General features: G+C 27.9%; 46 protein-coding genes, 1 pseudogene and 1 other annotated feature. Of the genes and pseudogenes, 9 read left to right on the top strand and 38 right to left on the bottom strand.

Going from position 1 to position 53208, the window contains the following annotated elements; genetic code table 11:
- Positions 1–192: pseudogene (locus LLF98_RS14160) on the top strand (transposase); the annotation flags it as partial.
- A 360-nt stretch (positions 193–552) separates the two neighbouring features.
- Here LLF98_RS14160 and LLF98_RS14155 read toward each other — a convergent pair.
- The 5 genes from LLF98_RS14155 to leuA form a co-directional block, all read right to left on the bottom strand.
- Positions 553–738 (bottom strand): TM2 domain-containing protein, encoded by a 186-nt coding sequence (locus LLF98_RS14155; protein WP_291704702.1) that lies wholly within the window; start codon positions 736–738, stop codon positions 553–555.
- Between the two features lie 24 nt (positions 739–762).
- Positions 763–1548, bottom strand: coding sequence for a DUF4839 domain-containing protein (locus LLF98_RS14150; protein ID WP_291704700.1), 786 nt, complete (start codon positions 1546–1548; stop codon positions 763–765).
- Between the two features lie 163 nt (positions 1549–1711).
- Complete coding sequence (locus LLF98_RS14145) at positions 1712–2560, bottom strand: hypothetical protein (protein WP_291704698.1); 849 nt, start codon at positions 2558–2560, stop codon at positions 1712–1714.
- Positions 2561–3050: 490 nt separating this feature from the next.
- Positions 3051–3347, bottom strand: a complete 297-nt coding sequence (locus tag LLF98_RS14140; RefSeq protein ID WP_291704697.1) for a PD-(D/E)XK nuclease domain-containing protein — start codon at positions 3345–3347, stop codon at positions 3051–3053.
- A gap of 52 nt (positions 3348–3399) precedes the next feature.
- Positions 3400–5070: a 2-isopropylmalate synthase gene (leuA, locus tag LLF98_RS14135; protein WP_291704695.1), complete on the bottom strand. Its 1671-nt coding sequence runs from the start codon at positions 5068–5070 to the stop codon at positions 3400–3402.
- Positions 5071–5389: 319 nt separating this feature from the next.
- On the opposite strand from leuA, the gene LLF98_RS14130 reads away from it, so the two are divergent.
- On the top strand, positions 5390–6013 hold the full coding sequence (locus tag LLF98_RS14130; RefSeq protein ID WP_291704693.1) for a manganese efflux pump: 624 nt from the start codon (positions 5390–5392) through the stop codon (positions 6011–6013).
- A gap of 109 nt (positions 6014–6122) precedes the next feature.
- On the opposite strand, the gene LLF98_RS14125 is transcribed toward LLF98_RS14130, so the two are convergent.
- The 13 genes from LLF98_RS14125 to LLF98_RS14065 all read right to left on the bottom strand — a co-directional run bounded on the left by LLF98_RS14125 (position 6123) and on the right by LLF98_RS14065 (position 20086).
- Complete coding sequence (locus LLF98_RS14125; RefSeq protein WP_291704691.1) at positions 6123–7562, bottom strand: ABC transporter permease; 1440 nt, start codon at positions 7560–7562, stop codon at positions 6123–6125.
- The gene (locus tag LLF98_RS14120; RefSeq protein ID WP_291704689.1) at positions 7553–8290 is read right to left on the bottom strand and encodes an ABC transporter ATP-binding protein; all 738 of its coding nucleotides are present in this window, start codon (positions 8288–8290) and stop codon (positions 7553–7555) included. Before LLF98_RS14120 ends, LLF98_RS14125 begins: the two co-directional genes overlap by 10 nt.
- Positions 8291–8303: 13 nt before the next feature.
- A complete protein-coding gene (locus LLF98_RS14115; RefSeq protein WP_291704687.1) occupies positions 8304–9791 on the bottom strand; it encodes an efflux RND transporter periplasmic adaptor subunit in 1488 nt (495 codons plus the stop codon).
- Between the two features lies 1 nt (position 9792).
- Positions 9793–11007 (bottom strand): TolC family protein, encoded by a 1215-nt coding sequence (locus LLF98_RS14110; RefSeq protein ID WP_291704685.1) that lies wholly within the window; start codon positions 11005–11007, stop codon positions 9793–9795.
- Positions 11008–11475: 468 nt separating this feature from the next.
- The gene (locus LLF98_RS14105) at positions 11476–12174 is read right to left on the bottom strand and encodes a response regulator transcription factor (protein ID WP_291704683.1); all 699 of its coding nucleotides are present in this window, start codon (positions 12172–12174) and stop codon (positions 11476–11478) included.
- A gap of 47 nt (positions 12175–12221) precedes the next feature.
- Positions 12222–13685: a HAMP domain-containing sensor histidine kinase gene (locus tag LLF98_RS14100; RefSeq protein WP_291704682.1), complete on the bottom strand. Its 1464-nt coding sequence runs from the start codon at positions 13683–13685 to the stop codon at positions 12222–12224.
- Entirely contained in the window at positions 13682–14011 is a 330-nt protein-coding gene (locus tag LLF98_RS14095) for a hypothetical protein (protein ID WP_291704680.1), read from the bottom strand. Before LLF98_RS14095 ends, LLF98_RS14100 begins: the two co-directional genes overlap by 4 nt.
- Positions 14012–14159: 148 nt before the next feature.
- On the bottom strand, positions 14160–15017 hold the full coding sequence (locus LLF98_RS14090) for a pseudouridine synthase (RefSeq protein ID WP_291704678.1): 858 nt from the start codon (positions 15015–15017) through the stop codon (positions 14160–14162).
- A 114-nt stretch (positions 15018–15131) separates the two neighbouring features.
- Positions 15132–15890 (bottom strand): YdcF family protein, encoded by a 759-nt coding sequence (locus LLF98_RS14085; protein WP_291704676.1) that lies wholly within the window; start codon positions 15888–15890, stop codon positions 15132–15134.
- Between the two features lie 101 nt (positions 15891–15991).
- Positions 15992–17752: an alpha-amylase gene (locus tag LLF98_RS14080; RefSeq protein WP_291704674.1), complete on the bottom strand. Its 1761-nt coding sequence runs from the start codon at positions 17750–17752 to the stop codon at positions 15992–15994.
- A gap of 325 nt (positions 17753–18077) precedes the next feature.
- Positions 18078–18956 (bottom strand): Hsp33 family molecular chaperone HslO, encoded by an 879-nt coding sequence (gene hslO, locus LLF98_RS14075; RefSeq protein WP_291704672.1) that lies wholly within the window; start codon positions 18954–18956, stop codon positions 18078–18080.
- A 73-nt stretch (positions 18957–19029) separates the two neighbouring features.
- Entirely contained in the window at positions 19030–19767 is a 738-nt protein-coding gene (locus tag LLF98_RS14070; RefSeq protein ID WP_291704670.1) for a class I SAM-dependent methyltransferase, read from the bottom strand.
- Between the two features lie 97 nt (positions 19768–19864).
- Complete coding sequence (locus tag LLF98_RS14065; protein ID WP_291704668.1) at positions 19865–20086, bottom strand: small, acid-soluble spore protein, alpha/beta type; 222 nt, start codon at positions 20084–20086, stop codon at positions 19865–19867.
- A gap of 281 nt (positions 20087–20367) precedes the next feature.
- Between LLF98_RS14065 and LLF98_RS14060 the strand changes: the two genes are divergently transcribed.
- The 3 genes from LLF98_RS14060 to dapB are packed head-to-tail and all read left to right on the top strand — an operon-like array spanning position 20368 to position 23032.
- Positions 20368–21360, top strand: a complete 993-nt coding sequence (locus tag LLF98_RS14060; RefSeq protein WP_291704666.1) for an aspartate-semialdehyde dehydrogenase — start codon at positions 20368–20370, stop codon at positions 21358–21360.
- A gap of 28 nt (positions 21361–21388) precedes the next feature.
- On the top strand, positions 21389–22267 hold the full coding sequence (dapA, locus tag LLF98_RS14055; protein ID WP_291704664.1) for a 4-hydroxy-tetrahydrodipicolinate synthase: 879 nt from the start codon (positions 21389–21391) through the stop codon (positions 22265–22267).
- A 9-nt stretch (positions 22268–22276) separates the two neighbouring features.
- Positions 22277–23032 carry a 4-hydroxy-tetrahydrodipicolinate reductase gene (gene dapB, locus LLF98_RS14050; protein WP_291704662.1) on the top strand — a complete coding sequence of 252 codons (756 nt, stop codon included), beginning with the start codon at positions 22277–22279 and terminating at the stop codon, positions 23030–23032.
- 121 nt (positions 23033–23153) lie between these two features.
- On the opposite strand, the gene LLF98_RS14045 is transcribed toward dapB, so the two are convergent.
- Positions 23154–23471 (bottom strand): pyrimidine/purine nucleoside phosphorylase, encoded by a 318-nt coding sequence (locus LLF98_RS14045; RefSeq protein WP_291704659.1) that lies wholly within the window; start codon positions 23469–23471, stop codon positions 23154–23156.
- A 112-nt stretch (positions 23472–23583) separates the two neighbouring features.
- Positions 23584–24729 (bottom strand): aminotransferase class I/II-fold pyridoxal phosphate-dependent enzyme, encoded by a 1146-nt coding sequence (locus tag LLF98_RS14040; protein ID WP_291704657.1) that lies wholly within the window; start codon positions 24727–24729, stop codon positions 23584–23586.
- Between the two features lie 337 nt (positions 24730–25066).
- On the opposite strand from LLF98_RS14040, the gene dapD reads away from it, so the two are divergent.
- Entirely contained in the window at positions 25067–25777 is a 711-nt protein-coding gene (gene dapD / locus LLF98_RS14035) for a 2,3,4,5-tetrahydropyridine-2,6-dicarboxylate N-acetyltransferase (RefSeq protein WP_291704655.1), read from the top strand.
- A 169-nt stretch (positions 25778–25946) separates the two neighbouring features.
- On the opposite strand, the gene LLF98_RS14030 is transcribed toward dapD, so the two are convergent.
- Together LLF98_RS14030 and LLF98_RS14025 are read right to left on the bottom strand one after the other, a co-directional pair.
- Entirely contained in the window at positions 25947–26597 is a 651-nt protein-coding gene (locus LLF98_RS14030) for a single-stranded DNA-binding protein (RefSeq protein WP_291704653.1), read from the bottom strand.
- 106 nt (positions 26598–26703) lie between these two features.
- Positions 26704–27462: a polysaccharide deacetylase family protein gene (locus LLF98_RS14025; RefSeq protein ID WP_291704651.1), complete on the bottom strand. Its 759-nt coding sequence runs from the start codon at positions 27460–27462 to the stop codon at positions 26704–26706.
- A 201-nt stretch (positions 27463–27663) separates the two neighbouring features.
- Here LLF98_RS14025 and LLF98_RS14020 point away from each other — a divergent pair, with 201 nt between their 5' ends.
- Positions 27664–28191, top strand: a complete 528-nt coding sequence (locus LLF98_RS14020; protein ID WP_291704649.1) for a DUF4364 family protein — start codon at positions 27664–27666, stop codon at positions 28189–28191.
- Here LLF98_RS14020 and LLF98_RS14015 read toward each other — a convergent pair.
- Positions 28184–29074: a YncE family protein gene (locus tag LLF98_RS14015; protein ID WP_291704646.1), complete on the bottom strand. Its 891-nt coding sequence runs from the start codon at positions 29072–29074 to the stop codon at positions 28184–28186. The genes LLF98_RS14020 and LLF98_RS14015 overlap by 8 nt on opposite strands.
- A gap of 193 nt (positions 29075–29267) precedes the next feature.
- On the opposite strand from LLF98_RS14015, the gene LLF98_RS14010 reads away from it, so the two are divergent.
- Entirely contained in the window at positions 29268–29525 is a 258-nt protein-coding gene (locus tag LLF98_RS14010; protein ID WP_291704644.1) for a TIGR03905 family TSCPD domain-containing protein, read from the top strand.
- A 119-nt stretch (positions 29526–29644) separates the two neighbouring features.
- Here LLF98_RS14010 and LLF98_RS14005 read toward each other — a convergent pair whose 3' ends face one another.
- The 9 genes from LLF98_RS14005 to LLF98_RS13965 all read right to left on the bottom strand — a co-directional run bounded on the left by LLF98_RS14005 (position 29645) and on the right by LLF98_RS13965 (position 44323).
- Positions 29645–31621 (bottom strand): HIRAN domain-containing protein, encoded by a 1977-nt coding sequence (locus tag LLF98_RS14005; RefSeq protein WP_291704643.1) that lies wholly within the window; start codon positions 31619–31621, stop codon positions 29645–29647.
- Between the two features lie 72 nt (positions 31622–31693).
- Positions 31694–33001, bottom strand: coding sequence for a folylpolyglutamate synthase/dihydrofolate synthase family protein (locus LLF98_RS14000; protein WP_291704640.1), 1308 nt, complete (start codon positions 32999–33001; stop codon positions 31694–31696).
- Between the two features lie 176 nt (positions 33002–33177).
- Positions 33178–34014, bottom strand: coding sequence for a TerC/Alx family metal homeostasis membrane protein (locus tag LLF98_RS13995; protein WP_291704638.1), 837 nt, complete (start codon positions 34012–34014; stop codon positions 33178–33180).
- Positions 34015–34155: 141 nt separating this feature from the next.
- A complete protein-coding gene (locus LLF98_RS13990; RefSeq protein WP_291704636.1) occupies positions 34156–36597 on the bottom strand; it encodes a leucine-rich repeat protein in 2442 nt (813 codons plus the stop codon).
- 389 nt (positions 36598–36986) lie between these two features.
- Positions 36987–39629 carry a valine--tRNA ligase gene (locus LLF98_RS13985; RefSeq protein WP_291704634.1) on the bottom strand — a complete coding sequence of 881 codons (2643 nt, stop codon included), beginning with the start codon at positions 39627–39629 and terminating at the stop codon, positions 36987–36989.
- 235 nt (positions 39630–39864) lie between these two features.
- Positions 39865–40173: a binding site (T-box leader), on the bottom strand.
- Between the two features lie 337 nt (positions 40174–40510).
- The gene (locus LLF98_RS13980) at positions 40511–40888 is read right to left on the bottom strand and encodes a phage holin family protein (RefSeq protein WP_291704631.1); all 378 of its coding nucleotides are present in this window, start codon (positions 40886–40888) and stop codon (positions 40511–40513) included.
- A gap of 385 nt (positions 40889–41273) precedes the next feature.
- A complete protein-coding gene (locus tag LLF98_RS13975) occupies positions 41274–41618 on the bottom strand; it encodes a phenylpyruvate tautomerase MIF-related protein (RefSeq protein WP_291704629.1) in 345 nt (114 codons plus the stop codon).
- Between the two features lie 192 nt (positions 41619–41810).
- Positions 41811–42650, bottom strand: coding sequence for a metallophosphoesterase (locus LLF98_RS13970; protein WP_291704627.1), 840 nt, complete (start codon positions 42648–42650; stop codon positions 41811–41813).
- A 470-nt stretch (positions 42651–43120) separates the two neighbouring features.
- A complete protein-coding gene (locus LLF98_RS13965; protein WP_291704625.1) occupies positions 43121–44323 on the bottom strand; it encodes an Mbeg1-like protein in 1203 nt (400 codons plus the stop codon).
- A 337-nt stretch (positions 44324–44660) separates the two neighbouring features.
- On the opposite strand from LLF98_RS13965, the gene LLF98_RS13960 reads away from it, so the two are divergent.
- The gene (locus LLF98_RS13960) at positions 44661–45557 is read left to right on the top strand and encodes a cation diffusion facilitator family transporter (RefSeq protein WP_291704623.1); all 897 of its coding nucleotides are present in this window, start codon (positions 44661–44663) and stop codon (positions 45555–45557) included.
- A gap of 130 nt (positions 45558–45687) precedes the next feature.
- Here LLF98_RS13960 and LLF98_RS13955 read toward each other — a convergent pair whose 3' ends face one another.
- From LLF98_RS13955 to LLF98_RS13930, 6 genes are all read right to left on the bottom strand, one after another.
- Complete coding sequence (locus LLF98_RS13955; RefSeq protein ID WP_291704622.1) at positions 45688–46686, bottom strand: inorganic phosphate transporter; 999 nt, start codon at positions 46684–46686, stop codon at positions 45688–45690.
- On the bottom strand, positions 46679–47305 hold the full coding sequence (locus tag LLF98_RS13950; RefSeq protein ID WP_291704619.1) for a DUF47 family protein: 627 nt from the start codon (positions 47303–47305) through the stop codon (positions 46679–46681). The genes LLF98_RS13955 and LLF98_RS13950 overlap by 8 nt, the downstream gene beginning before the upstream one ends.
- A 258-nt stretch (positions 47306–47563) precedes the next feature.
- Positions 47564–48562, bottom strand: a complete 999-nt coding sequence (locus LLF98_RS13945) for an inorganic phosphate transporter (RefSeq protein WP_291704617.1) — start codon at positions 48560–48562, stop codon at positions 47564–47566.
- A complete protein-coding gene (locus LLF98_RS13940) occupies positions 48555–49181 on the bottom strand; it encodes a DUF47 family protein (protein ID WP_291704615.1) in 627 nt (208 codons plus the stop codon). The genes LLF98_RS13945 and LLF98_RS13940 overlap by 8 nt, the downstream gene beginning before the upstream one ends.
- A gap of 533 nt (positions 49182–49714) precedes the next feature.
- Positions 49715–51661 carry a [FeFe] hydrogenase, group A gene (locus LLF98_RS13935; RefSeq protein WP_291704613.1) on the bottom strand — a complete coding sequence of 649 codons (1947 nt, stop codon included), beginning with the start codon at positions 51659–51661 and terminating at the stop codon, positions 49715–49717.
- A gap of 179 nt (positions 51662–51840) precedes the next feature.
- On the bottom strand, positions 51841–52884 hold the full coding sequence (locus tag LLF98_RS13930; RefSeq protein WP_291704611.1) for a diguanylate cyclase: 1044 nt from the start codon (positions 52882–52884) through the stop codon (positions 51841–51843).
- Between the last annotated feature and the right edge of the window lie 324 nt (positions 52885–53208).

Below are 53208 nucleotides of genomic sequence, written 5' to 3'. Positions count from 1 at the left end.
ATTATAACACTTGGAGTTTCTTGTAAAAAAGATAGAAAGAATAAAGTTATAGGTGCTACTAAAACTTTAAAAGGACAACAAGTTAGAATTTACAGTTTATTTAGATCCGGAATCAAATGGTTTAAGAGATGTTATTATTCTTGTAGAAGTGGTTATTATTTAAAATTTTGCTTCACACTCTATGGAAGTTAATGTTTAAAATTTACATTGACAAGATACATTGCCATAACTGAAAGAATATAATTACATTTAATTCTATTTATAATATAATGTTACATTTTATAAAAACAAATAAAACCATAATAAGTTAAATTAGTAGATATTATGGTTTAATTTAAATTTATACAAAACAACTGTACGTAGGTCAGACACTCTAATTATTTTCTAGTGTTTATCTCTGTTTTTGTTTATAGTTGGAGCCCCGTATATTCTAGTTATGAAGTTTTATTCTACTCAAAAATTTTATGCATAGATCGAATTTTTTCTCAATATATTGCTCGTAACAAGTAGTATCTTATTAAGTTAAGTGTCAAAGATATTTTAATATCAATTTCAAGGATAATATGGGTTAGGCTTAAACAAAAGGATAATTAAGTCAATAAGTATACCTATTCCGAAAATCCCACCTGTACAAAGATATAATATCCCCAAAAGTATTCTACCTTCATAAAATTTATGTATTCCTAATACACCTAAAAACAAGCATAAGAAGAATGATATCCATTTATTTTTCGCCACTGTTACTCACCTCTTTAATCACATTTATCTCATTTTAATAGAAACTGGCTTGAGTTGAAAAAGACCGGAAGTTTCATTATATTCTCCAACCGTAGCAATGATATGGATATTAAGACCTGCACCTAAAGTATCTGGAACACTATCTCCTGTGAGATGCAAATCTAAATAATTAACATCTCTAAATTGGAAAGAAGGTCCCGAGACACTAGTTTTATTATAGTCTCCAGTATGAATTAGATAGTCAAATCTTGTTTTATAATCTCCGTGTTGATTCACAGCAGCGGTATTACCATCAAACTCAATTGTTTTTCCAGCATACTTCTTAGCAAATTCTTTAATAAGAGGATTAAACTCATCTTTTGTACTAAGTATTTCTGCCAAATCTTTGCAATTATCTATTGTTAAGAGTTCTACTGTCGTTTTTTTTGCATTTGAATCAGCCTTTGCCTCAGATTCTACTGAACTCTCAGTATCTTTTCCTTTGAATGTGTGATACTTAATAATAACCTCTGCATCTTCAGATATCCATTCATCTGCAGAATAATTGACATCGCCGCCAACAGATACTTCTTCAACTTCTCCATCTTTTGTCATCAAACCTGTAATTAAATCTTCAAGCTTTTCTGTTTTGATGTTCTTGAATCCTTTTGATTTAAAGTCATCAACTACCTTGTTATAATCTTTACCTTTTTGAATCTTTGAACCTGACGGCGTTTTTGCTTCACCTTCATGTTTGTTCGAATTGCCACCACATCCAACTAATGCCATAACCATAATACATGCTAAAAGAACACTAATTATTTTTTTCATTTTTGTTCATCCCCCAATTAACATATTTATCCACCAGTCAATCTACTATAAAATAATTTCTATTTCAACATATATAATCATTACATAAAAACCCAATTAATTCAACGATTACCTATAATCAAAATCTCTTTTCATACTTCTTTCAGTAACATATAAAGTCATATCAACATAAATTTGAATTAAATTCATCCCACTCTGTTTCTAATTTTTTGATTATATGTTTTTCAAAATATATATTAAATGGCCATGCCTTTGATTCCTTTTTTACTCTAATCCATTCAGATTTTAAATATATCTGTGTCAATTTTATAATATTATAACGACTATTACCTACTTGTTCAATAATTGAATCTAGCTGACTATCAATTTCTGTTTTAAATTTTTCCCCATAAAATTCCCCATTAGTTTCCATGAAATATTTATCAATTATTGTTTTTTTCAATTCTTTCAACGCTAATTGATTGCTATTAATTGATGATTCAATAACTTCATTATCTTTATTATAGTAATTAATTAAATAATCTAATAAATTACTATCCGTATATTTATCAAAGTATAGTTTTAGTCCACTTTTTGAATTTTCAATGTTCATTGCCTTATTAATTAATCTCAAATGAACAAACAAATTTAGTTTATTTATAGCTTCTTCAAGTTCAATAAGTATTCTTTTATCAATCACTCCTTTAAAGTTTAAATGTAATTTAATTAACGAACTTGCTCTCAACAAATCTTCTCTAAATTTACTAGCACTTGTTTTATTCACTTCCATTGATTGTATATTATTAAGATCTGATACAATAATAAAATCAGAAACATATTTTCGTAAGGTATTAATCCATTCAACTCTATTGGATGTAATGTTTTCAATGCTTAATTTTTTTTGGGAAATATAGATATTCACCACACCAGCTATAAATGTAAAAAAAACTCCTACAAAAGTTATTATTATTCCGACAAAAGTTACCTTTTCTTTCCCATCTAACGAATTATATAACTCAAAAAAATACATCATAAAACCCTCCTCAAAGTATACATTTTAGTTTATCAACATTATTATAAAATTGAATCACTGGTGCTTTCCAACTTCCCATTATAGACATACTCATCATTTGATAATTTATAATATAATTGTACTACAACTTATACCAAATAACATTATTTTTTCCAAAACTACCTAAATAGTTACACTTAATTTCAAATTATATCCCTTTACGCAAAAAGCACAGACCAACTGTCTATGCTTAAATTAATTCTTTATCAACTTACTTAGACATATTAAAATAAAAACAAATCAGCATGCTTGTTATTTTCTTTAATATACCTTAAATCTTCCTATATGAGTCTATAAACAAAGTTTTCTAGGAACATTTAAAACTATTTTCCTAAAATTAATTCACTAATTTTTCTATATTACAGCTCTATCAAACTTATTCAAATTACAATAATTTTTTCGTAAAATTAAAATGGTCTTGACCGTAATATAATACTGCCAAGACCCTAATCTATTTTCCATTTTCTTTGATATATATATCTTTACCTTTAAACACAATACCAATCTCTTTTATATTTTCTACGCCTCTATTTTCCAAAGTTATAGAATATTTTTTATCTTTGATTTGACTCAATGCTTCTGCTGCTGTCTCCTCTAAAGTCTCATAATCATCTGGATCAAGTTTCTTAAATTCTATAACAATACCTAATTTAGAAGTATCTCTAGGTATTATCATTACATCATATCTGCCATAGCCACTTTCTCTATTAGATAAAACTTCATGAGTATCGTTTAAAGAAATTAACATTCCAACAAAATATTCCTATATATAAATATATAGGAATATTTTAACATATATCTTATTTAGAATATAGACGATTAATTGCACTAATCATCGATTTAATTGATGCTCTTGTAATATTGCTATCAACGCCAACACCAAAGGTCTTCTTTCCTGTATCATTTCTTTCCATATATACATAAGATGCTGCTTTTGCTTCAGAACCAGTACTTAAAGCATGTTCTGTGTAATCTATAATATTAATATTGATTAATCTACTTTCAGCTAGTGAGTTTTTAAATGCATCTATAGGTCCATTTCCTATACCTTCAATTTCCTTTGATTGTCCGTTATGAACTATAGTTACATTTACCTTAGTGTCTTCTTCACCATCGTCATCTGAGATATCAGAAATCGTACATTTAACTAACTTAAATGGTGTTTCTATCTTTAAATATTCCTTTTCAAAAGCTTCCATAACTTCTGCTGGAGATACTTCTCCTTTTTCTTCTGAAAGTTTTTGAATTACATCTGCAAATTCTTTTTGCATAGTCTTTGGAATCTTAAATCCATAACAATGATCCATAACAAAAGCAATTCCACCTTTGCCTGATTGGCTGTTAATTCTAACTAAAGCTTCATATTCTCTGCCTAAGTCACTTGGATCTATTGGCAAATATGGTACTTGCCATATATTATCATGTCTTTCTTGATATTTCTTCATTCCCTTATTTATAGCATCTTGATGTGAACCTGAGAATGCTGTAAATACAAGGTTACCTGCATATGGATGTCTTACATGTACTGGTATTTTAACACATCTTTCATATACTTCTATTATTTCGTTTATATTATCAATATTTAACTTAGGATCAACTCCATGGGAGAACATGTTATATGCAATATTCAATACATCAACATTCCCAGTTCTTTCTCCATTACCAAATAAAGTTCCTTCAACTCTATCAGCTCCTGCTAAAAGAGCAAGTTCTGCATCAGCAACTCCAGTTCCTCTATCATTATGAGGATGTAAACTTACAATTACTCTTTCCCTATCTTTAAAGTTTCTACACATCCATTCAATTTGATCAGCATAAATATTTGGAGTATCCATTTGTACTGTTGATGGAAGATTAACTATAACCTTATTTTCCTTAGTTGCTCCCCATGTATCTAAAACAGCATCACAAATTTCTAGTGCATATTCAACTTCTGTTCCTGTAAAGCTTTCTGGAGAATATTCTAAAAATACCTCTCCATTAAAGTCTTTTGCATATTCTTTAACTAATTTAGTTCCTTCAACTGCAATTTCTTTAATTTCTTCTTTACTCATATTAAATACAACGTCTCTTTGAAGTACTGAAGTTGAATTATATATATGAACAATTGCTTGTTTTACACCCTCTAAAGCTTCAAAAGTTCTTTCAATTAGATGTGGTCTAGCTTGAGTTAATACTTGTACCTTAACGTCATCAGGAATATGATTTTCATCTATTAGTTTTCTTAAAAAGTCATATTCAATTTGTGATGCTGAAGGAAATCCTACTTCAATTTCTTTAAATCCAAGCTTAACAAGTAAATTAAAAAATTCTACTTTTTCATCTACCGTCATTGGATTTATAAGAGCTTGATTTCCATCTCTTAAATCAACACTACACCAAATTGGTGCCTTAGTTATTTCATTATCTGGCCATGTTCTATCCTTTAGTTTTATTGTCTCAAATCTTTTATATTTTTTATAATTTAACATTTAATTAGCCTCCCAAAATATATATTTATTATAATCTTCGCTTCCATGTGCTTTTTAATTTCCAGATACAGTCCTTCAACCACACCTCGAAGCTTAATAATAAATATTATTTTCTTATCTACTTTCTTATTAACCCCACCTATCATCACCTCTTTAAATTTTAAAAACATTACCTGTATTTTACCATACTGTTGATTATATGTAAACATTTCAGTCATTTTTCATAATATTTGTGCACATATTTTATAAATTTATCAAAATATAATCCTTTTTGGATTATATGAATATATTGTATTAAAGTAATTCTTAGGAGTTTCATATGATTTTTTTATCACCATTTTTATTATCTATTTCTTCAAATTTAAACACCTTAAAAGTTTCTTTATCTTATGGAATCAAAAAAATACATTTAACTAAATTTATCACACTATTACTTGCAATAATAACTTCTATGGGTACATTTATTTCCATGTATTTTGGTAAATTAATTCTGCATTTATTTCAACGGTCGCTTGGTAACATATTTGGTGCTATCCTTTTAAGCTTTATTGGAGTTTATTTTATAGTTGAATATATTAGATTAGAAACAAAACATGCTGGCTATGATACTTCTTATTATTTTGAAAGCTCATTGAAATATGAAAATATTTTAGAGGATACTAATGCAATAGATTCTGATAAATCAAATCATATAGATATAAAAGAATGTTTAAATCTTTCTCTTGCTCTTCTACAAAATAATCTATTCACTGGTTTTGCAGCTAGTATGACTGGAATTAGTATTAGTATTAGTGTATTCTTTAATTTTATTATTACTATAGTTAGTGTTTATTTAGGATATTTAAATTCTGATATTTATATCTCAAAATGGTTTAACAAATATTCAAATTTAGTTTCTGGAATAATTTTAATAATTTTAGGAATATATGAAGCCTTTATATAAGGCATAATCAAAAAAAGTGACAATCCAAATCTTAGCTTTGGACTGTCATTTTAACTCTGAGTTTTTATCCTTAATTAATAATTAATTCTTTAAAGTTATCATTATAATTTTATTCGTATCTAAGTGCTTCAATTGGGTCAAGCTTTGCTGCCTTCTTAGCTGGATAATATCCAAAGAAAACACCAATAAACATTGAAAATCCGAAACTTATTATAATTACCCATGGTGATATTGCTGCTGAATATCCCATTGCTTTTGAACCCATTGTACCAAGTCCTACACCAAGGAGTATTCCCAGAATGCCACCTATTGAACATATTATAATTGATTCAACTATAAATTGCATTTGTATATGACTGCTCTTGGCTCCAAGTGCTTTTCTCGTTCCTATTTCTCTTGTTCTTTCAGTAACAGAAACAAGCATTATATTCATTACTCCAATTCCACCAACTAAAAGTGATATTCCAGCAATTGCAGATATAGCAATTGATATTGAACTCATCATTGATGTCCTTGATTCAAGCATACTTTCCATATTACTTGCCACAGCTTCAAACTTGCTATTTCTTGCATAAAGCGTAGATAAATAAGTTGTTACTTCAGTTGTAAATGCTTGAACATCCACACCATCCTTAGGTTTTATTGTAAATGTTTGATAATTTTTATTAGTTGCTGTTTTCTTTGCAACACTTATCGGAATATATAAATCTGTAGTTAAATTATCATCAGATGTTGTTCTACTATTACCTGACGCTTGATATTTATATACTCCAACTACAGTATATGTGAAAATAGCATTTGATGTATAAACTTTTATATCTTGACCTATAGGATCCGTATTACCAAATATTTTTACTGCTAATTTATCAGAAACTACTGCAACATTTTTTACTTCATCAATATCATTTTGTCCAAGATATCTTCCTTCTTGCATTGCTATATTCTTAACATCTTGATAGCCAACATTTGTACCCACTGTATTTATATTAGCAAATGTTGTCTCATTTTTAACTTTACCTGAAACATCGCTTTCATTCATACTTATGGAACTTATTTTATCACTAAAATTTTCTTGTAATGTGTTTATCTGATCCATAGTCATAAGATCAATATCCTTTGCCGTACTACTTGACTTACCTTGCCTGCCACCACCGCCGCCTGGTGCTCCACCACCACCAAAACTTCCACCGCCACCGACACCTGGTATTCCACCGCCACCAGCTTGTGTACCTCTGTTACCACCTTGTGCGTTACCACCGGCTTGTGTTCCTTTGTTACCAGCTTGTGAGCTGCCAGCTGAATTATTTCCACTTGTATTATTTTTACTAGTAGTACTTGTTGTGCTTTTTTCTTGAACATTAACCGTAATATTAGTAGCACCCATTGAAGACATTGAACTTGTTACAGAAGATGTCATTGCATTTCCAACTGAAACAACACCAATTACAGATGCTATACCTATTATTATTCCAAGCATTGTAAGTAACGAACGCATTTTATTAGCTCTAAGGCCTGCTATAGCAAGCAGTATATTTTCTTTTATAAACATATTTTTTCCTCTTCTCGGAATCTTCTATAATACTTTTCATTATCTGCAACTGATGTTATATTTCCGTCTCTTAAAGTTATAATTCTTTGAGTTTCTTCTGCAAGTTCATTATTGTGAGTTATAAGCACAATGGTTTTTCCTTCTTCTTCATGAATTTTATGAAATAAATCCATAACCATTCTTCCAGTTGTAGAGTCAAGAGCTCCTGTTGGTTCATCTGCAAGTATTATACTGGGATTATTTGCAAGAGCACGAGCAATTGCAACTCTTTGCTTTTGCCCTCCTGATAATTCACTAGGTTGATGAGACATTCTGTCTTTCATTCCAACAAGTTCTAGAAGCTCTTCTGCACGTTGTCTTCTATCTTTTTTATTCATACCATAATAAAGCATTGGTAATTCAACATTTTTTAAAGCTGAACTTCTTGGTATTAAATTATAGGTTTGAAATACAAATCCTATTTGCTTATTTCTTACTTCTGATAAACCATTATCTGATATTTCATCAATATTAGTACCATCTAATACATATTTTCCAGATGTTGGTCTATCAAGTGCACCTATAATATTCATCAAAGTACTTTTTCCAGAACCCGATGTTCCAATAATAGATACAAATTCCCCTTCTTTTACTGTAATGTCAATCCCTTTTAAAATATTTAATTCATTTGGAGTTCCTATATAAAAGCTTTTAATAATATTTTTCATTTCTATTATATTATTACTCAAAAAATTCACCTCCCTACTTATTTTGTTTCCTACTTGGTGTTGCATCACTTATTGCTACATTACTTCCAACTGAATAACTTGATGGATCACTAAGTATAATCATCCCATCCGAAAGATCTGCACCCTCAATTTCAACATTAGCAGCTGATTCTATACCTTTAGTTACAGGAATTTCTTTAACAATATATTGTGTACCTTGTTTTACTGCAGCATATACTGAACTTTCTCCCTTATTCTTAACCACTGCTCCATATGGTACTGAGTATATGTCATTCTTTTCATCTGTAATAATGTTTACTACGGAATTCATACCTATTTTTACCTTATCATTTTTACCTGTTAGTTGCACTTTAACATTAAATGTTACATCACTACTTGTTGAATTACTAGTAGTACTAGTAGTAGTTTTGCTACTACCACTGCTGCTACTAGTACTACTAGTACTTGCACTAGCTGTACTAGAAACCGGTTCAGCACTTACAACTTCACCCGCAATAATATCTGCGCCTGATGCATCTGTTGTTATTTCAGCTCTTTGTCCAACTTTTACCTTGGCAATATCTGTTTCATCAACACTTACATTTACTATTAAATTATTTAAATCTTGAATTACGAATAGTGCCCCACTAGCTTGTACACCTACTACTGCATTTACATTAGTTATTGTTCCATCAACCGGAGCTACTACTTCACGATTTTTTAATTCTGCTTGCTTATTTTCTAATTGAAGTCTAGCACTTTTATCATTAGCACTTGCCTGTGCAGTTTCATAAGCAGTTTTTGCTTCAGCTAGACTTTGATTAGTAGTAACCTTTGTAGCTTCTAATGCAACAGTTGCTTTGTCAGAAGTACTTTGTGCATTCTCAACAGCTATTTCTGCTTTGTTCACTGCATCTTGTGACATTGCTCCATTTGCAAGCATTGCTTTATCATATTCATAAGTTTTAGTTTTATCTTCTAAATCAAGTTTTGCTGTATCAACAGCTTTTTCTGCATTTATTATGTCTGTATTCAAATTATTATCATATAAATATTGTAAATTGTCATATTTTTGCTTTGCAGTATTTACTGCTAAACTAGCTTTTGCTTCATTAGCAGTAACACTTTGAGTTGACTGAGCAATGTCTTCTTCCAAAGTTGTAGTATCTATTGTTGCTAATACATCTCCTTTTTTCACTACATCTCCAACCTCTACCTTGATGCTTTCAACATTATATGAAAAGTTTGAATACACATTTGTAGAATCTCCACTTTTTATAGCCCCTGAAGAACTAATGGCAGTTGAAATATTTGTTTTCTTAAGGGTAGTATACTTAACATTACTTTGTGTTGTATTCGCTTTTTTAGCAAATTTAACTTTGTAGATTGTAAATCCTAAAGCTATAACAAGTAATACACATATTACACTTATTATCTTTTTATTTAGGAACTTTTTAGTTATAATTCCTTTATTGGTAATTTCTTTGTTCTCTGAACTTTTCTTGTTAAATAATAGCTTCAATTTAATATCCTTCTTTCATTTGAATATAACGTAAATAATTTACATAAAGCGTATTTTTGCTTGCATTAAAAGTAGAACTATCATTATCTAAAGCAAGTTTTGCATCATCTACTTCTTTTTTAGATGCAAAGCCATAATCATATTTTGTTTGTATAGTTTGATACTCTTTTTGCTTTTGAATTATCTCATCATAGCTACTCTTTATGGAATTGTAAGAATTCATAAGGATATTATATTGTCCCTTAAAGCTTGCCTCTGCATCACTCATTTTTTGCTTTAACAAAATTTGATTATTGTCTGTATTATACTGATCAATAGTGTCCGTATAGTCAGTAGTAGTAGTTTCTGCATCTATTTGATCATTTAATTTATCAATTGCTATATTTTGAAGTTGTATGTCTACATTATTATCTAACATTTTTGCTAAATCATCATTATAGTTAATTTTTGAAATCTTTGCAAAGTCTTCGTTTATATCTGTATTGAATGTTACTTTTTCTCCAGATGAAATTCCTAAAGTAGTATATAAATTTGTTTTTGCAAGTTCTTCTGCATCCTTTGATTCATTATATTTATTAATTGAGTCGGTATTGTTTTGTAATGAAGAAGTATATTCATTTTTAGAAATAAATCCATAGTCATATTTAAGCTTGGATACTTGTACTACTTTTTCTTGAGACTTTACAGTATCCTCATTTAATTGTTCATCAGACAAATAAGATAAATACTTTATATAATCTTGTTGTGCTTGATAAACTGCCTTTTCTACCTTTTGTTCATATTCAATATTAGCTGATCTCAAGTTATATTTAAGTGTTGTTAAATTATTTTGAGCATTTTCTAAAGCTGACGTAGCAGAAGTTAGTGCTGTTTTAAACTTTATCTGATCAGTAGCATTTAATCCATCAGCTGCTAGGGTAAAATTGTCATAATTATCTTGTGCAGTTTTTTCAGCAGCTTCTAAATCAGGAATGGTTACATCTTTAGCGTTCTCATATTCTTCTTTTGCTAGTTGTTGATTATTATAGTATACTTTCATATCCAAATTATTTTCACTCATGATATCTCTTATGTTGTCTAAAGATACTTTAATGGTGTTGTCAGTTGTAGCTACAGTGTTGTCAGTTGTAGCTGCTTGTACACTAAATATATTTGCTAAAGATATGTTTGCTACCATTAAAGTCATAATTAAAGAACTTATAAATGCTTTTTTCAATTTTGTCTCCTCCTCAATTTGCCATTATAAATTTTTTTGTTTAAATGTAATTTTATTTCTGTTTTTAGTATAATAGTTAATTATAACCTTCCTATAAAACAAATATAAACAAAATATAAACTTATGTTAAATTTTTGTTAAATTTTTACCCCGTAATTTATATTTTTGCTCTATAAATTTCATATAAATATCCAAGTTCTAAATTACGCTTATACTTTGGATATATAACCAAAACCAGAAATAAAGGTCATGCTTTTGTGCAGTGTTACATCAAAAGATTTTGATGGCTGTGCTTCTTAAGTAGAGAACTCAAATCTATGATTTGGTGTGAATCACTTACTCAGCGAGTGAATAAGATTCGAGTTTCCTTTATTATAAGCACCCAGAAAAATCTTCAGTAACCGGAACAATTGCATGCCCTTTATTTCAGCGGGTTATACGCATTAGTGTAGTTTTTACTTTTGTTATCTATATATTAAATCTATATCCAGCTCCCCACACAGTTTCAATATACTCAGGATTGCTGCTATCTAACTCAATTTTTTCTCTTATTCTATTAATATGTACCGTGACAGTTGAACTATCACCGAAAGATTCTTCTCCCCAAATTCGATCTAATAGCTTCTCCTTAGAAAAAACAATATTCGGATTTGATGCTAAGAACATCAATAATTCAAATTCTTTATTGGCAAACTTAACCTCCTCTTCTCCAATATAAACTCGTCTTGCCTTAAGTAGAATTTTAATTCTTCCAATAGTTATTGAGCTTCGTTCAATATTATTATCTTTTTCTATGTTTGTAAGACGTTCATAACGGGATATATGTGCATTTACTCGTGCTACAAGTTCGCTGGGACTAAATGGTTTTACAATGTAATCATCTGCTCCAATTCCAAGTCCTTGTATCTTATAAATATCTTCTTTTTTAGCAGTAACAATTAAAATTGGAATTTCCTTAACAGCTCTTATTTCCTCACATACCTTAAATCCATCTTTGCCTGGTAGCATTACATCTAATAATATTAAATCAAATTTTTTATTTAATGCAAGTTCTAATCCTTCAGTTCCTGTACTTGCAATTTCAGTTTGAAAACCAGATACTTCAAGATAATCTTGTTCTAATTCAGCAATGCTTTGATCATCTTCTATAATAAGTATACTTTTCACTTAAATTCCTCCTTTTTGTTTTAAAAATCAATATTGTAATATTCATACTATATAAAATTTTTATCAAAAACTTTTGGAAGAGTTATCTTAATTGTAAGCCCCTTCATATTATAAGCTACGATCTCCCCTCCATGGGCTTCTACAATATTCTTTGCTATAGCGAGTCCAAGTCCACTTCCTTCATTAGGATTTGTCCTTGAAGCATCACCTCTATAAAAACTTACAAACAAATTAGAAATTTCTTCTTCCATTACACCTTTTCCATTATCATTAAGTTCTAAAACTACATAATCTTCTTCTTCATATAAATTAATTTTGATTTTACCTTTACAATCACCCTTATATTTAACACTATTTTCTACTATATTCAAAAGAACTCTATTCATTTCCTGACAATCTATTTTTACTCTACATAAATCGTCACATTTACTATAGAAAAAAAGCTCAACATCTTTTCCATAAAACTCGTCTTTTACATAATTATAAAATCTTTCCATATATTCCTTTATATTTACTATGTCAAATTTAAATGGGAAATTACCTGTATCCAATTTTGAAAATAAAAATAACCTATCTACAAGTATATCCATGTCGCATGCTTTAGTATAAATTGTATTTAGATATTTTTTTTGTTTTTCAGGTGTTTTGGCTATGCCATCTATTAATCCTTCTACATATCCTTTAATTGCTGTGAGTGGAGTTCTTAAATCATGAGATATTCCAACTACCAATTGCTTTCTGTCTTCCTCATATTTTAATTGAGAATCAACAGAATCTTTTAACCTTAATCTCATTTCATCAAAATCACCGCAAACTTGCCTAAACTCATCGTCACTATCATAATTCATTTTAAAATCAAGATTACCATTTTTAATCTGTTCAGCTCCGTAACTTAAAAGTTCAAGAGGAACAATTAATTTCTTGTAAATTTTAGTTGATAGTATACCATTAGTTAAAGTAACCACAATAAGCGAAATAATAAATACTATAATTATATAGCTCATCATAAAACTCGCCATTTCATGTTTCATATCAATCCTTGTAGGTTTATACGATGAATTAATTGCAATAATATTTACAATTTTATTTTCCTTTATAAAACTATTTTTAACTAAAGAAGTTGAATTCATCTCAAGTACTAAAGAATTGGACTTAAAAAGCATATCATCTCCTATTTTAGAAATAGCATCTTTGTCTTCATCTGTAATATTAGATGAAATTATTTCTCCATCGTATGTAATTACTAAATGATATCCTTTAGGTCCAAGAAAATTCTGTAACTCCACTGGTAACTTAGCAAAATCATCTTTGTTATCAAATCTCTTCATATCAGGTCTTAAGCTCTGCTGAATAAAATAAGCATATTGATCGCTCTCTCTTTTACTTTCGAATTTACTTTCATATGCCTTAGAAAATGGTATATTCATTATGCCAGCAATAATAAATATAATTACTATAGGTACTAAAAGCATAAGAATATTTGATATTGTAAGCCTCTTTTTTATTCTCATATTATTTTCTCAACCAATGTTTTATCAACAATTAAATCTGCCAAATCAATTTTTTTAGGACTAACAAGTAAAGAATAATCTCTAATCCATATGTTTCCATCTACAATTCTGCATTCTTCTAATTTTTCAGTGGGATTTTCATCATAAACTTCTTCTAATTCTTTAGTTTTAGTAAGAACAACAATTCTCCTGCAGGGTTCTTCTGCTTCATCATAAATATTAAAGAAACTATTGTATGAATCAAAGCTTTTTACTGATGTAACTACTTTTAAACATAAATTATATTTCTTTGAAGCTTCTATTGCATTTATATATTTTTTATCCATCTCATTATCTCTCCATATTCCTTAAAGTTTTATTATTAACAAAATATTTAACCTCACGTTGTATTTCTTTCACAAAATGTCTTCCTAATTATATAAACTCTAATTTAAATATAAGGTTTTTATTAATAAAAACTTTATTATAAATTAGTTACTCTATTTTAGTAGCAACTCTAGCTTTAAGGTCTTCTACTTCTTCTTCGTTAAGTTCTCTCCATTTTCCAATCTTTATTCCAGAAATACTTATATTCATAATTCTAATTCTTTCAAGTTTTATAACCTTATATCCTAAAGCCCCACTCATCTTTCGAATTTGTTTATTAAGACCTTGGGTCAATATTATTCTAAATGTATTTTCATTAATTCTACTAACTTTACAGGGTCTTGTTCTAACAAAGTTCTTCTTATTAGCTTTGTTTTTCTTTAATTCTGTTAATTGTACCTTATTTAACTTATCAAAATTCTCTTTTCCCAAATTAAGTTCATTGTCATTTTCATTCTTGTATACACCCAATGTATCTGATATTCTCTTAATCCCAGAACTTTCATTCCCTGCAATTTCAACTCCCTCAGCCATTTTTCCAAGAAACTCATCATCAAAAGTTTTATGAACCGTAACTATATATTCCTTTTCATGAATATTTTCTGATTCTAAAATTTCATTAGCTAAATTTCCATCATTAGTCATAATTATAAGGCCTTGAGATTCCTTATCTAGCCTACCAACTGGAAATATATACTGAGGATATTTCATAAAATCAATTATATTATCCTTAACTTTATCTTCTGCCGTACAAGTAATTCCAACTGGTTTATTAAGTGCAATATAAACTCTTTTCTGTACTGAAATAGGTTTATTATCAAGAAGAATTTTATCCTTTTCTATTTCCACCCATTGTCCTAAAACGCAAAACGCCTCATTTACTTTAACTCTTTTTTCCTCAATTAGCCTATTAGTTTCTTTTCTAGAACAAATTCCATAGTTACTAAAAAGTTTATTTATTCTCATTCTAAAAACTTATCCTTTCATATAAATATCATCAAAAAATAACTCGTCACAATGTAATATATATTTTGTTATTATTTTTCTCAAATTTCAATGTTAATTTTTTGTATTAACTGTTTATTTATCAAACAGCAAACTCTTTACAATTGCAAAAGCCTCTCTAGTATATGTTACAGGAATCAAGTACCACACTGTAGCACTAGAATAATTATCAAAATTCACATATCCATTTCTCTTTGCTAAAATACTACTTCTAAATGCATGAAAATCCGTTGTTATTATCTTAACATTAACTTCATCCAATGATTTATGACTATGTTCTTCTATTTTTTCCTTAGAATACTTAAAGTTTTGATTAGTATTTCTAGATTCATCTTCAATTATTATTCTTTCCTTATCTACACCACAGTCCTGTAAATACTTACTCATGACATGAGATTCTGGTAAATCCTCATCTATCCCTTGCCCTCCAGATAAAACAATATATCCAGTATCATTTTTCTCTAGACACTTTATTGCTGCATAAAGTCTCCCTTGAAGTATTAAACTAGGAGTTGTTTTATTACTAAGTCCAGCTCCTAATACAAGAATATAATCATCCTTATTTTCATTATGCTTAGGATAACTTATTATTACAGATTCTATTACCAAGAAACATATAAATCCAATACATAAAAACATCTTTATAAACTTAAATTCTTTAGACAGAAACTTACCTTCATTTATTTTATTCTTAACAAAATGATATGATATTAATATAATACCTAAAATTACAATTGGCAAACTAAATGCAAGTCTTGCACTACTCATAATATTTATAGCTATTATATATAAAATTAATACTATTCCTAATGCAATGTCCCAAAATTTTCTCAAACTTCATTTCCCCTTATTAATTTATTTCTATAGACACCATATATATAAATAAATTAAGATTAAATCCCTAATGTAAAGATTTAATCTTGAAAGCAAATACCTTAATTTTCTTTTATCCATATAGCATAAGACCCATCAAAAACTCTAAAAGTTCCACATCCATTCTCATCAATAATAATTCTATCCTTAGACTGCTTGGTAGCATCCTTCCACACTTCTCCTCTATGATGGAATCCAACGTACATTCTTTTTGCACCACCATAGCTAACTGTAATCACTGCTGCCATTCCAGAATTTTCATGTTCATCGGCACCTTCTCTAGTCCATCCTATAATAGACTCATTATCCATATAATCATGTTGTGTTCCATAAGCATAATTTTTTCTTACTTTTAGGATTATATCTAATTCATCCTTTATTCCGTCAAAATTCATTTCTGGTATTCCATAATAATCTCCGTAAAAAACACATGGATATCCTTCTTTTCTTGTTAAAATAAATGTATAAGCTAATGGTTTAAACCAAGGTTGTACCCATGATTCTAAGGATTGTCCAAGTTGTGTATCATGATTATCAACAAAGGTAACTGCTTTATCTGGATTGACATTTAAAAAAGTGTTCTCTGTTAATGTTCGCATATCAAAGAATCCAAATGAATTGCTAGCACTATGAAAATTAAAATGAAGTGGTGCATCGAATAAACTCATGGAGTTTCCACACTTATCCATATAATATTCAAGACTATTAACATTATGAGTCCAATATTCTCCTACTGCAAAAAGATTCTTTTTACTATATTTCCTCACATTTTCAAGCCATTCATAAAAAAAATTAAACCTAATATGCTTTATGGCATCTAATCTAAACCCATCTATATTAGTCTGCTCTAAATACCATTCTCCCCACCTTTTGAGTTCGTTAATCACATGAGGACTATCCATATCTAAATCTGCAAACATTAAAAAATCATAATTTCCATTTTCAAGGTCTACATCCTTTTCCCACTCTTTTCCTTCAAATTTAAATATGCCGTGTTCTTTTGTAATATCATCAAAATCCACACCATCAAAATCATTTGCAGTCCACTTATATTCAGAATATTTATTTCCTCTACCCGGAAAATTAAAAATTGTATGAGCTCTAATATCTCTTTTATCTCCTACAAACTCATTTCTATTGTAATTTGCTACAGGTCTTGCAGATACAATCTCAGACTCATCTGCACCTCCCTTATGATTAAATACTACATCTCCATAAATCTTTATATTATTTTTATGTGCTTCATCTATAGCTTTTAAATATTCATCCTTTGTACCATATTTTGTTCTAACTGTGCCTTTTTGATCAAATTCTCCCAAATCATATAAGTCATATAGTCCATATCCAGCATCATAAATCCCATCAGCAGCCTTACAAGCTGGTGGCAGCCATAGAGCTGTAATTCCTACATCACTTAACTCCTTGGAGTTTTCTTTAACCTTATTCCAAAGAGAACCATCACATGGATAATACCATTCAAAATATTGCATCATTGTTTCATTCATATTCTCTTTATTAATATCGTTTAAATTTATCTCTTCATTTTCTATTGAATCACTTTTATAACAATCATCTATTTTTTGTTTTTTCTGCTCTACTTTTTCCTCTTTATTATTTTCTCCAACCTCATTATCTTCAAAATTATTTTCTATATTTAAGTCATTATTATCTGATATATTTTTTTCTGAATTCTTCTCTAACTCCACATTTTTTGCATCATCCTTTGAAAGTAACTCTTTATATCTTAATATCCCATCTTTGAAGATATCATCTATCCTTAATTCCTGAAGTTTTAATTTAATAGCCTTACTAATTCTACTCATCTCTACCTCCACATAAAGTGACAATGCCATCTTTTTAATTTACAGTTGATAATTGTGGTACAATTTCTTTTGGAAATTGAATTATAAATAACTTAATCTTAGTAATTCCTTTAAATTATACCACATTTTTCTACAAATGTTATATCACTAAAATATAGATTTCCACGGTGAGAATCATATTTATGCGTATAATCTACCGAAAAAAGGATAATCTGATATTTAAAATTTATCAGATTATCCTTTTTTCATTTATTTTATTAATTATATATATATTCAATACTTAACACATTAATATGTATCTAATCGAGAAAGTAAATACTTATTCTTATTTATTATTCAATAATTCACCTATTTCTTTATTAGTGAATTCATATTTCTTGTTACAGAAGTTACATACTACTTCTTCTGTTTTTTCATCATCATATATTTCTTTAAGAGTTTCTTTCCCAACAGATATTAATGCTTTTTCAACTCTTTCCCTAGAGCAATCACACTTATATTCTGGTTTAAGAGAATCTAATATTTTTAAATCCATTCCATCAAAAATATATTCTAAGACCTCTTCTATAGTTTTTCCTTCACTTATCAAAGTAGTTATCGGTGGAATTTCTTCCAATCTATATGTTATAACATCTGCAAGAAGCTCATCTGCCCCTGGCATCATTTGAACTATAAAACCTCCAGCAGCTTTTATAGATAAATCTTTATCAACTAGTACACCAAGTGATACTGCTGATGGTGTTTGTTCTGATACTGTAAAGTAATATGCAAAATCATCTCCTATTTCTCCTGTTTGTATTGGAACTTGTCCAACATATGGATCTTTTAATCCTAAATCTTTTATTACATATAAAATTCCGTCTTTTCCTATAGCTCCACCAACATCTAATTTTCCTTTTTCATTAAGTGGTCTATCAATATATGGATTTCCTATAAAGCCTTTAACAGTCGCATCATTATGAGCAGTTACAGTTATTCCCTTTGCTTCTCCATTACCATCTATCTTTAAAGTTATAACTTCTTTTTCACTTTTCAATGTTGTTCCTATTAATGCTCCAGCAGTTATCATTCTTCCAAAACTGGCAGCTGCTACTGGTGTACATTCATGTATACTAGTACCTTCATTTACTAAATTAGTTGTAATTCCTGCAATTATTCTAACCATTCCATCTTTAGCCGTTGCTCTGATTATTTTATCATCCATTATCATTTCATCTCCTATTTACATTTTAATTTAAATGTATCTTAATACTCAAAATCAAAATAAATTTTTTACACTATTTTCTTACTACATAAAGTATTCTCTCACTATTTTCGTCTACTTTTTTCTCAGAATACCCTGCAAATTTTTTAAGAAGTTTAAAGCCACATTGCTCTAAAACTTGTTCTATATATGTTTCTTTATATGCCCTTTCAAAATGCTCTTCTTCAAATTTTTCATAAAGTCCATTATCTTGTTTTACAAAAAAAGTTAAGAACATATTTAATACTTCTTCTTCAAAAGAATTTTCCCATGTATAAAAAATTTCATCTGAGCTATATGTATAAATATTATTTCCAATGACTGTAGAAAGTTTATAATATGAATTTATATCAAAAATAAATATTCCATCTTCTTTTAAATGTTCATACACCTTTTTGAAATAATTAAACAAATCTTCATCCTCTATTATATAATTAGTCGAATCAAGCACAGAAGTTATAAGATTAAATTTCTTATTTAAGCTTAATTCACGCATATCTTGACATATTACTTTTGCTTTAATTTTATTCTTCTTAAACTTATCGAAGGCAATATTTAACATATCATCTGATAAATCTACTGCATATGTGTTTTTAAAGTATTTTGCTACCTTAATTGCAACATTACCTGTTCCACATGCTAAATCTAAATAATCTTCGAAACTTATACTGTTTTCGGTATATAAATCTATAATCTTTTCTGCAACTTTATCATAATTAATATCTTCATATATTAATTCATCATATATATTTGCAAATTCTCTATATGCCATTTAATTTATCACGTCCTTAACTTTAGTGTACTAATTCATCTAATATATTATATCGTAATTATTTACTTAGTCAATTAGTAAGCACCCTTAACAGTCTTTATTTAAGGTAGTTTTTTTTTCGTTTAGCCATAAGTCCTCCTATTCGTCCAGTTTCCTCAGCAGATAATTCACCCCATCCTTGTTTATTAACCTTATCAGCTAATCCCAGCTCTTCTGCAATTTCATACTTAATTTCTTCTCTCATTTTTTCAGCTTCTGTAAGTTCTTTATTAGCTTTGATTTTTGACTTTATCACTTTTTTTATACGATCACTACTCATTTTTAATTCCTCCAATTTCAAATGTATTAGTACTATTATTTCCTGCTATTTTATTACTATTCTATGAAATTATATTTTTCTAAAAATTAAGACTTCATTATTTCTAAATATCTGCATAACTATGCATAAATCTTTATCATATTCTCAATTAATGGAATATATTAAAGTAATGAATAGATTTTTTCAACTTATTTACCCTATTGACTTGATATTTATTTAATATTTAACTATAGTATTTGTATATATTAAAATATATATAATTAAATTTAGGAGGGATTATTGTGTATAATATTGCAATAGTTGGGGCTACTGGAAATGTAGGAAGAAAGTTTTTAGAAATCTTAAAAGAAAGAAATTTTCCAGTAAAAAATTTGTATCTTTTCGCATCAAAGAGATCAGAAGGTAGTACTTTATCATTTAAAGGGAAGGATTATTTAGTTGAAGAAACTTGCGAAAAAAATATAAAAGATAAAAAAATAGATTATGCACTATTTTCAGCTGGAGGAGATGCAAGTAAAGAATTTGCACCTGTTTTTGCACAGTATGGGGCTGTAGTAATTGATAATAGTAGTACTTGGAGAATGGATCCTGAGGTGCCACTTGTAGTACCTGAAGTTAATCCAGAAGACATTAAGCTTCATAAAGGAATAATTGCAAATCCAAATTGTTCAACAATTCAAGCAATGCCTATAATGAAAGCTTTAAATGATAAATATGGAATAAAGAGAATTGTTTATTCTACTTATCAAGCAGTTTCAGGAGCAGGTGTACAAGGTATTAAAGATTTAGAAGATGGCATTAAAGGTATTGCACCTAAAAAATTCCCTTATCCTATAGCTGGTAATGTATTACCTCATATAGATGTTTTTTTAGAAAATGGTTACACTAAAGAAGAAGAAAAAATGATTAAAGAAACAAGAAAAATACTTCATGAACCAGACTTAAGAGTAACAGCAACAACTGCAAGAGTTGCTGTACTTAACAGCCATAGTGAAAGTATAAATGTAGAACTTAATTCTGAATTTGATATAAAAGATATTTTTGAATTATTAGGAAACACTCAAGGTGTAACTGTATATGATAATGTTGAGGAATTAAAATATCCAACTGCACTTGAAGTTACAGGTAAAGACGATGTCTATGTTGGAAGAATAAGAAGAGACTTTAGCGTAGATAATGGTCTAAACTTATGGGTTGTTGGTGATAACATAAGAAAAGGAGCAGCACTTAACGCTATTCAAATTGCAGAATTGATAATAAAAAACAATAAATAGCTTATAATAATTTGTTGGAGGAATCTAAATGTCAATATTTCAGGGTTCAGCTGTAGCTATAGTTACCCCTTTTAATGACAATGGAGTTCATTTTGAAAAACTTAAAGCTCTACTTGAATGGCATGTAAAAGAAGGTACTGATGCCATTGTTATTTGTGGCACTACAGGTGAAGCTACTACAATGACAGAAAAAGAGAAGAAAGATACAATTAAATTTACAGTTGATGTAATTAACAAAAGAATCCCTGTAATCGCAGGGACTGGTTCAAACAATACTGTTTCTGCTATTTCAATGAGTAAATATGCAGAAAGTGTTGGGGTAGATGGGCTTCTTGTTATTACTCCATATTATAACAAAACTACTCAAAATGGTTTGGTAAAACATTTTAAAGCTATAAATGATGAAGTTAGTACACCTATAATACTTTATAATGTTCCTGGAAGGACTGGAATTAATATTACCCCTAAAACTTTAGTTAAACTTGCAGAACTAAGCAATGTTGTTGCTATAAAAGAAGCTAGTGGAAATATCAGTCAAATAGTTCAAATGAGAGCATTATGCAGAGATTCTGTTGATATTTATTCTGGTAATGATGATCAAATAGTTTCTATACTATCTCTTGGTGGAAAGGGAGTTATCTCTGTTTTAGCTAATATAATTCCAAGTAAAGTTCATGAAATAGCTCAGAAATGTTTAAATAATAATTATAAAGAAGCTTTAGATATTCAGTTAGATACCTTATCTTTAGCAAACGCTTTATTTATAGAAGCAAATCCAATCCCAATTAAAACAGCCATGAATCTTATGGGACTTGAAGTTGGCCCCTTAAGACTTCCTCTTTGTGAAATGGATAGTAACAACGAAGAAATATTAAAAGCTGCTTTAATAGATAATAAATTGATGTAAGGTGATAAGATGATTAAAATAGTATTAAATGGCTGCTCAGGTAAAATGGGTAAAATGATTACGGAATGTGCTACTAAATTTAAGGGTGTAGAAATAATTGCTGGAATTGATAAATTTCCTAGCATTTCATCATACCCTATCTTTGAAAGTTTAAAAGATTTAAATGTTGACTATGATGTTTTACTAGATTTTTCAAGAGCTGATGCTCTTCACAGTCTATTAGAATTAACTGAAAAAAATAACAAACCATTAGTAATCTGTTCAACTGGATTTTCACAGGAAGATTTAGCTTTAATAGATGAGAAAAGTAAATCTCTTAAGTTATTTAGATCAGGTAATATGTCGCTTGGAATTAATTTAATAAGCTCTCTTTTAAAGAAAATAACTCCACTTCTTTATGGAAATTATGATATAGAAATAGTTGAAAAGCATCATAACCAAAAAGTAGATGCACCTAGTGGTACTGCAATAATGCTTGCTGATGCTATAAAAGATTCTATAAAAGATTCCACTAAATATGTATATGGAAGAGAAGGTAATTCTAAAAGAGAAGAAAATGAAATTGGTATCCATGCAGTTAGAGGTGGCTCTATTATAGGAGACCACGAAGTTATTTTTGCTGGAACTGGTGAAGTAATAGAATTAACTCATAAAGCAATATCAAGAGAAGTTTTCGCAATTGGTGCTTTAAAAGCCTGTGAATATATGGCTACTGTAACTAAATCAGGACTATATGACATGAATGATGTTATAGTACTTAGATAATATTACTATAGCATAAAAAAGCAGAAGGATATTTTTGTCTCTTCTGCTTTTTTGTTATATGGTGAAATACTATTCAATTAGTTCTTTAATTAACTGTTCTAATTGAATTATATATTCTAAATTATTCTTTAATATAAGAACAACAATAATCTGCTACTTCTTTTACAACTAAACTAAACTTAGAATTTGCTGGAACTGAAAAAGCTTCTCCTTCTTTATATGTAACAAACTTATCTGAACCTGGTAATTTAACATCCATTGATCCACCTAAAATCTCCATCACTTCTTTATCTCCTGTACCAAATTCATAATCACCTGGCAACATTATTCCTAAAGTTTTTCTTTCACCATCTTCAAATATGACTGTTCTACTAGTAACCTTTCCATCAAAATACACATTTGCTTTTTTTACTGCTGTAACATTTTTAAATTCACTCATTGTAAGTCCTCCTATTTATAACTTTATTTTAATATAGACATCCAAAGTCAAAGCTATAATTATATATTAAAATATAATTTTATTTAATTGAGAAGTTGGGTATCTATGTTAATTAACAATTTGGAAAATTAAATTTTAAAAAGTTCTCAAGTCTATCAAATGCTTCCTTTAAAATTTCATCAGAATAACAATATGATATTCTCATATATCCTTCTCCTAAATCACCAAAGGCTGTACCTGGTACGCAAGCTAGTTTTCCTTCATTTAATAATTTCTCACAAAAATCTTCTGAAAGCATATTAAATTTTTTAATTGAAGGGAAGATATAAAATGCTCCCTTAGGCTCTGCAACTTCTAAATTAAGTTGTTTTAATCTATTCATGCAATAATCTTTTCTTTTTTCAAAAGATTTTTTCATATCTTCAACATCACCAAGTGAATTTTTCAATCCTTCAAGTGCACCATATTGAGCTATTGATGGAGCACAAGATACTGCATATTGATGTACCTTGATTATTTCTCTCATATACTTCTCACTACATGCTACATATCCAATTCTAAGCCCTGTCATAGAAAATATTTTTGAAAATCCACTTACATATATAATTTTATCTTTTATTTCACTTACTTGAGCTACTGAATAATAATCATCAAAAATTATAGCTGAATACATTTCATCAGTTATTACTATAATATCTCTTTCTTTTATTAATTCAACAAGCTCATCTCTTTGCTTTCTAGACAAAATTGCACCTGTAGGATTTGAAGGAAAAGATAACATTAAATATTTTATATCTTCTTTTTCCAATTTTTCTTTTATTTCATCTATATTCAAGGTGAAATCTTCATTTAAACCATAATTTACAACTTCTGCTCCTATCATTATTGAAATATTTTCATAAGCTGGATAAGCTGGTCCTGGTATTAAAATCTTATCACCTTCATTCATTAAAGCAAATAATACTGAATACAATCCTTCACTACCGCCAACTGTTATACACACTTCCTCCTTATTATACTCAATATGGAAGGTTTTTAGATATTTACAAATCTCGTCTCTAAGCTCATCTATACCTGCATTTGATGTATATGTTGTTTTATTGCTTTTAATAGCATTAATCATCCCTTCTGATATGTTTAATGGCACACAGAAATCTGGTTGCCCAAGCGTTAATGAAATTGCTCCATCTACCTTTTTAACCTTTTCTGCAAATCTTCTTATCCCTGAAATCTGTATTTTTTCAACTTGTTTATTCATACTTATAATGCCTCCTATATTTAATAACCTTTATTTATAGATACCAAAGCTTTTTTATTAACTATTCACAATGATGATACAATTTCTAATGTCATTTAATTATTTTATATAGAAATACCCTAGCATTTTATATTTGGTTTCTTGAACTTTCTCTATGATCTTGTTTCTCAATTGTTAATTATGCATTGTAGGTATCTATACTGTAATATAAATTCATTTTACAACATTATGAATATTCATTCAAACTATTTGTATTTTTTTGCGTATTCCTCTTTTAATTGTGTTCAATCTTTATTATAATAATGTAGATCGCTAAAATAATGGAAAGGGTGATATAATGTCATATAATTTAACGGATCCTTACGAAATCGCTAGATTCATTAAGGAGTCAAAAAAATCAACTCCAGTGAAAGTTTATGTTAATGGGGATTTAAGCAATGCTGAAATGAATGATGTAGAATGGTATGGTACTAATGGATTTTATATACTAATGGGAGAATCTGATTCTATAACTAAAATAGTATTAGATAATAAACACCTTATTAAACACTTTAGAATAGAAAATGATAGAAGAAATTCTGCCGTTCCTATGTTAGATTTACTTGAAGTAGATGCTAGAATTGAACCAGGTGCTATCATAAGAGACAAAGTTATCATTGGTAAAAATGCTATAGTAATGATGGGTGCTGTAATTAACATTGGAGCTGAAATCGGCGATGGAACTATGATTGATATGAATGCAGTAGTTGGAGCTCGTGGACAATTAGGTAAGAATGTTCATCTAGGTGCTGGTGCTGTTGTTGCTGGAGTACTGGAACCACCAAGTAAAGAACCTTGCATGATTGGTGATAATGCTTTAATTGGTGCCAATTCTGTAATCCTTGAAGGAGTTAAGATTGGTGCTGGTTCTGTTGTTGCTGCTGGTTCTGTTGTTACTGAAGATGTTCCAGAGAACGTTGTTGTTGCTGGTTCACCTGCTAAAATAATTAAATCAGTAGATGAAAAAACAAAAGATAAAACTCAAATTTTAGACGATTTAAGAAAATAGAAAATATTTTTAGCTTATAATCTATAACTTACATAATGAATCTAAAAAACAAAAGGTTTCAATAAATTTATAATTTATTGAAACCTTTTGTTTTAAATATTTGATAAATAAACATTAATTATTGACCAATATAGATTGTTCTAAAGCTATTAACTATCTTAATGATGTATTATACTGCACCTTCTTCTCCTGCTATCTCCTCTTTTGGAGCTCTTTCCATTTTTGAAATTGAAACCTCATATGCAATTTTTCTTATTACTTCACTATCTGATACCTTTTTTTGGTATTCCCTACTTTGAAGTCTTCCCCAAACCTTAATATTATCACCAACACTTAATGTTTGACAGAATCTTGAGTTTCTTCCCCATGCAATAGTTGGGATATAATCTGATTTATTATAAGCTCTATTTACAGCTAGCAACACATCAGCAATTTCACGACCAAAAGGTGTTGTCCTATAAATAGGTTCCTTACAGATATATCCATCTAAGAATATTTCATTAGGATTTTTACTTCTTTCCATGCATGGTTCAATGTTTCTTGCAAAAACAGTAAGTATAAGTTTATTAGATCCATCTATAAACTTATTGTAAGATCTAAGTTGTCCTTCTACAATTACGTCTATTCCCACCTCTAATTTAATATCACTAAGCAATCTTTCTGAAACAGTAATATTTAATGTATCTACTGAGTCGCTTAATCTCATTACATCTAAATCAAAAGTATAGAACCCCTCTCCATACATTTCATGACTAAACTCTAATCCAGATGTTACTTTACCTTCAAGGTAAATCTTGTTATTTAGCATTAAATTATCCATTTGTAATCCCTCTCTCCACCGGAAATTATTTTATTTTGTGTAATATATGCTCCCACTAGCATATATTACCATTATAATACAAAAACTAGTTTATTTTCAATAAATATTAATTATTTTTATATTGAATGCCTTGCTTGTCTACACTATAGTTTTCAAAAGATATCATTTCGCCTACAGTTTTAAACTCATATCCCTTTTCTTTTAGTTCTTTTATAATCCTATCTATATTACTAGGAGTATACTTTGCATTATGAAAAAGAATAATAGAACCTGGCTTAACATTTTTCATTACCCTATTATATTCTGTTTCAGCTGATAGCTCCTTCCAATCAACAGAATCAACATCCCATTGTATAGTCATATATCCTAAGTTTCTTACTTTCAAAAAAGCATCTTTATTGTAATCCCCACTTGGAAATCTAAATAATTTAGGTTTTTCACCTGTATATTTTTCAATTATTTCATTAGTTTTTTCTATCTCCTCCTTCATTTTATTTGCTCCAATTTTGGTAAAGCTCGGATGCTTATAACTATGATTTCCTATTTCATGCCCCCTTTCTTTTATTAACTTCAACTTATTTACATTATCTTCACTATAATTAACCCATCCACCCATTATGAAGAATGTTCCTTTTACATTATATTTTTCTAATATGTTTAATATTACTTCTAGATTATCTTTTTCTGTCCAATTTACATCAAAAGTTAAGCTAACTACTTTCTCATTTGTATCAACACGATAAATAGGTTCTTCTTCATCAATATTCCCCATAACTTGAGTAGTTCTATTAATACCGATAGACAGAAATATTAAAAAAAATATTAAAATTAAATCTACCCATATCCTCTTTTTCTTCCATGCCACTTTTTATACTCCTTATAATCTTGTATTTCATAATAAAACTATATTCATTCCAAATTCTTTTATGCTATGTAAAGAAACTTTGCATAGCATAAATATTAGTAACATTATAATATAATTACATATTCTTTTATTAGTTGCTATTCACTAAAAAACATTTTATGTTATAATAAAAATAGATTTTCATTAGTTATGGAGGTATTTATGTACGAAAATTCATCAGAACTCGCAGAAAACAAGTTATTAATGTTATATGTATTAAGATCAATAAAAGAGCCAATATCAAATACTCAGCTTACTGAAATAATTCTTGAAAATAACTTTATGAATTATTTTACATTCCAACAATATTTGGCTGAGCTCGAGGAATCTAAATTTGTTGAATATCATGAATCTAACGATAAAAAATTACTGATGCTTACAGAAAAGGGCGATAATGTTCTTTCTTTATTTAAAGATAGAATATCCCCCTCAAAAATATCTATTATTGATGAATATATAAAAGAAAAAATAGGATCTATAAAAAAGGAATTAACTATACACGCTGACTATACTCTTGGTAATAGTGATAATAGCTTTATAGTTGATCTTAAGGCCATAGAAGATCAAGCTTTATTAATGGAACTAAAATTATCAGTTCCTACGAAAAAACAAGCAACTTCAATTTGTAATAGATGGAAGGATAATCCATCTGATATATACACTAATATAATTAATATATTAATTAATTAATGCTTTCAACTAAAGTCATAGCATTAGGCTCACAGCCTATTGGTATGGCTTTTATTTTTTTATTTTCTACTCCTACTATATTTAATATTCCATTTAAGTAATCTCCAACAAATATATTTTCCTTAACCTTTACTATTCCTCTTGGCATTCCACCAATAATTATTTTATTTTCTTCCTTAATATCTTTTAAATTTATAATACTTATAGATCCATCACATAAATTTGAAACATATAAATAATTATCCTCTTCAAATAAATCTACAGGAGACAATCCAACCTTAACCTTATTAATTAGTTCTAAAGTTTTTAAATCAATAATTCCTACACTTCCTTTTCTATCATAGCCAAGGTAACTCATACATACATATAAGTATTTTTTATTTTTAGATATATTTATTTTTGTAGGAGTGTTTTCTACCTTAATTCTTTTTATTTCCTTATTATTTATATAGTCAATTACAGATATACTATCCTCACCCATATTACTTATAAATATAAGATTTTTTTCTTCAAATAATGTAATATTATGAGGAAACATCCCTGTTGGAACCTCAAAATTAACTCTGTCATTTATCATGTCATATATTATAAGTGAATTTGATTCTCCACATGAAACATATGCTATATCATCATGGGCTACTATATCATTAGGATGTGCTCCTATATATAAATTATTTTCTTCTTTAAAACTCTCGTAATTTACTAAAGAAATACTATTATTATAATTATTGGCCACTAAAATTTTATCTTTGTATAATGATAATCCATGAGGACCAAATGGACTTTCACCAGCAGATAAAAATATACTCTGATTCTTTAAATTTTCAGTATTTATCTTATTTAAACTATCTGAACCAGTATTGCATAAAACAATATAACTCATACCATTTCCCCCTTATAAGATAATCATATTACTATCTTTAATATATTCTAAAATTATATTATTGGTACAACTTATTAATTGTATTATCTTTATTTATTGACAAATTTCTTGTATAATATATTAAGCTCACCTTACGTAGGTTCGCTGAGTAATATTAACTTTTAAATTAAATTTATTATAAGGAGTGTATGTAATGTATTCATATAAAACATCAGGTGTTTGTTCATCTACAATTAACCTTGAAATTAAGGAAAATATTGTTGAAAATGTGGAATTTGTTGGAGGTTGTGCAGGAAATCTTTTAGGTATTGGTCAATTAGTAAAAGGTATGCCTGTAGATGAGGTTATTGCTAAATTAAACGGTATAGATTGTAAAAGAAAAGGTACCTCTTGTCCAGATCAACTATCAAAAGCTTTATTACAATGGAAAAAAGAGACTGTTTCAAAATAATTATAGATCCCCAAAGTGAAACCTTCACTTTGGGGATCTATATATTTATTAATGAAACTCTACTCACTGCTTTCGCTAAGTAAGTGACTCAAACAAAATCATAGATTTGGATTCTCTACTTATTGAAGATAATGTTCTCTTTCTCCTGATAACAATGATAAAGTACTTGTTATTTCTTCTATTATATCTTTATAACTTAGATAAATTTCAATATTTATATGATTATAATCATCACTTATTTCTTTTATTTTTCCATATATATATTTTCCCTTATCCATTAAATTTTTTAAGATAAGATTATTTTCTTTAGGAACATATCCAATTACATATCCATTTGTAGTTATAATTTCAATTGCGTTTGAGTCATATGCATTGTTAGGCTCTCTTTTTAAATATAACATATCATCTTCTAATAAATTATTATATATTTCACTCATATCGATGTAATTTGTTCCAGCAATATTTATATTAATTAAATATATATCTTTAACATGAGCGTCTATGTGCATATTATCATAAACTTCAACATATTTTTTTTCTTTATCATTTGTTTTAATTAATAAAGAATTAAGAGATCTTCGTATATTTCCTACCATTTCTGTACTAATGGCATCATTAATAATTTCCTTATCCAAAGAATTAAATTCTTCTCTAAATCTTTGAAGGTTTGTTGCCGCTTGAATCCTTGTCTCAATTAAAGGTGCTTTTAAAGCCTGAAGATTAATATCTTTATATTCATCTTGAAAATCTTCATACTGTGAGTATTTTATTATTATAAAAAAACAAATTTGTTCTATATCTTCATAAAGTAAATTATCTATTTTCAATTCATCTTGACCACTTAATACTTCATTCATTGGCAGTTTTTGTAACCCTATGCTAAAAGCACATTTTCTTATTGATTTATTCACTGTTGAAAATGCATACTTATATAATAATGGATTAGTGTAATCTCTATTTAAAATTGTCTTAAATTCTTTCTTTTTTAATTTATATTTTGTTTTTTCTGAACAACTTATTAAAACACTACTTTCAATTTCTAGATTTGATACTTGGTTTGTTATTATTTCGTGCCATATATCTTTCTTACAGATTTTTTTACATTTTTGAATTATGTCTTTATAATCACTATTGAATTTAAAGGAAGTAGCGCTTCTTTTTGATTTATAATCATCAATTACAATAGCTTCTATGGAATAAATAATTGAAATCACAACATATAAAGAATATATTCCTCCATTAATCTTATCAATAATTTCTAATAATTTATTGTAAACTTTTTTTCCATCTTTAATATCATCTAATCCATAATCTGAAAGTAACATACTAAATGACTTTGCTAAAACTTCAATTTCTTCTCCGTCAAATTCATTGTTTTCCAAATAATCCAGAAGATCTAATGAAAGCATACTATACGATAATAATTCTTGCACTCCCACACTGTTATCTGAACCTTTTTCTATCATCCATTTTCTTATTTCATACGTTGTTGGTCTAAGATTCATTATACAAAATACTTTGCCATACCCATTAGATTTCTTTGCCATTTCAAAAATAGTATTATTATAGCCTCCTATATATTCATAAGCCTTAATTACATAAAAAAGATAATCGTTATGAATAGAAAATACCTCTAATATATCTTCTATATTTTCTATATTACAAATTGGTGCAAGTATTAAGCCTAGCTTTATTTCTTCACTCGAATCACTATCTGTAAGAATTTTTTTTATAATATCCTTTATTTTTAAGCTCATATCTTTATTATCTTCTACTGAGTCTTTAAAAAGTTTAATAAAACTCTCATAATAATTAATAATTGGATTTAAGGTTATATATACATTTACATTATCTAATTTTTCATTATTATTAATATCATTTAATAATATTTTCATTAATTCATTAGACAATCTATTTTTTTCATAATTTTTAAAGGGACGTAATTTGTTTGTAATAATTTCAAATTCTCTTATGCCAGCTGCTTCAAAGTCTTGATAGCTATAAAGTACACCAGGGTTTCTATGATGAAACTCTTTTAAATCATAATAGATTGATTTTTCATTATAAGTCAAATTCTCTTTATCTTTCTTAACCATATAACTGTCATTACTCCTTCTCTTTAAATTAATATCTCCAATTTACAGTCGACAATTAACATATAACTATAATTATTTAATCTTCGAATTTATAATTTTTCTCATATCTCCTATCATGTACAATGATCCACTTATTAAGATTAAATCATCTTCCTTAGCTTCTTTTAATGCTAATAAAAATGCTTCTTCATAACTTTCCAAAGCTATAGTATTAGAATTATATTTTATTATTTCATTTTTCAAATCTTCACTAAGTTCTGCTCTTTCACTATGAGGTGTTAAAGCATAAATTTTTTCTGCTATCGGTGCTATTTCTTCTATCATTTCTTTAACTTGCTTGTCTGCTAAAATACCAAGTAATAAATATATTTTATTATACTTAAAATACTTCTCTGTATTTTTTCTAAGGGCTTTAATTCCATCTATATTATGTGCTCCATCTATTACTATAGTAGGTTTCTTTCCTAAAACTTCAAGTCTTCCTATCCATTTAACATCTTGCAAAGATTTTTCTACTAACTTTTTATCAAATTTAATCTTTTCTTGCTCACATAATACTTCTATGGTGTTTAAAGCTACAGTTAAATTTAATATTTGATGTTCTCCCAATAAAGGCAGTTTAATTGTATATTTATTTTTATAACTTTCAATTTCTACATTTTGATATAACTCTTCATAATTAATATCAATTAACCTTCCAGATTCTTTTTTCATAAAATATACTCTTGAATTATTTTCTTTTGCTGTCTTTAATATAACTTCTTCTACTTCTTTTTCTTGAGGATATAGTATAACTGGCACATTTTCTTTAATTATTCCAGCCTTTTCTTTTGCAATATTTTTTAAATTATCGCCTAAAATATTCATGTGATCTAAACTTATGGAAGTTATTACACTAACTATGGGGGTTAGTACATTAGTTGAATCTAGTCTTCCACCAAGTCCAACTTCAATTACACCATAATCTACTTCTTCATTATAAAAGTATAAAAACATAAGTGCAGTTATGATTTCAAATTCTGTTGGATGTTCATAACCTTCTTCAATTACTTTATTTATAGCAATTTTAACTTCTTCTAATAGGTTTACTAATATATCTTTGTTAATATTCTCTCCATTTATCTGAATTCTCTCTTCAAATTCTTCTAAATAAGGTGAAGTATACATTCCAACTTTATATCCAAGACCTCTAAGAATTTGGGTGATCATTGCAGTAGTGGATCCCTTACCATTAGTTCCTGCTATGTGTATTAATTTAATCTTTTCTTGAGGACTTCCAAGTAACTCTAAGAGCCTAAAAGTTCTCTCAAGTCCATAATTAGAGCCAAATCTTCCAACACTTGATATATAGTTCATTGCTTCTTCATAAGTCATATTCATTTTTCTTTACCTCTTGTCTTTTATGCTTTCTTCTAATAATATTTATATAAAATCATTTGTATACTTTACATTATACTTTAATTATAAGTAAATGACTAATATAAAAAATCAAGCAGAAATTCTTTACAAACTTCTAATTAATGCATATGAAAGAAAATAACAAGTCGAAGATGCAGTTAATTTTTCAACTTATTATTTAATTCATCCCATATGAAAGATATCAAAATGCTACTTAATAAAATAGAAATAATAATTAATACAGAATTTGTAACTGAAATTTTAATTCTCCAAAATAGCATTACAAGCTTTAAGCCTGTAAATATCAATATACACCCTACACCATACCTCATGAATTTAAACATATTGTTCATCTTTTGTAATATATAATACATGCTTCTAAGTCCGAGTATTGCGAATATATTAGACGTATATACTATAAAAGTATTTGTAGTTATTGAAAAAATAGCTGGTATGGAATCTATTGCAAATATAATATCAGAAAATTCAATTATTATAAGTGCTGCAAAAAGAGGGGTTGCATAAAGAATTTTATTTTGTTTTACAAAAAATTTTTGTCCCTGCAAATTATTTGTTACTGGCATTATTTTTCTTAGGAGTTTAACTGAAAAATTATCATGAAATTGCATATTGTCATTTTCTTTAAAAAACAATTTAAAACCACTAAGTAATAATATTACGCCAAAAATAGAAAGTAGAAAGCTAAACTTACTTATTATCACTACACCTAATAATATAAATATGAGACGTAGTATCATAGCGCCTATAACTCCATATAAAAGCACTTTTTCTTGATATTCTTCTTTTATTTTAAAGCTTGAAAACACCATTAAAAATAAAAATAAATTATCCAAACTTAATGACATTTCTACTATGTAACCACCAAAATATTCAATAGCTGCTGTTTCACCTCTTGTGTAGAATATAAAAATATTGAACAAGATTGATAAAGTTATCCAAAAAATCAAATTAAGTAAAGATTTTTTTGTTTTCAAATTTAAACACCTCCATACATAGTACTCTAAGGCACATGAAATAAAATAATAAATACGCATATTGGTTTAATATTTTTTCAAATGTGCCTAAACTATGTATATTAATATTTATTCTGTTATATCCTTATTAAATAAAACTTTTCAAATTAATTTTCCATCATATCCAACTGCATATCCATCAATAACTGTATTAACTGCTAAAACACCATCATTTTGGATATAATACCACTTATTGTTTATCTTATTCCATCCAATTTTCATAGCACCTTTACTTCCATCACTTATTGTATTTAAGTAGTACCACTTGTCATCTTTATCTTTTAACCATCCTGTTTCCATTATTCCTTTCTCATTCATAAAGTACCAATTATTTTCCTGAACATCTTTAATCCATCCCTTAGATAATTCTTGATCTTGAATATATACCCAACTTAATTCATTAATATGTTTACTTAATATAGCATTTGATTGTTGTGGTAATACTTTATTCCATCCTTGCGTTGCAACATTATCTTCATTTAAATCAAATTGAGTAATTAAATATTCTTTTCTATTATTTGGCTTAATCTTAATTATGCCATTATTAATTTGTAATTTCTCATCAACTAATACGAACTTTCCTAATTCTTCACTATAAAAATAAAGTTTACTTGGCTTTATTATATTAGTAATATTCATCTCTATTATTGTGTTATTATTAAAATAATCATTACTCTTTAGATAAATCCCAATACATTGGCCATTTTTAATAATTTCACTAAGATCACCACTCTTAATAATTTCTATATTACTATTTACATTATCTCTATATGACCAATTTAAATTTTTGATTTCAATATCACTTTTTTTAACTGTTGATACAAATATATTTTTAATAATTTCATTTTCTAAAGATAAATTTTTAGTTTGTTTAATATAAACGTCTTTATTTTCATCTTCAATTTTTACGATAAAATTATTAATATAATTTTTAGTTTTTCTCGGTTCATATAACATACTTGAAAAATTATTATTTTCGTATTCTATATTGTCATCATTATTTTCATTTTGATTATTTGAAGTATTAGAATTATTTAAATTTCCTGCGCTATCAAAATCACTTTGACTATTTATATCTTCTGGAGCAGTAGGTTGATTGAAACCACTTGATTCATTTGTTTCTTCTGATGTGGTTGGTTCCCCATGATCACTTGGTTCTTTTGTTTGTATTGGTTTTGTAGGTTTTCCTGGATCAATTGGCTCTTTTTCTTCTCCTGGCGTTGTAGGTTCTTCAAAATCGTTTTCTTCTTTTACTTCTTCCGTTGTCATAGATTCTTTAGAGTCACTTGATTCTTTTGTTTCTCCTTGTATAGTTGGTTCTTTAGAATCACTTGATTCTTCTGGCATTGTGGGTTTTTTAGTTGTCCACTTTGCATACAATACAGGATTCTTTATAACTAAGTCAGAATCAACAATTTCTCCTAAATCAGCTATCATATTAACTTTGTTAATACATTCTGGTTCTTTGTACCAACCTTCTATTTCATAGCCCTCTCTAGTACTAGATGGCGGTGTTAATGAGTTTAGTCTAACATCCTGGGTTACTTTACCATTCATATTTTCATAATTACAGAACCAAATAACTTTTGATATTCTTAACTTACTTAAAAACTCCAAATAATCTGGTTGAGTTTTATAATCTAGTGGATAAACCCATTCGTTAACACTACTACCTTCTGCTATATTCTTTTCCAAAAAAGGAATACTAGGATTACCAAATCTTATTTTTTTTAAATTTTGAATTTCACCAAAAGCATTATATCCAACTTTTTTAGCTTTTTTTAAATAAACTTCTTTAAAATTACAACCAAAAAAACATTTATCTCCGATTTCTTCAACATCAGTTACTATATTTTCATTTAATGCTCTACAATATTCAAAACATTCATTACCTAACTTAGTTGTATTATTTAGACTATTTATCCTCAAATTAGAGCACCACATAAACGTCTTATCTGGTAATTCAGTTACTTCATTATTTATCTGTCCTATCCCTTCCAATTTATTGCAATTTGCAAAATTGCTCTGTCCTTTAAGTTCTGTTATAGTACTTAAATCTATATTTCTTAGCGAAGAGCATTTATCAAAGCAATAACCTTCCATCTTATTCATATTCTCTGGCATTTCAACATTCACTATCGCTTTACAATTTTCAAAACAATTTTCGCCAAAAATAAAATTAGTATTTCCAAAATCTACACTTTGAAGTTCTTTTTGATCTTTAAAGACTTTATTTAAAATTGTAATTAAATTTCCAGATGAATCGCAAAAACCTAAAACCCCTTTCCCTATAATTATATTTTTCACATTTTTACTACTCTTATAAAAAGCTTCTTCATATACATATTTAACGTTAAAATTATGTCCATTATAATTAACATTATTATTTATAATTATACTTTTTGAATCATCTAGTTTTTCATATTTCCAAAACATCACTGTATTATCATCTTTATTTTGTGATAAAACTTTATAAGTATTATTATCAACTGTAAAAAATTCTAATATTTCAGATTCTGCAACCTCTTTATTGCTATCAATCATATCCTCTGTCTCTTGTTCCTGTCCACTATTTATTTCTGTTTGTGCATAAACCTCTCTATGTGTGAATCCAAATATTATAGTAATAAAAATTATAAATGAAACTCGACTCACATACCTTCGTTGAATACGTGAGTCACACCAAATCAAAGATTTGGATTTTCTACTTAGAGTAAATTTCTTTTTTCTAATAACCGTATCCTCCATCTTAGTTTATTTTTAATGGTAATATTATTTTTATTAACATAACTTTATCTTTAATATTATATTTATTGTGAATTATTTTTCATTATTACCATATTTTAGGAATTGTAAACTAAAAAAATAAGCATAAAAAAAGACATTACCAGAATTAATTATCTAGTAATATCTTTTTCTAACTATCATAATATTTAGTTTAAAGCGTCAATTCTAACTTTTACAGCTTCAAGCATCTCTACATATTTTACTCTTTTTTCTTTTTCTGCATCTATAACTGCTGCTGGTGCTTTAGCTACAAATCCTTGATTTCCTAGTTTCTTGTCTATTCTATCAATTTCGCCTTCTAGCTTTTTAACTTCTTTATTTAATCTATCTAATTCTTTTTCTCTATCTACTAGGTCAAGTAATGGCATAAATAATTCTCCACCCTTAACTACTAATGAAACTGCATTACCAGGAACATTAACTTTATCATCTATAAACTCAACTTCTGAAGCTGAAGCTAATTTTTCTATATATGCACTTCCTGCATTAAATGCTTTCTTAGCATCTTCTGCAATATAACAAATTACTTTAGCTTTTCTAGATGGTGGTACATTCATTTCAGCTCTTACATTTCTTAATCCTTTTATTGCTTCAATTATATATGCCATATCATTTTCAGAGTCTTTACTTACTAAAGCTTCATCAAATTCTGGCCAAGCTGAAGTTGTTATTGTTTCTTCATCACTTAAATGAGTAAATATTTCTTCTGTTATAAATGGCATAGCTGGATGTAATAATTTTAATCCTGTAATTAATACAGTATTTAATACATTGTAAACTATTCCTTTAGCTTTTTCATCATCACCATAGAACACTGGCTTAACAAGTTCTATATACCAGTCACAGAATTCAGTCCACATAAAGTCATTAACTTTTTGCATAGCAATTCCAAGTTCAAATTTATCCATGTTTTCTGTAACTTCTTTTACTACTGTATTCATTTCTGATAAAATCCACTTGTCAGCTAAAGAGTATTCTTTGCAGTCTTTGTATTTATTCATAATTTCTTTATCAAGATTCATCATAACAAATCTTGAAGCATTCCAGATCTTATTAGCAAAGTTTCTTGAAGCTTCAACTCTTTCTGGATAATATCTCATATCATTTCCTGGTGCATTACCAGTAGCTATCATAAATCTTAAAGCATCAGCACCATAAGTGTCTATAACTTCCAATGGATTAACACCATTCCCTAAGGATTTACTCATTTTTCTTCCTTCAGAATCTCTTATAAGACCATGAATAAGCACTGTATCAAATGGAGTTTCATCCATACAATGAAGTCCTGAGAATATCATTCTAGCAACCCAGAAGAATATAATATCATGCCCAGTAACTAATGTACTTGTTGGGTAGAAATAGTCTAAATCTTCTGTTTTATTTGGCCAACCAAGTGTTGAGAAAGGCCATAATGCTGAAGAGAACCATGTATCTAATACATCTTTGTCTTGTTCTATATTACTAGATCCACATTTAGTACAAGTCTTTGGTGCTTCTTCTAATACCATTATTTCACCACAATCTTGACAATAGAAAACTGGTATTCTATGTCCCCACCATAATTGTCTTGAAATACACCAATCTTGTATATTTTCCATCCAATTGAAGTATGTCTTCTCAAATCTTTCTGGAACGAATTTAGTTTTCTTATTCTTAACTACTTCTACAGCTGGTTTTGCTAAAGATTCCATTTTAACATACCATTGCTTTGATATTATTGGTTCTACTGTAGTACCACATCTATCATGAGTTCCAACATTATGAGAGTGATCTTTAATTTTAACTAAAAGATCTAACTCTTCTAAATCTTTAACTATAGCTTTTCTAGCTTCGTATCTATCTAAGCCTTGATATTTCCCGCCTAAGTGGTTTATAACACCTTTGTCATTCATAACTCTAATAATTTCTAAGTTATGTCTTTTCCCAACTTCAAAGTCATTAGGATCATGAGCTGGAGTCATTTTAACAGCACCAGTACCAAATTCTAAATCTACATAGTCATCTCCAACTATCGGGATTTCTCTGTTTACTAATGGTAATATTACAGTCTTACCAATAAGGTGCTTATATCTTTCATCATTAGGATTAACAGCAACACCACTATCTCCAAGTAATGTTTCAGGTCTAGTTGTTGCAATTTCTAAAACCCCAGAGCCATCAGCTAATGGATAATTAATGTGCCAGAAATGACCTGCTTGTTCTTCATATTCGATTTCTGCATCAGATAATGCAGTTTGGCAATGAGTACACCAGTTAGTTATTCTATTTCCTTGATAAATTAAGCCTTGATTATAAAGCTTGACAAATACATGTTTTACAGCAGCACTAAGATTTTCATCCATTGTAAAAGCTTCTCTTGTAAAGTCAGCTGATACACCGAGTTTCTTAACTTGATTTCTTATTTTTGCCCTGTATTCATCACTCCATTCCCAAACTTTTTCAAGGAATGCTTCTCTTCCCATTTCTTTTTTATTTAAACCTTGCTTAGCTAATTCATTGGCAACTTTAACTTCTGTTGCAATAGAAGCATGGTCTTCTCCTGGTAACCATAATGTGCAATATCCTTGCATTCTCTTAAATCTAATAAGCATATCTTGAAGAGTATCATCAAATGCATGACCTAAGTGAAGCTCACCAGTTATGTTTGGTGGCGGCATAATTATTGTATAAGGTTTTTTGCTTTTATCAATTACTGGTGTAAAATAACCTTTTTCTTCCCAATTTTTATAAATCCTATCTTCAAATTCTTTTGGATCATATGTAGTTGATATGTTTTTAATTTCTAACATTTTCATTCCTCCAAGCTTTTAATTTACTCAATGTACAATTCACAATAAATGAACAAATTTTAGTTGAACTTAGTTATATATATCTTTTATAAAGGAAACCCGACTCACATACGTTCATTTTTGGGGCTTTCGAATAACCAAATACAAGATGCTCACAAAGGGAAAGTTCAAGGCGCCCAATATAAAATTCGGACTCTCACATTTGGATTCTCAACGCCAAAAGAGCCTTCATCACAAAAAGGACGAAGACTCGCGGTACCACCTTTATTTCCACATAAGCATTAAATCCAAGTATATATGCTCTTATGGACTCTTAATTTAAATAACGATTTAGACAAACCGTCTTTAGCTACTATTAATTTCACTAAAGAAGCTCAAAAGCTACCTTCAAAACTTTCAGCATAAGGGTTTTCAGCTACTCCCTCTCTCTTACTATTTCTTTCTAAATCTATGATTTAGATAAAAAAACTGTACTCCTCAACTCGTCTGAGTGAGTTTCCTAAAATGCTTTTAGGTTTTTACTCCTCTTTTTCATTGCTTTTAATTTATTAATTTAATATATGAAACTCGACTCACATGCGTTCGCTGAGTAAGTTCGAGTGGCCAAATTAAAATTTGGACTTTCACTTATAATATATTATTGTATAAATTTTGTCAATAATATATTTTTTAATGATTGTTTAATTTCTTACTTATAGCATCCTTTAACAGCCGATGATGAAAAGGTTAAAACTGATTAACAATGCAACTAATTTGTACCAATAATGTTTCACCAGTTTGTTTAGTATCGTTTCTAATTATGAAGTATATAAAAATTTTTATTTTTATAGGGGTGATTATATAATCACCCCTAATTTTTACTCAAATATTAAAAGTTATAATTACATTGCTCTACCAGGAATTATTGCATCTATTATTCCAATTGCTAATGCTGCTAACAATGCACCAAATATAGATACGCTCATATTGGGAACAAAAAATTGTGTTATATATAATATTACAGCAGCAATAATAAATCCTTTTATTCCCTTTCCAAAAGGTGATGCGTCAACTCCCATAAATGATTCAACTAAATAATCTATTACACTTATTACAAGTGCAGCTAATAAATATGACCATAATCCATTAATGCTAAAACCCGGTGTAAAAAATGATGCTATTCCCAAAATTACTGCAGTTAATACTAACCTTCCTAACCAACCCCAAATACTTTTACCGCCAGAATGTTCTCTTATTGAATTTTCTTTGTGATGTGCCATTTATAATTCCTCCTTTAAAAATTAAATTTTATCTGATATATGGAAGTTCTAACACTCACATCCATTTAGACATGACCTAAGAACTTTATCACTCTAAAAGTTCAACTAATTTCAAATAAAATATAAAATTTTACCTAAAAAAGTTCACTTTTCATGAGCTTAAATATATTTTCCCCATAATATTAAAAAATATTATATTTTTTAATATTATCTTTAATTTTTTCTAGATAAACAATGAGAACTCTATGATTTTTTTATTTATCATAGAGTTCTCATTCTAAACACAGCTTAGTTAATTATATATGATTAGCTATATTATTCTACAGTTTTATCTTTTTATTAATAAAAATTATACTAAAAATTCATATTTAGCATAATATTTCACTTAAAAATTACTTCCATTCCATCCCCAATTGTCAACTTCCTCATATTTAACATATATTTTATTTTGTGGTATTTGTAATTCTTCTTCATAAATACTACAAATTTCTTTAGTTAATGCAGAAAAAGCTTCTTTACTTGCCTTTCCAAATACTTTTACCTCTATAAAAGCACCTTTTTCTAATTTTTCTCCACCTAAATAAAGTGAATATTCATCTTCAAATCCAATCATTAAAAATGTTTCACTTTTTCCTGGAATTAATTTTATTGCTTCACCTAGTCTTTTCTTTATTGTTTCTTCTTTTTCTTTTGAAGTTTTTACTGTTATTTTAGATCCTATAAATGGCATGTAATAATCCCCTTTCTAACGTTAATTAATAACTTTTTACTTATTAGTAATTATATATTTTATAAATAATATAATTTCTTCTGTAAATCTCATTCCTTATTTTGTATTGTTTTTCTTCAATAAATTATTATTTTGCTTTTAATATTTTTCATAATTTGTTTATAACCTTATTATATACCATTATCTATTTTCTTAATAGAATAAAGTTATACTAACTATTTCTCGCTTATTAAATAATCTTATTCCTGGTTTGCTATGTCCAAGACCTCTGCTTACAATAAGCTTTTTATTATTTACCTCATACACGCCACTACTATATTTAGGAAAGAATTTTCGTTCTGGTGAAAGCAATGCTCCTATAAAAGGTAATCTTATCATTCCACCATGAACATGACCAGATAAAGTTAAATCTACATTATGCTTAATGTATTCATCAAAATATAGCGGATTATGTGCTAATAAAATGTTATATTCTTTTTCATTACATTTATTAAGAACTGCGTTAAGTACTTCTTCTATATTAGAAGATCTATTTTTTATTTTATAATATGAAAGAGGAATATCAAGTCCATAAATATTAATCAAATCTTTTTTTCTCATTATAGTTATTTTTTCATCTCTCAATACCTTAATCCCAATTTTTTTAAGTTTTTGTATAATAAAGTCCAAATCATTGTTTCTTAATCTTATTTCATGATTTCCTATAATATAATATATATCATACTTTTTGCTCAAAGTTTTTGCTAAATTTAAAAATTTTTCAAAATTCCTATCATATTTATTAACCATGTCTCCAGTCATAACAATAATACTCGGATTCTCATTATTAATTTTTTCAATCAATTTAATATTATCTTTCCCAAAACCATAGCTATGGAAATCTGATAAATGAACTATTTTAAATTTATTAAATTCTTTTGAAATTTTATCACTTTTAATTTTATATTTAGATACTTCTATTAAAGTGTTTTGTAAAAATATTAGCCCAGAAAGTATAGCAAAAGCTACTAATACTATTAGGATGTTAATCATCTGTTATCTCCGTTTCTTTTATATTATGTATATTAGCTTTAATCTTTTCTTTTAATATAATACTTTAATTATATAAATATTAAAAGTATTTTATAAAAAAATGAAATACTTAGGCATATGAAATAAACTAAGAATACAAGTCTACAATTCATGTTGTAAGTGCATGGGCTAATGAAAATAAATTAGTTTTAGGACAAAAAAAAGTAGATGAAAGAACTAATGAGAAAATCAAAAGACCTTACACGATGATGTAGAGTTATATTTTAAAGAAGAAATATTATCTAAATCTAAGAAAGATTAAAAAAAAGAAAGTAAATATCATATCACATATAAGTTCAAAAATTGAATGTAATGTATTAAATGTTTTATTTATAAATACCAATAAAGCTACCCATTCTTCCAAGTTAATGATCAGTAACTATTTTGTTTAGGCACATTCAAAAAAATAATTACTGATCTAGTTTTTATTATTATAATAAAGTTTCATTTTCAAGTTTCAAAGTCAGATTTGTAATTGCCTTTGAAACACTATCAATTAAATTTGTTTGTTCGCTATCTATAATCTCTATTTTTTTTATTATTCTATTTCCAAATAAATTTATTTCGTCTATAACTTTATTAAGAAGATCTTTGGACTTAGTTTCTTCCCAATTTACAAACTCTCCCCAAAATAACAATGGTAAAATTAAAGCTTCTAACACTTTATAACTTATATTAAAAATTTCTTTATAATTAAAGCAATTTTCATAACATAGCATTATCAAAAGTTCCCCTACTATTTTTAAAATGTTATCTTTAATTTCTCCCTTACATAAAATTAATTCTATTACCCCTATCATTCCATTAATAACTAAATTTTGTATGTCTTCTGGTAAATCTGATATAAGAGATGTTGAAAAATACTTGATTATCCTCGGAAATATTCCTTCATTTGTTTTCTGTCTTAAATCTCCATTTTCATCTAAAAGTATATTAGCCTTGTGATAATCTAGGGGATTAATTTGAAATTCTGTTTGTATATACTGGCATTCTTCTGCAATTGAGTTAAATAAACAATTAACATAATCATATTTTGAATTTATGCATACTATTTTCGACTTATTTTTATTGATTTCATCTTTATACTTGTTTATAAATTCATTAGAAAAACCTTGTCCATTAATTGATATACACTTAATTATTTTAGGAGACAAAACAGTTACATATTGAGCTTTATTCCCTCCCTTTGAATGTCCAGTTACAGTAATATTGTTAACCTCAAGGTTATTTATATAACTTAAGGCATCTATTTGCTCTATGGTATCATATTCATAAGCTCCTTGACCATTATCCTCCCATTCCTTTATTGTAGTTGTTCCTCTAAAGACTACTGTTGCATTATTTTCACCATCTATAAAACATGCAACTCTCATTCCACTTTTATAATTGTATACATTTTTAATTCTAAGTTCTTTTAAATTAGGTTTATTTTTAATTTGATCTAATATATTTATCCATTCACTTTTAGGCAATTTTATTGTGCAATTTCCCATATTATTTATGAGCTCATTAAGTTCTTCATTAGTCAATATATTATATACAATATTTATAAGTTCTTCATCTTCTTTAGCATCCCATTCTAAGTATATTAAATTATCTAAAAGTATTAAATCCTCATAGGTTAGCTTATACATTATACCTCCATTAAATTCATCTGGAGTATAAAACTCCACCTGGAAAGTTTCACTTTATATTAATAATATCTCTATTACTAAGTTATTCAATTTTATTGCAGAAAACTCCTATAATTTATATTTCTATTTGTTTTAACCATCAATATTTTCACAAATTTCATATATTTAAATTTGAATTCATTGGATGATACTTACAATATAATATTACAATTCATTCTCAACTGATAGTTTATTCTAATCGCCTTAAATCCTTGACTTTTATTAATCTTGGGTATATTATAATATTAATTTATCTTATCAAGTGATAAATATTTAGTTAAAATATGGAGGTTTTTATATGAATCCTAAGGTCAAAGTAGCTAGATTATCTCTACTTTCAAATACAAGCTTAATAATCATGAAATTAATTGTTGGACTTTTTACAGGATCAGTAAGTATAATATCTGAAGCTATACACTCAACTATGGATTTGCTTGCTGCTATAATAGCATTTTTTTCTGTAAAAATATCAGATAGACCTGCTGATGATACTCACCCTTATGGACATGGTAAGGTGGAAAACATTTCTGGAGTAATAGAAGCTTTACTTATATTGGTAGCATCTGTTTGGATAATAATTGAAGCTGTAAAGAAAATTATTAATCCTTCTGACATAGAATCTGTTGGAGTTGGATTTATAGTTATGTTTATCTCTGCTGCTATAAATTTGATGGTATCTAAAAAGTTATACAAAGTAGCTAAGCAAGAGGATTCTATTGCATTAGAGGCTGACGCCCTTCACTTAAAAGCTGATGTATATACATCATTAGGTGTAGGCACCGGATTATTTCTTATATGGGTTACTGGTTTAAATTACTTGGATCCAATCGTTGCAATTTTAGTTGCGATATTTATACTAAAAGAATCTTTTGAATTATTAAAAACTGCCTTCAATCCTCTTTTAGATGTTAAATTATCTGATGAAGAAATTGAACTTATTAAAAATAATATAATCAAATATTCTTCTGTATTTTGTAATTATCACGATCTTAAAACAAGGAAATCTGGACGAATAAGATATATAGACTTACATCTAGTATTTCCTGAAAATAAATCAATTAAAGAGGCCCATGATATATGTGACAAAATTGAACAGAATATAGAACAAGTTCTAAAATATGCTGAGGTTATGATACATTTAGAAGCTTCTGAAATAACATGTAATTGCTGCGAATGTAAAAAAAATTGCAACTAAATTTAAAAATTAAAATAATAAAAGTTACTACTGTTAGAAATTAAATAGTAGTAACTTTTTTTGAATTAAAAAATAATAAGACGGCATAATATTATTAATTGAATAAACTTCTACCTATAATGTTAGAAAATTATACAAATAACTTAATTATAGATATAATTAATGCTGAAAAACTCGCTGTTATTGGTATAGTCAAAACCCAAGCCCAAACTATATTTTTCGCTACTCCCCATTTTACTGATTTAAATCTTTTAGATGCACCAACCCCCATTACAGTTGTTGAAATTATGTGAGTAGTACTAACTGGAGCATGAAATAATGTTGCAATAAATATTACTGCCGCTGCACCTGTTTGAGCTGCAAATCCATTTACTGGTGTTAATTTTGCCATTCCACTTCCCATAGTTTTAATAATTTTTTTCCCACCTATAGAAGTTCCCAGCGCCATAGCTGAAGCACAAACTACTATAACCCAGGTAGCAACCTCAAAACTTTGAATAACCTTACCACTTACTAAAGCCATTGTTATTATTCCCATAGATTTTTGAGCATCATTTCCACCATGATTAAAAGCCATAAGCGCACCTGCAATGACCTGAAGTTTTAAAAATATTTTGTTTACTACATGATACTTAAACGGCTTTAAAATCAGGTTTAAGAATTGCATTAGTATGTATCCTACTATAAATCCTATAACCGGCGAAATAAATAACCACAATACTACACTATGAAAAAGATTATACCAATTAACTACGTTAACTGTACAAGTATAAGCCATTCCACCACCTACTAACGCTCCTATTAATGCATGAGATGAACTACTTGGAATACCAAAATACCACGTAATTAAATTCCATATTATAGCCGAAACTAAAACACCTAATATAACCCATTGAGGTATATTTTTATAACTTACAATATCCTCACCTACAGTTTTAGCAACCGCTGTTCCAGTAAATGCACCCATAAAATTAAATAATGCGCATACTATTATAGCAACTGTTGGTGTAAGTGCTCTTGTAGTAATAGAGGTAGCAACTGCTGTAGCTGTATCGTGAAATCCATTTATAAAATCAAATATTATTACCAAAATTACTATTAATATTGTTACGGTCATCATATTATGCATTTTTAATGACAACTCCTTCTACAGTGTTTGCAATTTTTTCACACTTATCAATAGTATTTTCTAAAGTTTGGTATATTTCTTTCCATTTTATAATTTCTATAGGATTTACTTCATTTTTGAATAATTCTGATACTGTTTTTCTAAATAAGCGATCTGCTTCACTTTCAATTTTATTTATACTTATAATTTTCTCTTTTATATGCTTTGATTTATTACCTACTGAATTAAGCTCGTCCATTAATTCCACAAGGCACGTAGTGCATTGTACTATCATGTCAGCTAAAAGCTTACATGATTCAGTACTTTCATTAATATCAAACATTACAAATCTATGCATTGTTGAATTAGTTAAATCTAATACATCATCCATTCTCTTAATTAATGAATAAATATCCTCCCTGTCTATTGGAGTTATAAATGATTCATTTAATTCTTTAGTTATAATACCAACTAACTTGTCCCCTTTATGTTCCAACTCTTCAATTTTACTAACATTAATTTCTTTCTCTGATAAAGAGTCCAAACTTGCTCTTAAAATCATTGCTCCTTCATTTACATTTTGCGCTGCTTCTAAAAATAATTTATAAAACTTATCTTCTTTTGGCTTTAAGTTAAACATACTATCACCTCTTCCTATAAAGTGTAAACACTCGACATATTCATTAAATATTATAGTACATATTAAAGTATATTCTTTTTTAACCAAATGTTAAACTCTTCTTAATAAACTTAACCTAATTTTAATATTAGTTACAAATTTTATAATAAAAATAAACCTGCAGATTCATATTTGAAAATCTACAGGTTTATTTACTTAATTCATACAGTATTTACTTTGTAAACTATATAGCTACGAAATATAATAATCTTTTAAAAATTATACAAATAACTTCATTATATATATAATTAACGCTGAAAGACATGCTGTTATTGGTATAGTTATAACCCAGGCCCAAACTATGTTTTTAGCTACGCCCCATTTTACTGATTTAAATCTTTTAGATGCTCCAACACCCATTACAGTTGTTGAAATTATGTGAGTTGTACTAACTGGAGCATGGAATAATGTTGCAATAAATATTACCGCTGCACCACCAGTTTGAGCTGCAAATCCATTTACTGGTGTTAGCTTTGCCATCCCACTTCCCATAGTTTTGATAATTTTTTTTCCTCCTGATGCAGTTCCTAGCGCCATAGCTAAAGCACAAGATGCAATAACCCATGTAGGCACTTCAAATGTATTAATAAGTTTACCACTTAATAAAGCCATAGTTATTAGTCCCATAGATTTCTGAGCATCATTGCTACCATGATTTAAAGCCATAAGTGCACCTGCTACGATTTGCAATTTTAAAAATATTTTATTTATTATCTTAAGCTTGAATGGCTTTAAAATATAATTTAATAATTTCATTAATATATATCCTACTGTAAATCCTATGACTGGTGCAATAAATATCCATATTATTACCTCATGAAAAAGATTATTCCATTTAACTACATTAAAACTATTATTATAAGCTATTCCTGCACCTATTAATGCACCTATCAATGCATGAGAAGAACTACTTGGAATACCAAAATACCATGTGATTATATTCCAGACTATTGATGAAATTAAAACACCCAATATAACCCATTGTTGTATATCGTTATGACTAACGATACTTTCCCCTACCGTTTTAGCTACTGCTGTTCCAGAAAATGCACCTATAAAATTAAATATAGCACATATTACTATAGCAGTTGTTGGTTTAAGTGCTCTAGTTGTAATAGTAGTAGCTACTGCTGTAGCTGTATCATGAAATCCATTAATAAAATCAAACAATAATACTAAAGCTACTATTAATATCGTTAAGGTCATAGTATTAAGCATTCTTAATGACAACTCCCTCTACAGTATTTGCAATTTTTTCACAATTATCAATAGTATTTTCTAAAATTTGATATATTTCTTTCCATTTTATAATTTCTATAGGATTAGTTTCATTTTTGAATAGTTCTGCTACTGTTTTTCTAAATAAAGAATCTGCTTCACTTTCAATTTTGTGTATACTTATAATTTTTTCTCTTATACATTGTGCTTTGTTACCTACTGAATTAAGCCCATCCATCAATTCCAAAATATGTTTAGTACATTCTACTATCATATCAGCTAAAAGCTTAGATTCACGTGTACTTTCATTAATATCATACATTAAAAATCTATGCATTGTTGAATTAATTAAATCTAATACATCATCAAGCTTCTTAATTAATGAATAGATATCTTCCCTATCTATTGGAGTTATAAATGCTTCATTTAATTCTTTAACTACAATAGTTATTAATTTATCTACCTCATGTTCTAAATCTTCAATTTTACCAACATTAATTTCCTTATTAGATAAAGAATCTAAACTACCTCTTAAAACAATTGCTCCTTCATTTACATTTTGTGCTGCTTTTAAAAATAATTTGTAAAATTTATCTTCTTTTGGCTTTAAGTTAAACATTATATCACATCTCCCTATAAAATATAAACATTCGACATTTCGTAATCCTGTTCAAGTATATTCTATTTTTTATTAATTTTAAACTACTTTTAATAAAACTTAACCTAAATTTAATATTACTTGCCTTTTACTTAACAAATTTCTTTATTCTTACTTATAAACCAGTTTCTTTGTAGATTAGTATAATCCATTTTAGGTAACTACACTAAATAAATGAAATATATGCTACATTGTTAACTAAACCTAAAAATCACGCCAAATATGCATAGTCATATTTGGCATGATTTAGATATTTTATATTAGGCATGTGAAAGAAAATAACAAGTCAATGATGCGATGTATATTTTGCGTCAGACAAGGAAGTATGTTTTCCTCATAGTGATCTATTAGGTGAACATGCTAACACAGTATGACATAAATTGAAACTTTTCATGTGGAATTTTATATTCCACATGAATTTAGTTGAACTTACCTTAAGGCAAAATAAACTAGCATGCTGACTTATTATTTTTTTGAATGTGCCTTATCCCTAATTAATCATTATTTTTCTTAATTCTTGGGAAATATGTAGTATGAAGTAATTCATGAGACTTATGACTTAATGGATGATCTAAATGTTTTTCATAAATAGCTAGTACCTCTGGATTTTCATTCGATCTTCTAAGAGTCTTAGATCTATCTATATCATTTAAACCGTCTGCTCTTTTTTGTAGAACTTCTTGTTTATTCTTTTTTATTTTAGGTTGACCACCACCACCAATGCAACCACCTACACAAGCCATGATTTCTATTGCATGAAAGAATTCTTCACCTGATCTTATTTTATCTAACATCTTAGCAGCTTCTTTAAGACCATGGGCAACTCCTATTCTAAGATTTATGTCTCCAGCTTCAAGCTCACAAACTCTAAAGCCATCCCAGCCTCTAAGTCCTTCAAATTCTATGTTATCAAATCTCTTTCCAGTCATCTTTTCAAGAGCTGTTCTTGTAGCAGCTTCTATAACTCCGCCTGTTCTACCGAAAATAATTCCAGCACCAGTATACTCTCCCATAACTGTATCTATTTCTTCATCTTCAAGTTCCTTTAAATTTATCCCTGAATTTTCAAATATTTTTATAAGCTCTCTTGTTGTAATTACATAATCAACATCATAATTCATCTCTACTGAAAACTCTGGTCTTGATGCTTCATATTTTTTTGCAATACATGGCATGATAGCAACTGAAGTCACTTCATCTCTTGAAAGCCCTTTTTCCTTTGCCCATATTTCCTTTGCCACTATTGCAAACATCTCCATTGGAGATTTTGCAGAAGAAGGAACTTCTAACATATCCGCATAGTTTTGTTCTATAAACTTAATCCAAGAAGGACAACATGAAGTAAGCATTGGAAGCTTAACATCCTCATCTCCAGATAAATATCTTTCAAGTCTTCCTTGAAGCTCTGCAGCTTCTTCCATTATAGTTAAATCAGCTCCCCAAGTAGTATCAAATACATAATCTACTCCTAATTCTCTAAGACCTGCAGCTAACTTTTTTTCTACATTTTCCCCGGGCTCAAATCCAAAGGCTTCGCCTATTGCAACTCTTATAGCTGGTGCCATTTGAGTAATTACTACTTTATTAGGGGTAGCTAGATCTCTAAGAAATAAAAGAGTATTATCTCCTGCTGTTATAGCATCAACTGGACATGCTGATATACATGCCCCACAATGAGTGCATCTATTATAATCTATAGTATGTTGTTTTTTTAATTCCCCATCAATGCAATCCACAGGGCATGCTCTTTTACAACTTCCACATCCAATACATTTTTTTGTAATTGTTAATTTTATAAGATGATTACATTGTGATGTATAACATTTCTTTTCTTCTATATGCTCTTCTATTTCTTCATAGAATTTTTCAATTATCTCTTCCATTATATTATGTTTTTGATGCATTTTACCTTTTACAGTCACTGCAAGATTTCTCAAAAGGTAAATTTCACGTATATTAGATACACCTTTACTTATTCTATCTAAAATATTAAACATTTCAGTTATATCAGTTTTAACTACTTCATAGTTCTTATAAGAACCATCCTTAATTTTTGCAAGTAAATACTCTATGTAGAATTTTTCAAACTGAATTATACAGTCTTCTTGTGATAAAATAATAACAGTTCTACTAATATTTTCATAAAATAATCCAAAATCAAATTCTTTATCTAAGCTATCTTCAGTTAAAAAACCTCCAAAAGGTAATCCAATTTGAGCTGCCTTAAAGTTGCTCTTATTTATAATTCCTCCAGAAAGCTCTATTATATCGGAAAGAGTAGCACCTTCTGGCACTTCAATTATTCCTGGATTATTAATTTTTCCGCAAATAGCTATACTTCTTTTATTATTACTTGTTATTTCTTTTAATTCTTTTTCACTAAAAACTGAAAATACAGAACCTAATGAACTTTGTATTAAAGCTGTCTTTTTATCTGGCATAATATTCACTCCTTAATTATTTCTTAGAACTCTTTTATATTCTATATTTTTATACATTATATATATTATTAAATATAATAATTTGTATTTAACCCATAAATATACAATTTTTTTATTATTATATAAGAATAAAACTATATTAATTATACTTACTGCTGAAATAATAGTAAAGTTATATTTCATATTATATTTTTCATATATTCAACAATTAATTCATCTAAATCTTGGCTTACCTTTAATGTTTGTTCATAATTTACTGTTTTATCTAATGATATACACATTTCATTTAAGACATCTCTTAATTCTTGAATTCTATAATTTAATATTGATAATTTCTTTTCCTTATTTTTTTCTTCATCTATTCTTTTTTTCTTTTCCTCAAAAATATTTTTCTCCAATTCTGTTAAAATATTTTTAATATCGGTTATTTCATTTTCACTGCAATAAATGCCAAAACTTGCTTTTAGTTTAATAATTTTATCATTATATTCTAATGAAACATCTTCTAATAAAATTCTTATTTGTTCTGAAATCTTGCATACATCTTCTTTATCTATATTATTCAAAACAATAATAAATTTATCATTAGAATATCTTCCAATCCAGTATGAATTTTGTGCAACTAAATCATCAATAAGTTTGTAAAAATCTTTTAATATTTTTTTTACTATATCTTGTCTATGTTCTTCATTTACATTTTTAAAATCATCTATGTCTATCATAATTATAGATAATAAATATTTATTTAGTATACTATTATTTAAATCAACTGGTAGTCTTTCTTCTATATATATTCTATTATAAACACCCATCAAATCATCTTTAATGATTTTTTCATTCATATTGTCAATCATAACCTTAACATTTTTATCATAATTAATACTTGATATTTTATTATTCTTTACTGATATATCTTTTATTATTTCAACAACATACTTTTCTTCCTTTATCATTGCAGGCATTGCAATTATTAACATCACCTTATTATAAACATGCTCTATTTTAATAAATATATCATTTTCAATATTAGCTCTAATTGAAATACAATTGCTACATATTGTGCCCTTATTAAAATTCTCATAACATTTTCCCTTAATATTTTTAATCTCATCATTCTTAATATCTATTATATTTTTATTAATAGGATCAATAATTCTGATAATATCATACATATTTTCTATTAGCGATAATTTTTCTTTTACGTTTTCATATAATTTATTCATTTTAAATCCTCCTATGCAGCTAATATATACAAATATTAATATCATTATATTTTACAAACCCTGTAAAAATTTAATATTTCTTTATTTATCCTTCTTGTTTAATTGTACAATTATATACATAAATGTACAAGTATTACCAATAAATACCCAAAGTATAATTATATATATTTTATTATAAGAAAAGAGAGTGTCGCAGAATGATTAAATTTTAATCAGGAGCGATGCTCCTTTTCGGATTAAAAGAAGAAATCTCTAAATATCCTATAATATCACATCAATTATTTGAAGATTTCTGAATTTTAAGCGCACTCAAATAGGCCTACT

The organism is Clostridium sp. (assembly GCF_021372645.1).
Classification (GTDB): Bacteria; Bacillota; Clostridia; order Clostridiales; family Clostridiaceae; genus Clostridium.
The sequence above is the reverse complement of the archived record's forward strand: the minus strand, read 5'-3'. Positions and strand labels throughout refer to the sequence as shown.

Bases quoted from the DNA above. Each gene is read 5' to 3' on its own strand.
- LLF98_RS14040 (WP_291704657.1), bottom strand. From the start codon at position 24,729: ATGAATAAACAAGTTGAAAAAATACAGATTTCAGGGATAAGAAGATTT.
- LLF98_RS13985 (WP_291704634.1), bottom strand. From the start codon at position 39,629: ATGTTAGAAATTAAAAACATATCAACTACATATGATCCAAAAGAATTT.
- LLF98_RS14045 (WP_291704659.1), bottom strand. From the start codon at position 23,471: ATGAGTGAATTTAAAAATGTTACAGCAGTAAAAAAAGCAAATGTGTAT.
- LLF98_RS13970 (WP_291704627.1), bottom strand. From the start codon at position 42,650: ATGATTAACATCCTAATAGTATTAGTAGCTTTTGCTATACTTTCTGGG.
- LLF98_RS13930 (WP_291704611.1), bottom strand. From the start codon at position 52,884: ATGAATAAATTATATGAAAACGTAAAAGAAAAATTATCGCTAATAGAA.
- dapA (WP_291704664.1), top strand. From the start codon at position 21,389: ATGTCAATATTTCAGGGTTCAGCTGTAGCTATAGTTACCCCTTTTAAT.
- dapB (WP_291704662.1), top strand. From the start codon at position 22,277: ATGATTAAAATAGTATTAAATGGCTGCTCAGGTAAAATGGGTAAAATG.
- LLF98_RS14150 (WP_291704700.1), bottom strand. From the start codon at position 1,548: ATGAAAAAAATAATTAGTGTTCTTTTAGCATGTATTATGGTTATGGCA.
- LLF98_RS14100 (WP_291704682.1), bottom strand. From the start codon at position 13,685: ATGAGAATAAAAAAGAGGCTTACAATATCAAATATTCTTATGCTTTTA.
- LLF98_RS14065 (WP_291704668.1), bottom strand. From the start codon at position 20,086: ATGAGTAGTGATCGTATAAAAAAAGTGATAAAGTCAAAAATCAAAGCT.
- LLF98_RS14145 (WP_291704698.1), bottom strand. From the start codon at position 2,560: ATGATGTATTTTTTTGAGTTATATAATTCGTTAGATGGGAAAGAAAAG.
- LLF98_RS13940 (WP_291704615.1), bottom strand. From the start codon at position 49,181: ATGTTTAACTTAAAGCCAAAAGAAGATAAATTTTACAAATTATTTTTA.
- LLF98_RS14130 (WP_291704693.1), top strand. From the start codon at position 5,390: ATGATTTTTTTATCACCATTTTTATTATCTATTTCTTCAAATTTAAAC.
- LLF98_RS14095 (WP_291704680.1), bottom strand. From the start codon at position 14,011: ATGGATAAAAAATATATAAATGCAATAGAAGCTTCAAAGAAATATAAT.
- LLF98_RS13950 (WP_291704619.1), bottom strand. From the start codon at position 47,305: ATGTTTAACTTAAAGCCAAAAGAAGATAAGTTTTATAAATTATTTTTA.
- hslO (WP_291704672.1), bottom strand. From the start codon at position 18,956: ATGGATGATAAAATAATCAGAGCAACGGCTAAAGATGGAATGGTTAGA.
- LLF98_RS13935 (WP_291704613.1), bottom strand. From the start codon at position 51,661: ATGCCAGATAAAAAGACAGCTTTAATACAAAGTTCATTAGGTTCTGTA.
- LLF98_RS14000 (WP_291704640.1), bottom strand. From the start codon at position 33,001: ATGAATATGACTTATGAAGAAGCAATGAACTATATATCAAGTGTTGGA.
- LLF98_RS14030 (WP_291704653.1), bottom strand. From the start codon at position 26,597: ATGGATAATTTAATGCTAAATAACAAGATTTACCTTGAAGGTAAAGTA.
- LLF98_RS14090 (WP_291704678.1), bottom strand. From the start codon at position 15,017: ATGAGAATAAATAAACTTTTTAGTAACTATGGAATTTGTTCTAGAAAA.
- LLF98_RS14010 (WP_291704644.1), top strand. From the start codon at position 29,268: ATGTATTCATATAAAACATCAGGTGTTTGTTCATCTACAATTAACCTT.
- LLF98_RS13990 (WP_291704636.1), bottom strand. From the start codon at position 36,597: ATGATTGATAGCAATAAAGAGGTTGCAGAATCTGAAATATTAGAATTT.
- LLF98_RS14080 (WP_291704674.1), bottom strand. From the start codon at position 17,752: ATGAGTAGAATTAGTAAGGCTATTAAATTAAAACTTCAGGAATTAAGG.
- LLF98_RS13955 (WP_291704622.1), bottom strand. From the start codon at position 46,686: ATGCATAATATGATGACCGTAACAATATTAATAGTAATTTTGGTAATA.
- LLF98_RS14020 (WP_291704649.1), top strand. From the start codon at position 27,664: ATGTACGAAAATTCATCAGAACTCGCAGAAAACAAGTTATTAATGTTA.
- LLF98_RS13960 (WP_291704623.1), top strand. From the start codon at position 44,661: ATGAATCCTAAGGTCAAAGTAGCTAGATTATCTCTACTTTCAAATACA.
- LLF98_RS13980 (WP_291704631.1), bottom strand. From the start codon at position 40,888: ATGGCACATCACAAAGAAAATTCAATAAGAGAACATTCTGGCGGTAAA.
- LLF98_RS14140 (WP_291704697.1), bottom strand. From the start codon at position 3,347: ATGTTAATTTCTTTAAACGATACTCATGAAGTTTTATCTAATAGAGAA.
- LLF98_RS14005 (WP_291704643.1), bottom strand. From the start codon at position 31,621: ATGGTTAAGAAAGATAAAGAGAATTTGACTTATAATGAAAAATCAATC.
- LLF98_RS14125 (WP_291704691.1), bottom strand. From the start codon at position 7,562: ATGTTTATAAAAGAAAATATACTGCTTGCTATAGCAGGCCTTAGAGCT.
- LLF98_RS14015 (WP_291704646.1), bottom strand. From the start codon at position 29,074: ATGAGTTATATTGTTTTATGCAATACTGGTTCAGATAGTTTAAATAAG.
- LLF98_RS14070 (WP_291704670.1), bottom strand. From the start codon at position 19,767: ATGGCATATAGAGAATTTGCAAATATATATGATGAATTAATATATGAA.
- LLF98_RS13965 (WP_291704625.1), bottom strand. From the start codon at position 44,323: ATGTATAAGCTAACCTATGAGGATTTAATACTTTTAGATAATTTAATA.
- LLF98_RS13945 (WP_291704617.1), bottom strand. From the start codon at position 48,562: ATGCTTAATACTATGACCTTAACGATATTAATAGTAGCTTTAGTATTA.
- dapD (WP_291704655.1), top strand. From the start codon at position 25,067: ATGTCATATAATTTAACGGATCCTTACGAAATCGCTAGATTCATTAAG.
- LLF98_RS13975 (WP_291704629.1), bottom strand. From the start codon at position 41,618: ATGCCATTTATAGGATCTAAAATAACAGTAAAAACTTCAAAAGAAAAA.
- leuA (WP_291704695.1), bottom strand. From the start codon at position 5,070: ATGTTAAATTATAAAAAATATAAAAGATTTGAGACAATAAAACTAAAG.